The sequence below is a fragment of the Paraburkholderia sp. genome, assembly GCF_004298475.1.
Classification (GTDB): Bacteria; Pseudomonadota; Gammaproteobacteria; order Burkholderiales; family Burkholderiaceae; genus Paraburkholderia; species Paraburkholderia denitrificans.
The window spans coordinates 57,672-115,342 of record NZ_SCRP01000025.1 but is presented as its reverse complement, the minus strand read 5'-3'; the positions used below and the strand labels follow the sequence as shown (position 1 = coordinate 115,342).

Genomic DNA, 57,671 nt, shown 5'->3' with positions numbered 1-57,671 from the left:
CGCGTCCGCCCGAACTGATGATTCTCAACGAACCGGAATCAAGTCTTCACCTTGACCTGATGCCTGCGCTTGGCCGTCTCATTCGGCAGGCGTCGCAGCGATCGCAAATTTGGGTCGTCTCACATTCCACGCGTTTGGCCGCCGCGCTGGAGGAGGATGCCGAGTGCAACAGCGTGGTGCTCGACAAAGTCGCCTCGGTGACGACGATCATGGGGCAGCAATTGCTCGATAAACCGGCCTGGCATTGGGCCGATAAGCATAAGTAGTGCGAGCAACGCGATGAGATAGCTGCTGAAGTTGAACGACTGGTGCTTGCCCACCCCGCCCTCATTCATGTTGCTGTCACGTTAGGTCGGCATTATTCCTTTCAATTGTGAAAGAAACGACGCTGGTGAGTATCGGTGGCATGAATCAATTGTGTCCCACCTTATAGCGGCAAATCCGGTGTGGCGACGGTAAAGCTGCCAGATCTGGTAAATAGGAAATTTAGTAGTCTTTAAAGGTATTGCCGATATCGATAAAGGACGGCTTGAAGCGATTAACGACGGGGTTATCGAGGCTGCAACGTTAAAAGATTTCCTTGCCGTTGATTCCGCGGTATTGAGCGCGAAACTTTGCCAGCGATCGAAGAGGGTACGCACGAGTCCGCACAACTCTCGCACGAATCGGCCAGCGCCTGCCAAGCGACGTGCCAGGCAGCGCCATGTAAGCAAAGGCAGCAGCAGCCCCCGACCCGACATTGACTAGCGATCAGACATCTGCCTCCGTTCAATTGGCTGACAGGACTGAATTCATGACTTTACTGGCGGAATGCTACATCAAGGAAAAATTCCCTTTCAGGGAGTCAAAGCCATTGGGCTTGCGCATGCAGGAGCATTTCTTCTCACGCGTGGCGATCACCTATGACATGACGCCGCACGCACCAGATGATCCGAAAGTTCGCGATGCATACGAAGCGCTCAAGGAAGAGATTCTGATGCAATTCGAGTTCATGTCCAGGCACGGCATCAAGATCCGCCCGTTTCTCGGTCAAGGTCAGCCCTATGCAAATTCAGGCGACATGATCGCCCGGGTGGCGTCGACCAGCACGCTATACGTCTATCTGACCTCTTGTGGATACGGAAGCGACGTCGCTGCACCGACCGACCATCCGATGCTGGAACGCAGCGACATCGTGATTGATGGCTACCGGTTTGCGTATAACGACCTGTTTCGAGCGGTACATGACTACTACTGCCACTACTTGCCACGTCAGGACTTCTCGCTGCATGGTGAATGCATGGCGGCCCTGCATCACCTCCAGTTGTTGTCATCCACGGCAGGTCACGCCGTCTTTACCGAAACGGTCGGCCAGATATGCTGGTTCTACCGCGGTGCCCATCTTCTCGACCGAACGCTGCACTTGCCAACACGTGTCGACAGCGACTACAGGCCACCGTGCTCGCGGCGCTATCCTCCGCAAAAGGCGATGCTGCTACCAGCCTGCCTGATCGAACGCTTTCGTGAAAGCGTCGTAGAACCATGGGCGGGTCAACCGACATGAGCGATCAAACGCTCATGTCACTTCGCTTGAGGCTTGCCTCGAAAATGCCCGTGCTGCTCGACGGTGCCACCGCCACCGAACTGCAGCGCCGCGGCTTCAAGTTGCGGCCGCCCTTGTGGTCTGCCGAGATGTTGCTGACGCCCGAGGGCCGCGCGGCGCTACTGGAAATTCACGGCGAGTACGTCGAGGCAGGCGCCGACATCATCACTGCCAATACGTTCCGGACCACTCGGAAGGCAGTCGCAGAAAGCGACCGGCATATTACGACCGCGGAACTCACCGCCATTGCCATCGGCCTTGCCCGGCAAGCGGTCGACCAGGCTGATGGCGATCGTCAGGTTCTGATCGCTGGATCGCTCGCTCCCGTCGCCGACGCCTACCGCCCTGAAGACACGCCGTCAATCAGCATCCTGCGCAAAGAACACCGTGACTCGATCGCCGGTCTGCTGGACGCCGGTGCCGATCTCATCCTGGCGGAAACAATCAACACGTGGCGAGAGGCTCAGGTAATCGGAGCGATATGCCGCGAGATGCAGGCTCCCTTCATCGTCAGCTTTGTGTGCGATCCATATGGTCTGTTGCTCGGCGGTGAGAACTACTCGCCGCTGCAGGACTTCGTCGCCGAATTTGCTCCGCTCGCGATCAGCGTTAATTGCAGCAATCTTGCGGCGACACACCTGGCACTGACCCACCTGGCGTCGGTCGGCCATCTTGCTCTCGGCGCCTATCCGAATGTCGAAGATCGCGCCGAAGAGTCCGTCGGCATCCAGGGTGGTTACTTGCGTCCCAACGTTTCTACACGACAGTTCGTCGAATTCATCAGCGAGAGCGCGTCACGCTATGGACTGAGCCTCGTCGGCGGTTGCTGCGGCACATCGCCCCGGTATATCGCGGCGCTGCGAAAGCTCGTTGACACCGGCGCAATTTGAGTGCCACCTATAAGGAATGCATATGAAGACGACATCCGCGAGCCAGGAGCAGCGGGAAATATGGAATACGCTCGCTCAAGCATGGGAGCATTGGGGCGACGCATTCGAACGCGGCGCAAGCCATGTCAGCCGTACGCTGATTGACAGCGCGGCCCTCGAAGTTGGTGATCGCGTTCTCGACGTGGCGACGGGCCTCGGTGAGCCGGCCTTGAGCATCGCGGCACAGGTGGGGTCCACCGGCCATGTGACAGGTATCGACGTCTCCGAAGAAATGATCGCGGTAGCGCGGCGGCGCCAGGGTAAGGTCGCGAACGTATCGTTCGTCGCGGCCGATGCCGAACATTTCGTGCCGGATTCGCGCTTCGAGGTCGTGACGAGCCGGTTCGGGCTGATGTTCATGCCGAATCGGCAGGCGTGCCTGCTGCGCCTTCGGGAAGCCATGACACCCGGCGGGCGACTTGTGTTTTCTACCTGGAGTACGCCGGGCCAGGTACCTGTGATCAGTCTCGCCGTCGGCTTCTTCGCACGCGAGCTGGATCTGCCGCCACCGCCGCCAGGCAAGCCCAATCCGTTCAGCATGGCCGACGAGCGGGCCGTGCTCGCCGAGCTGGACGCCGCGGGCTTCAAGCAGACTCGTTGCGAACAGGTCGTCGCACCATTCATGTTCGAGACGTTGACTGAATTCGTCGAATTCTCGCGCGACCTGATTCCACCCGGTATCGGTGCGGCCATCGCCGAACGCGCTTCGCCGGAACGGCTCGCCGCCCTATGGACGAAGTTCGCCGAAACGGCTGGCCACTTCGTGCGTGCGGACGGCACGGTATCGCTGCCCTCACATGCCCTGTGCTTCTCCGCCAGACGATAAGCGGCCAAGCCATCCCTTTCTTCATTTTCGTTGCTCTAGACAAGGAACCTGCATGCACACGCATCCGTCTCATATCGCCGACATTAACCTGGCCAATGAAGGTCGTGAACTGACCGAGTGGGCACGGCGCAACATGCCCGTTCTCGAATCGATTCGCCGCCGCTTCGAGCGCGAGCGACCGCTGGCGGGCCGCGTCATCGGCGCATGCCTGCATATCACGGCCGAGACCTCCAACCTGATTGAGACGCTGCGCGCTGGCGGCGCCAAAGTGTACCTCTGCGCATCCAATCCGATCAGCACGCAAGATCCGGTTACTGCCTATCTTTCGTCGCAGGGCGTACACGTCTACGCGATTCACGGCGAGGATCTGAAGACCTATGAAAGTCACTGCTATATGGTGCTCGACGCGCAACCGCATGTGGTAATCGATGACGGCGGCGATCTCACCAAGCTGCTGCACTCGGACTATGCGTCCGCTGCCACGAACATCGTCGGTGGACTCGAGGAAACCACTACCGGCGTGATCCGGGTGAAGAACCTGGAGCGCATGGGCGGACTCAGGTATCCAATCATTGCGATCAACGACTCCAAGACCAAGCATATGTTCGACAACCGGTACGGCACCGGTCAATCAACCGTCGACGCGATCCTGCGCGCGACCAACATGTTGCTGGCCGGCAAGAAATTCGTCGTGGCCGGGTTCGGCATGTGCGGGCGTGGCGTAGCCATGCGCGCGGCAGGGATGGGTGCCGACGTGATCGTCACCGAGATTGATCCGGTCCGTGCGCTCGAAGCGGTCATGGAGGGCTTTCGCGTCATGCCGATGGAGCAGGCTGCTCCGCTCGGCGACGTGTTCGTCACGGTGACGGGCAACAAATCGGTCATCGACGACCGTCACTTCGCCGCCATGAAGGACAACATTGTGCTCGCCAACGCCGGTCACTTCGATTGCGAGATCGACCTCGTTCGCCTGCGCGATCTGTCCTCGGGCACCCAGAAAATTCGCCGGGATATCGAGCAGTTTACGCTCGCGAGCGGACAGCGCATTTCGGTACTGGCCGAGGGGCGCCTCGTCAATCTCTGTGCGGCCGAGGGACACCCGGCGGAAGTGATGGACATGTCGTTCGCAAACCAGGCGCTAGGCTGCGAATATCTCGTCAAGCATCCGGACCTGCCGATCAGCGTGCTGGACATGCCACCGGAAATCGACACAATGATCGCAGCGATGAAGCTCGCTTCGCGCAACATCGAGATCGATGTGCTCACGCCGGAGCAGCAAAGCTATCTCGACGCGTGGGAAGAAGGCACGAAGAAGAGCCTCGAAGTCGAGAGCGTCGCCTGATGCAATTCGATACGATCGCGGTACATGTCGGCCAGAGGCCGGATCCGGTCACGGGGGCGGTCGTCCCGCCCCTTCATCTGGCTTCGACGTTCGCGCAGGAAAATCAGGCGCCGCTGCGCTATTTCTACGGTCGAGGTGAGAATCCGACGCGTGAAGCGCTTGAACACTGCCTGGCGGCACTGGAAGGCGGCGCACACGCACTCGCCTTTGCCTCTGGGCAGGCGGCAGGCGCTGCGGCGCTGAGCCTGCTGCGTCCGGGCGACACTTTCCTGTGCTCGGACGATGTCTATGGAGGGACGCTTGATCTGTTCCAGATGCTCGATGCGACCAGCGGCCTGCGGCACCGCAAGGTCGACATGAGCGACCTGGATGCGGTGGATGCTGCCCTCGCCGGCGGGATCCGCTTGGTGTGGATCGAGACGCCCACCAACCCGACGCTAAAACTGGCTGATCTGCAGGCGATCGGCGCGATCGCAAAACGACGCGAGGCACTGGTGCTGGTGGACAACACGTTCGCCAGTCCGTATCTGCAGCGCCCGCTTGATTTTGGCGCTGATTTCGTTCTCTACAGCACGACCAAATACCTTGCCGGTCACGGCGATGTCATCGGCGGCGCGCTGATTTCGCGCGACGAGTCATTTCATCGCGTTCTTGCCCGGCATCGCACAGTAACGGGGGCGGTGCCCGGTCCGCTCGACTGCTATCTGGTCCACCGGGGCGTCAAGACACTGGGCCTGCGCGTCGAGCGCCAGGTCGCCAACGCGCGGGCGCTGGTCGAATTGCTTCAGCGCTCACCGAAGATATCGCGTGTCATCTATCCCGGCCTCGAGTCGCATCCGCAACACGCGTTGTGCAAGCGGCAGATGACCGGTCCCGGCGCGATCATCTCGTTCGAGTATCTCGGCGACATCACCGAGCTGATGCATGGCCTGAGGTATTTCCATTGCGCGGTGAGCCTCGGCGCCGTGTTCTCGCTGATCGAATGTCCTGCGCTCATGACACACCGCGTCGTGCCGGACGAGCTCAAGCACAGCCTCGGCATTACCCCGAACCTGATTCGCCTGTCGGTCGGTATCGAGGATATCGCTGATCTGTCCGCCGATCTGACTCGCTATCTGTAACCCCACCTTCATCTTTTCCAGCAAAGGCTCATCGTGTCCATCAACCAGGCCAAAAAAGACTTCCCCATCTTCACGCGTGAAGAAAGCCTGATCTATCTCGACAACGCGGCAACGACACAAAAACCTGCCGCTGTCATCGATGCCATGACGCATTACTACAGTCATATCAATGCGAATGTCGGGCGCAGCGTCCACAAGCTCAGCACCCGATCACACGAAGCCTACGAGGCCAGTCGCCAGACCCTTTCGCAGTTCATCAATGCCGCGTCGGCCAGCAGCATCATTTTTACCAAGGGTACAACCGAGGCGATTAACTTCGTCGCGCAGAATTTCGCCAAGCGACGCTTGCAACAGGGCGACGAGGTCGTGGTGACTGGTATGGAACACCACTCCAATCTACTGCCTTGGCAGACGGCCTGCCAGGAAGCCGGTGCCACCCTGCATGTGGTGCCGATCGACGCGACGGGACGGATCCGGCTGGAGGACTTTCAGACGCTGCTGTCGCCCAAAACCCGACTGGTTGCGATCGCCCATGTGTCCAATGTGTTGGGCGTCACCAATCCGGTGAGAGACATGGCCCGTCTGGCGCGCGAACGCGATATTCCCGTCCTGGTAGACGGCGCGCAGGCCATCGCGCATGTGAAAGTGGATGTGCAGGATCTCGACGTCGACTTCTACTGCTTCTCGGGTCACAAGATGTATGGGCCGCAAGGCATCGGCGTCCTGTATGTCAACCCGCGCCAGACGGAATGGCTCGCACCGTTCCAGACAGGCGGCGGCGTCGCGTATGGCGTCAATTACGAGCGTGTGACGCATTTCCTGCCAGCACCGCATCGCTTCGAAGCCGGCACGCCTAACGTGGCGGGCGCCGTCGGACTTGCTCGCGCGGCCGACTACCTCGCCGCTCTGGACCTCGATGAGGTTCATCGGCACGACCAGGCACTGTTCTCCCACGCGGCGAAGCAGCTCGGCGCGCTGCCCCACGTACAGCTGTTCGGTGCGCCCGGCGAACAGGGCAGCATCCTTTCGTTTGGCATTCGGGATCTGCATCCCTACGACGTGGGAAATCATTTAAACAGCTTCGATATTGCCGTGCGCACTGGCGTGCATTGTGCAATACCGCTTGTCGACAGCCTGGGTGTGCTGGGTACCGTGCGCATATCGTTCAGCGTCTACAACACACTGGCCGATATTGACACGGTGGCGGAGGCACTGGTCAGCGTCAAACCGGGACCATGGACGAAGGAACGCCCAACGTCCCGCTTCATGCATTGACCGGACCGGCCACCATGACAACCTCCTCGCGCTCCGCCCGGACCTGGACGCCCGTCCTGCTGGCCCTGTTCGAACTCGTCGTCTATCTGTCCAACGACATGTTCCTGCCCGCGCTGCCGGTCATGCGCAGCGATCTATCCGCAGATACGCGTCTGGGTCAGCAGACACTGACGCTGTGGTTTCTCGGTGGCGCTGTGTTCAATCTGCTGCTGGGTCCGATCTCCGATCGTTTTGGACGCAAGCCGGTGCTGCTGCTTTGGGGCGCGCTGTTCTGCGCAAGTTCGCTGGTCTGCGCCACAACCAGCGACATCGCGGTTTTCCTGACCGCACGTTTCTTTCAGGGGACAACCGTAGCCGCCGTCGCTGTGTGCGGCTACGCGATGATCCACGAAACGATGGACGAGGCAGAGGCTGTCAGAGCGCTCGGCTTGATGAGCCTCCTCACCGTGCTGGCGCCGGCCTTCGGCCCCACGCTCGGCGGCATTGTCGTCGAGTGGTGGGCATGGCGGCCCATTTTCGGGCTGATCGGTGTGGCGGCCATGATCGCCGTACTGCTGATAGCCTGGCTCGTGCCGGAAAGTCAGAAGGCACACAGCCGTACCGCGCTGCGAACGGGCGAGATCATGGCGCGCTACGGCCGCCTACTTCGCAATCCTGCCTTTACGGTCAATACCGTGTCCGCCGCGATCCTGTTCGGCGGCACGATGGCATGGATCGTATCCAGTCCGCATCTGCTGCTCGACTTGCGGGGCTACAGTCCCATTCAGTACGGGTTGACCCAACTGCTGGTGTTCGCAGGCTTCATGATCGGCGCGGTCGTGATAAGCGGGCAGACATCGGCGCTGCGAAAGGGCGGCTTCACGCGCGCCGGCATCACGCTCGCGCTCGCCGGTGGCCTGCTTGTCATGCTGCCCGGTTGGGTTTCCGAATCGGTGTGGCCATTGTTGGCCGGGGTATTCGTCTACAACGTGGGGAATGGCCTGACGTTCGCGACGTTCCAGCGCATGGCAATCGACGGAAGCGTCGAGCCGGCCGGTGCCAAGATGGCGATGTTCGCCACCGCCATGGTGTCGTGCGCCACGCTGAGCAGCCTGCTGGCCAGCTTCGTTGAGCAGAACATGTGGCACTTCGTGGCAATCATGTTCGTCGGCTCGGCGATCGTTGTTAGCGCGATCCGCCTGCGCTGGCGTTACTGGCGGGTCCTGGAATCGTCCGGCGAACAGACCTGACACGGTCAAACGATCGGGCCTGCGCGAGAAGGCTGCGACCGCGTTTTTACCGTGTAGAAATCGCGGCTCCCGACACAACGCTATTTCCACTCGGCGACACCGTGATGACGCGAGCAGGTGCCCGAGCGATGCTGGCTGAAGCTATACGTTCCGTCGCGACACTTCGCGGTGGCGCCGGCCGGCATGCCGCCATTTCGGGAGTGAGCAGGCGAGTGCACGACATTTCCGTCGCGGTTGACGTAGTGGCCGTGCTCCTGCAGTTGAGACTCGTCGGGAGAGGGCGGCTGGTAGGCGTGGGCGGCGCTCGCGAGCGCCAGCAATGCCACGAGACTGGAGCAACGGACTGCGGCAAGCATCTGTGCGGCATGACTGCCGCCACTCAGGCTGATCCCCATTATTCAATTCCCCGTTCTGGTTTTATTTCACTCGCACGTCTGGCTCACCTGTGGGCCGACGCAACGAGCGTCATGCTACGCGGACGGCACGACTGAAAAATGAAAGCGCCCGACGTTTCTCTTCCAGCCTCGCCGCCCCAAAAGCTGATTCTCTAATATTCTCTACCGGGTAATACCGATACAGGTATTGCCACTACCACCCAACTCACTGTTTTTTATCGACTTTTTAAATCGTGCGCCCACAGCGCGCAGGTTTCGCGTGGCATAATCGTTCGACACCGTATTGCCCCGCAGTCATTTATTCCCCGCATATCATGGCAAAGACGCTCTACGACAAGTTGTGGGACTCCCATGTGGTCCACACCGAAGACGACGGCACGACGCTCCTCTATATCGACCGTCATCTGCTGCACGAAGTCACCAGTCCGCAGGCCTTCGAGGGCCTGAAGATACACGAGCGCCCGGTCTGGCGCATCAGCGCGAATCTGGCCGTTTCCGACCATAACGTGCCCACCACCGACCGCAGCCACGGCATCGCCGATCCCGTCTCGAAGCTCCAGGTCGACACGCTCGACACGAACTGCGACGCCTACGGCATCACGCAGTTCAAGATGACCGACCGGCGCCAGGGCATCGTCCATATCGTCGGCCCGGAACAGGGTGCGACGCTGCCGGGCATGACGATCGTCTGCGGCGACTCGCACACATCCACCCACGGCGCGTTCGGCGCGCTCGCGCACGGCATCGGCACGTCGGAAGTCGAGCACGTGCTCGCCACGCAAACGCTGCTGCAGAAAAAGAGCAAGAACATGCTCGTGAAAGTGGAGGGCACATTGCCGCGCGGTTGCACCGCGAAGGACATCGTGCTCGCCATCATCGGCAAGATCGGCACTGCGGGCGGCACGGGCTACGCCATGGAATTCGGCGGCTCGACGATCCGCGCGCTCACCATGGAAGGCCGCATGACCGTCTGCAACATGGCGATCGAAGCGGGCGCGCGCGCCGGCATGGTCGCCGTGGATGACACCACGGTCGATTACCTGAAAAACCGTCCGTTCTCGCCGCAGGGCGCGGAGTGGAATCAGGCCGTCGAATACTGGAAGACGTTCCGCTCCGACGAAGGCGCGCAGTTCGACCGCGTGGTCGAGCTGAATGCCGCCGAAATCGTGCCGCAGGTCACGTGGGGCACGTCGCCGGAGATGGTCACGTCGGTGGACGGCCGCGTGCCCGATCCCGAGCGCGAGAAGGATCCGGTCAAGCGCGACGCGATGGAGCGCGCGCTGCACTACATGGCGCTCGAACCGAACACGCCGATCGAGTCGATCAAGCCGGACAAGATTTTCATCGGTTCGTGCACGAACGCGCGCATCGAAGACCTGCGCGCCGCCGCCTACGTCGTCAAGAAGCTCGGCCGCCGCGTGGCGCCGAACATCCGTCTCGCGCTGGTGGTGCCGGGCTCGGGTCTCGTGAAGGCGCAGGCCGAGCGCGAAGGGCTCGACAAGGTGTTCGTCGATGCCGGTTTCGAGTGGCGCGAGCCGGGCTGCTCGATGTGCCTCGCCATGAACGCCGACCGGCTGGAGCCGGGCGAGCGCTGTGCGTCGACGTCGAATCGCAATTTCGAAGGCCGTCAAGGCGCGGGCGGACGCACGCACCTCGTGAGCCCGGCCATGGCTGCGGCCGCGGCGATCGAAGGCCATTTCGTTGATATTCGCAAGCTGGGATAAAGCCATGACGGCAGGCATTTTCTGGCGTCGAGCCGCGCTCATTTCGCTGGCGGGTGCGCTTTTTGCCCTGACGGGCTGCAACACGGTGGCCGGCTTCGGCGAGGACATCACCAATTCGGCGCGCACGGTGCAGCACGCGCTCTAATTTCCGCGTGAGCGACGGCCTGGCAGCGCGGACCGCGTCCGCGCCCTGGCTCGCCCAGCATCCTTCTGGATCACGGATCATGGATAAATTCATCGTACACACCGGCGTCGTGGCGCCGCTCGATCGCGAGAACGTGGACACGGACGCGATCATTCCGAAGCAGTTCCTCAAGTCGATCCAGCGCACCGGCTTCGGCCCGAACGCCTTCGACGAATGGCGTTACCTCGACCACGGCGAGCCGGGTCAGGACAACTCGAAGCGTCCGCTCAATCCCGACTTCGTGCTGAACCAGCCGCGCTACCACGGCGCATCGGTGCTGCTCGCGCGCAAGAACTTCGGCTGCGGCAGCTCGCGCGAACACGCGCCGTGGGCGCTCCAGCAGTACGGTTTTCGCGCGATCATCGCGCCGAGCTTCGCGGACATCTTCTACAACAACTGCTTCAAGAACGGCCTGCTGCCGATCGTGCTGACCGAGCAGCAAGTGGACACGCTGTTCAACGAAACCACCGCATTCACGGGCTTCCAGCTGACGATCGACCTCGACAAGCAGGTCGTGCGCACGGTGGACGGCGCGAAGGAGTACCCGTTCGAAGTGTCCGCGTTCCGCCGCTACTGCCTCCTGAACGGCTTCGATGACATCGGCCTCACGCTGCGTCACGCCGACAAGATCCGCGAGTTCGAAGCCGAGCGCCTCGTGCGCCAGCCGTGGTTGAACAACCGCGTGCTTTGAGCGCGCATTCGAGCTATCGAGCAGGCGCTCGCGCAAGACAGACGCATAACGCAATACAACGAGGAATCGCAGAATGAAGATTGCAGTGCTGCCGGGCGACGGCATCGGTCCCGAGATCGTCAAGGAAGCCGTCAAGGTGCTGAACGCGCTCGGCGAAAAGTTCGAGATGGAGACGGCGCCGGTCGGCGGCGCGGGCTACGAGGCGAGCGGCCATCCGCTGCCGGAAGCGACGCTCGCGCTCGCGAAGGCCGCCGATGCGATCCTGTTCGGCGCCGTGGGCGACTGGAAGTACGACTCGCTCGAACGCGCGCTGCGCCCGGAGCAGGCCATTCTGGGCCTGCGCAAGCATCTGGAACTGTTCGCCAACTTCCGTCCCGCCATCTGCTATCCGCAATTGACGGGTGCGTCGTCGCTGAAGCCCGAAATCGTGTCGGGCCTCGACATCCTGATCGTGCGCGAGCTGAACGGCGACATCTACTTCGGCCAGCCGCGCGGCACGCGCGAAGCGCCGGATGGTCTCTTCAAGGGCGCGCGCGAAGGCTTCGACACGATGCGCTACGCGGAACCCGAAGTGCGCCGCATCGCGCACGTTGCGTTTCAGGCTGCGCAGAAGCGTCAGAAAAAGCTCACGTCGGTCGACAAGGCCAACGTGCTGGAAACGTCGCAGTTCTGGAAGGACGTCATGATCGATGTCGCGAAGGAATATCCGGACGTCGAACTGTCGCACATGTACGTCGATAACGCGGCGATGCAGCTCGTGAAGGCGCCGAAGGCCTTCGACGTGGTCGTGACGGGCAACATGTTCGGCGACATCCTCTCGGACGAAGCCGCGATGCTCACGGGCTCGATCGGCATGCTGCCGTCCGCCTCGCTCGACAAGAACAACAAGGGTCTTTACGAGCCGTCGCACGGTTCCGCGCCGGACATCGCGGGCAAGGGCATTGCGAATCCGCTCGCAACAATTCTTTCGGCCGCCATGATGCTGCGCTACTCGCTGGCGCGCGCCGAACAGGCCGATCGCATCGAAAACGCCGTCAAGAAAGTGCTCGAACAAGGCTACCGCACGGGCGACATCCTCACGCCGGGCTGCCAGCAGGTCGGCACCGCGGCGATGGGCGACGCCGTGGTCGCGGCGCTGTAACGGCACCGCTATAACGGCACCGCTTTAACAACGCAGATTACGGGCATGTCCGTGGACATGCCCGTAACGCTTGAGCGGCCAGATGCGGCGTCTTATAACCAGAATCTTGATGCGACGCCTTGCCGCAAATGCTCGAACAGGCGGCTTTTACCGCGCGAATATGCGGTTTTCGTGTAGACTCTCCCGATGGCGACGATCCCCCAGATCACGATTGTTTCGAAAATCCGCGGCACGCAGGCAGCCCGTGCGATTTCCCTCGCCATTACCACGAAAACGATTATCAAAACGATCATCACTCGTTGATCGCTCGTCGTGCCCGCTCATCTTCCCCGCGCGGCCACGCCGGGCGAGCGAAGCGGGGAAGTGTCCATATCAAGGGTAAGTCATGAATGTAGGTCTCGTAGGTTGGCGCGGCATGGTCGGCAGCGTGCTGATGCAGCGCATGCAGGAAGAACGTGATTTCGACCTGATCGAACCGGTGTTTTTCAGCACCAGCAACGCAGGCGGCGCGGCTCCGTCGTTCGCCAGGAACGAGACGAAGCTCAAGGACGCGAACAGCGTCGAAGAGCTGAAGAAGTGCGACATCATCATCACCTGCCAGGGCGGCGACTACACGAACGACGTGTATCCGAAGCTGCGCGCCGCGGGCTGGAAGGGCTACTGGATCGACGCGGCTTCGGCGCTGCGCATGAAGGACGATGCGGTCATCATCCTCGATCCGGTCAACCTCGACGTCATCAAGGACGCCCTCGTCAAGGGTCAGAAGGATTTCATCGGCGGCAACTGCACGGTCAGCCTGATGCTGATGGCGCTCGGCGGCCTGTTCCGCGAAAACCTCGTCGACTGGATGACGGCCATGACCTACCAGGCCGCTTCAGGCGCGGGCGCGCAGAACATGCGCGAACTCCTCACGCAGATGGGCGCGCTCAACGGCGCGGTGAAGGACGATCTGGCGAACCCGTCGTCGGCGATTCTCGACATCGACCGCAAGGTGCTGGCGACCATGAACAGCGACGCCATGCCGACCGCCCACTTCGGCGTGCCGCTCGCGGGCTCGCTGATTCCGTGGATCGACAAGGATCTCGGCAACGGCATGTCGAGGGAGGAGTGGAAGGGCGGCGCCGAAACCAACAAGATTCTCGGCAAGCCCGCCATGGGCGAGCCGGGCTCGATCCCCGTGGACGGCCTGTGCGTGCGGATCGGCGCGATGCGCTGCCACTCGCAGGCGCTCACGATCAAGCTGAAGAAGGACGTGCCGCTCGACGAGATCGACGGCATCCTCGCTTCGGCCAACGACTGGGTCAAGGTCGTGCCGAATCAGCGCGAAGCGTCGATGCGCGACCTTTCGCCCGCCGTGGTGACGGGTACGCTCTCGGTGCCGGTCGGCCGCCTGCGCAAGCTGGCGATGGGCGGCGAGTACCTGTCGGCCTTCACGGTCGGCGACCAGTTGCTGTGGGGCGCTGCAGAGCCGCTGCGCCGCATGCTGCGCATTCTGCTCGAGAAGTGAATGAATTAAACTACGCGGCTAATGACGCGTAGACAGGATGGAAAAGCGCCGCGCCAGTCGCGGCGCTTTCGTTTTGAGCGCGCGCCCGGGTTTTCTTTCTATCGTGCAGTTCGTATCTGATTCGTCGACAGCCGCGTGAGCGGCGCGCCAGGGCATCTGATGATCGTTCGATTTGATTCTGTTCCCGTCGCCATCGCGCGGCGGGCCGCACACGTCGCCATGGCGGCGGCATTCCTCGCACTGAGCGGCGTCGCCAGCGCACAAGGCGGCGCGACGGCGGCGCAGGCGGCTTCAACGGCACCGGCTGTGCGCGTGATCGGCAAGTACCCCGTCAAGCCTGGCCAGTCATTGCACGGCATTGCCGCCGATCTCGCACAGTCCCGCGATAAAGACGTGATCGCGCGCTTGAGCAGCGCACTTTTCGAGGCGAACCCGGGCGCGTTCGCGAAGCACGATCCGAGCCGCCTGAAGATCGGCTCCGTGCTCAACGTGCCCGCCGTGCCGGGAATCGTGGCGGCTGCATCGCAAGCTGCGCCGGCTGCGCCCGCTGCTGTGGTTTCGGCGCCTGCCGCACCCGCAGCGCCGGCGGCGCCTGTCGCGCCTGTCGCGCCTGTGGCTCCGGTAGCGCCTGCCGTGGCCGCGCCTGGTTCGGCTCCGGCGGCGAACGCCGCTGCAGCGACTGCGACGGGCGCATCTGCTGCGGCGAGCCTGCCCGCCAATGCGAATGCGGCGGCCTCCGGGCCGTCGGTATCCGCTAGCTTGGCGGCGGCGGCCAGCGGTGCGAGCGCGCCGGCAGTTGATGGGGCGGCACAGGCCGCAGCGCAGGCAGCGGCGCTTGCGGCCTCGGGTGCGTCGTCCGCGTCGGCTGCATCTGGCACCTCGGCGGCGAGCCAGCCTGCCGCGGCCACGTCGCCGAGCGACGCGCACGTGTGGACGGGGGCCGTCCAGGCGGCACCCGCGGCCAGCGCAGCGTCGGGCGCGGCGCATGCACCGGGGAGCATCACGCTGTCGAGTCTCCAGCAATTGCTCGCACTGAAGAACCGCGTGCTCATGGCACTGCAGCAGCACGGCATCGGCAAGCACGCCCAATCGGCGGGCGCGGCGAGCGGCGTAGCGGGCCATGTGGCGGCAGCGGCTGGCGGGAACGGCGCGGCGGGCGTCGCGGGGCATGGCGCGAGCGAAAGCCCGTTCGAGTTGTCGCCGGTGCTGCTGGGCATTGCGGGGGCGGTTGGCGTGGCGGTGTTCGCGCTGATGTTCGTTTTGTTCGCGCGCAGGCGCAAAGCACGGGTCGACGACGCGGCGGAAGCCGCGCCGATGCGCGAGGAACCACCCGTCCTCGACACGCCGCTGGTCGCAAACGAGACGCCTGCCGTCGAACCGGACAAGGATGCCGCGCTCGCACCGGCGCAGCGCAAGCAAACGCTCGATCGCACGACGAATATCGCTGCCCTGACGGCTGCGGCGTCGTCGGACGATGAAGCCGTGCAGCCGGGGGATGACTCCGCGGCATCGCACGAAGACCGCGTGGAACGTAGCGTGAGCGCGCACGGCATCGAGCGTGGCGTGCACCAAACCGTGGCCGACGCGAGCGAGGCCGCAGGCTTCGCAGCTGCGGCGGAACTGGGCGCGTCGACGCTGTCTCATGCGCTTCCTCCTGAACACGTAGCAGCGCCGCATGCGCCGGGCGAAACCGGCGAACTCGAACGCGCGGCAGAGCCGGAGAACGCACCGGGCGCGTACGAAGCCGAAACGGCAGAGCACACGGATACGCCGGTTCACACTGAACCGCCATCCGAAGCCGTCGAGCCGACAGCAGCGGCTTCCCAGGCTGAGGAACCGCAACCGGCGCCGCCTGCACTTTTCGCAGAACCCGCGTTCCCCCTCGCACCGCCGCAGGATCTGAGCCACGCTGAAGCGCCGGGCGAATTCCCGCCCGCTGCCGTCAGCGCACTCGGCGGTATCGACATGCCGTTGCCGCCGCGCGTGGCGCAGCCTGTCGCGTCGCCCGAGGCGACTGCGGCACAGGCTTTGCCGTTGGACGAGCCGCCGATGCTTCCCCCGATCGAGGAGCTTGCGGCCGGGATGACCGGGCCTGGCACGACGGCGGGCCTCGGCGCGCCGCGCTTTGGCGCATTGACGCTCGACTTCGATCTCAACCTGCCGCCCGATTCCGCCGAGCCGCTGCCCGTTTTCACGCCAGACCAACTGGCGCGGATCGCACGCAACAAGCTCGAACTCGCGCGCGAGTACATCGCGCTGGGCGATCTGGCGGGCGCGCGCGCGCTGATCAACGAAGTGATCGAGTCGAACGACCGCGACACCCGTGCCGACGCGCAGGCGCTGCTGTCGACGCTTGCGCCGCTGTCGTGACCGGAACGCCGCAGACCGTATGCCAATCCGTATGCCAATCCGTATGCGAATAGCGCTAGGCATCCAGTACGACGGCGCCGCGTTTTGCGGCTGGCAGTCGCAGCCGCACGGCAAGACCGTGCAGGACGTGCTCGAGCGCGCCCTGCGCGAGTTCGCGTGCGTGCCGCTGCAGACGGTCGTGGCGGGGCGCACCGATACGGGTGTCCACGGTCTCGGCCAGGTCGTCCATTTCGATACCGACCTCGACCGCGCGCCGTTTTCGTGGGTTCGCGGGACCAACGCGTTCCTGCCGCAGACGGTTGCCGTGCAGTGGGCGCAACCGATGCCGGAGGCGTTTCACGCACGTTTTTCCGCGTTCGAGCGCACGTATTACTACGCGCTCTACGTCAATGCGGTGCGCTCGCCGATGCTGGCGGGCCGCGCGGGCTGGATCCATACGCCGCTCGACGTCGATGCCATGCGCGAGGCCGCCGCGCACCTGATCGGCGAGCACGATTTTTCGGCGTTCCGCTCGTCGGAGTGCCAGTCGAAGACGCCGGTCAAGCACCTCTATCAGATCGACATCCGGCCGCAGGGCGACTTTATCCACTTCCGGTTTCGCGCCAATGCGTTCCTGCATCACATGGTCCGCAACCTGATGGGCTGCCTCGTGGCGGTGGGCCGTGGCCGCTATCCGGCGGCGTGGATGGCCGAAGTGCTGGCGGGGCTCGACCGCACGAAGGCCGCGCCGACCTTCATGCCCGACGGTCTCTACCTTGCTCAGGTAGGCTATCCTGATGCGTTTCAGGTGCCGGGACCGCATACGGCCAGCGTGCCGTGGAGCGCGATCTGGTCCGACGATGCGAACGGCGCGGCCTGATAAGCGCACGGCAACCCGCACAGCGACGCGCACGGCAACCCGCAAAGCGCCGGGGCCGGGCGCATCGAACAGCCATACACGAACCATCGCGAGGGCAATCCGCTTCATCCGCCATGACAGCAGCCGATCTTTCCGCAACAAGCTCGACGTCCGCCAGCGCTCAAGCTGCCGGTGCGAGCGCGCACCGCACGCGCATCAAGCTGTGCGGCCTTTCGACGCCCGAGTCGGTTGCACATGCCATCGCGCTTGGCGCCGACGCGATCGGCCTCGTGTTCTATCCGCCCAGCCCGCGCTCGGTGAGCGTCGCCGAGGCGGTGGAACTCACCCGTGACATTCCGCCATTCGTCTCGGTAGTGGGGCTGTTCGTGAACGCCACGCCAGAGTGGATCGGTGAGGTGGCGAGCAGCGTCTCGCTCACGCTCCTGCAGTTCCACGGCGACGAAACGCCCGCGCAGTGCGACACGCTCTCCGCCGTTGCCGGTTTGCCCTGGTTGCGTGCATTGCGGGTGGGGACGGATACTCGCGAAGCCGATTTGATAGAATCGGCGAACAATTATTCATCGGCCAGCGGCCTTCTGTTCGACACGCATGTCGACGGATACGGCGGTGGCGGGAAGGTCTTCGATTGGTCACTTATCCCCGCAGGGCTCGCGCATCGGGCCGTTTTGAGTGGTGGCTTGAACGCGCAAAACGTCGGTGATGCGATTCGCCAGGTGCGTCCGTTCGCTGTCGATGTCTCCAGCGGCATCGAGGTTCCGGGCGCAAAAGGCGTGAAGGATCACGCCCGTATGGCGGCGTTCGTGCGCGCAGTGCGCGAAGCGGACGCGGGATAAACCCTTTGACCCCATGGCCGGCCGGCTCTGCGCAACGCAGGGCGCCCGTGCCAGGTCGAGCGAGTGACTTATGTACAACTTACCGGATGAACGCGGCCATTTCGGCCCCTATGGCGGCGTGTTCGCTGCCGAAACCCTCATGCAGGCAATCGACGAACTGCGCGACGCCTACGAGAAATACAAGAACGATCCCGACTTCGTCGCCGAATATCGGCGCGAGTTGAAGCATTTCGTCGGCCGTCCGTCGCCGGTCTATCACGCGCAGCGCTGGAGCGAAATGGTGGGCGGCGCGCAGATCTACCTGAAGCGCGAAGACCTGAACCACACCGGCGCGCACAAGGTGAACAACGTGATCGGCCAGGCGCTGCTCGCGAAGCGCATGGGCAAGCCGCGCGTGATCGCCGAAACGGGCGCGGGCCAGCACGGCGTCGCCACCGCCACGATCGCGGCGCGCTTCGGCATGGAGTGCGTGGTCTACATGGGCGCCGAGGACGTGCGCCGCCAGGCCGCGAACATGTACCGCATGAAGCTGCTCGGCGCGACGGTCGTCCCCGTGGAATCGGGCTCGCGCACGCTCAAGGACGCGCTCAACGAAGCCATGCGCGACTGGGTCACCAACGTCGAAAACACCTTCTACATCATCGGCACCGTGGCGGGCCCGCATCCGTACCCGATGATGGTGCGCGACTTCCAGCGCGTGATCGGCGATGAATGCCGCGTCCAGATGCCCGAAATGACAGGTCGTCAGCCCGACGCCGTGATTGCTTGCGTGGGCGGCGGTTCGAACGCGATGGGCATCTTTTACCCGTATATCGACGATAGTTCGGTGCAGCTGATCGGCGTCGAACCCGCTGGCGACGGCATGGAGACGGGCCGTCACGCCGCCGCGCTCACGGCCGGCACCGTGGGCGTGCTGCACGGCAACCGCACGTATCTGCTGCAGGACGAGAACGGCCAGATCATCGAGACGCATTCGGTGTCGGCGGGCCTCGACTATCCGGGCGTCGGCCCCGAGCACGCGTGGCTCAAGGACAGCGGCCGCGCGCAGTACGTGACGATCGACGACGAAGAAGCCCTCAAGGCGTTCCACGACTGCTGCCGCATCGAAGGCATCATTCCGGCGCTCGAATCGAGCCACGCGCTCGCCTATGCGGCCAAGCTCGCGCCCACTTTGCCGAAGGACAAGATCCTGCTGGTGAACCTGTCGGGCCGGGGCGACAAGGACATGCACACGGTCGCCGAGCGATCGGGCATCACGTTCTGAGCGCCCACGCGATGCGCGACGAGTTCGACGAACCGCAAGCCCCGGCATCCATGAGCGACGCGACCCCGCAAGCGGCCGGACAGGCCGTTGCAGACCTGCCCTGCGCGCCGCCGCGCGCGGGTTCCACTGTGCCTGCTGCTGCGGGTTCTCTCGCCACGGTGCCGGATGGCATCCGGCTCTTGAACCGCGATTTTCTGACCGATGCAGCGAATCTGCCCGACGCCTCGATCGATCTGATCGTCGCCGACCCGCCCTACGGGCTCGGCAAGGACTACGGCAACGACTCCGACAAGCGCTCGGGCGAGGATTTTCTCGCCTGGACGTGCGAATGGCTCGAACTGGCGATCCCCAAGCTCAAGCCGAGCGGCTCGCTCTACGTGTTCTGCACCTGGCAGTACGCGCCGGAAATCTTCGTCTTCCTGAAGTCGAAGCTCACGATGATCAACGAGATCGTCTGGGACCGGCGCGTGCCGAGCATGGGCGGCACGACGCGCCGTTTCACGTCGGTACACGACAACATCGGTTTCTTCGCGGTGTCGAAGAATTATTACTTCGATCTCGATCCCGTCCGCATCCCGTACGATGCCGTCACGAAGAAGGCGCGTTCGCGGAAAATATTCGAAGGCAGCAGGTGGCTGGAGCTCGGCTACAACCCCAAGGACGTCTGGTCGGTTTCGCGTCTGCACCGGCAGCACGCGGAGCGCGTGGATCATCCGACCCAGAAGCCGCTGGAGATCGTCGAGCGCATGGTGCTTGCGAGCTGTCCGCCAGGCGGCCGGGTGCTGGATCCCTTCATGGGCAGCGGCACCACGGCAGTCGCCTGCGCACGCCAGAAGCGCGAATTCGTCGGCTATGAGATCAACGAAAGTTACTGCGCAATCGCGCGCGAACGCGTAAGCGCGGCGGCTGCCGCGACCGCGTTGGCGGCGCGGCCCGTCGCGGTGAGCGCCTGAGGCGCCGCCGCTGTTGCCACCGCAGTTGCCACCGCCGTTGCCGAAGTTACCCGCGGCGCGCAGTAAGTTTTTATTCAGAGGACCCTGAAATGTCCCGTATCAAGAACACGTTCGACGCGCTGGCTGCCCAGCGCAAAAAAGGCCTCATTCCGTTCATGACCGCCGGCGACCCCGATCCGGCACGCACCGTCGAATTCATGCACGCGCTCGCTGCGGGCGGCGCGGATGTGATCGAACTGGGCGTGCCGTTTTCGGACCCGATGGCCGACGGCCCCGTGATCCAGCAGTCGTCGGAGCGCGCGCTCGCGAAGGGCGTGACGTTGCGCAGCGTGCTGGCCGACGTGAAGCGCTTTCGCGAAACCGACGACAAAACGCCGGTCGTGCTGATGGGCTATGCGAATCCCATCGAGCGCATGGGCGCCGACACGTTCGCCGCCGCGGCGAAGGAAGCGGGCGTCGATGGCGTGCTGATCGTCGACTATCCGCCGGAAGAGTGCGTGGATTTCGCTCAAAAGATGAAAGCGGCGGGCATCGATCCGATCTTCCTGATCGCGCCCACCTCGACTGACGAGCGCATCGCCGACGTCGGCCGCGTTGCGAGCGGCTACATCTATTACGTGTCGCTCAAGGGCGTGACGGGTGCAGCGAACCTGGACGTTGCGAGCATCGCGAGTAAAATCCCGGCGATCAAGTCGCACGTGACGGTGCCGGTTGGCGTCGGCTTCGGCATCCGCGACGCGCAGACTGCCGCCGCTGTCGCCGCCGTGAGCGATGCCGTCGTGATCGGCAGCCGTATCGTGCAGCTGCTCGAACAAACGCCGCCGCAAGATGCCGCACAGGCGCTCGAGCAGTTCGTCGCGGGCATCCGCACGGCCCTGGACGCGCAAGCAGGGGGCGGGGCACACGACCTGCGGTAAAATCCACTTTTCGCCATGCGCGGTTGGGGTCGGATCCCGGTAACTATTGCCGGATTCGCTGTCCGCCCGCGCCGCGCATCACGAAGGTCATGGAAGGAAAATAAATGAGCTGGCTCGACAAACTGCTGCCGCCGAAGATCAAGCAAACCGATCCGAAAAGCCGCAAGAGCATTCCGGAAGGGTTGTGGATCAAGTGCCCGTCGTGCGAAGCGGTGCTGTACCGCAACGACGTCGAAGCGAATCTCCACGTCTGCCCGAAGTGCGATCACCACATGCGCATCGGCGCGCGCGAGCGCCTTGACGGGCTGCTGGACCCGGAAGGCCGCTACGAGATCGGCCAGGAGATCGTTCCGGTCGACTCGCTCAAGTTCAAGGACAGCCGCAAGTACCCGGACCGCATCAAAGAAGCGATGGACGACACCGGCGAAACCGACGCCATGGTCGTGATGGGCGGCGCGATCCACACGCTGCCGGTCGTGGTGGCGTGCTTCGAGTTCTCGTTCATGGGCGGCTCGATGGGTTCGGTGGTCGGCGAGCGCTTCGTGCGCGGCGCGCAAAACGCGCTGGAGCAGCAAGTGCCGTTCATCTGCTTCACGGCTTCGGGCGGCGCGCGCATGCAGGAAAGCCTGCTTTCGCTCATGCAGATGGCCAAGACCACGGCAATGCTGACCAAACTCTCCGACGCAAAACTCCCGTTCATTTCGGTGCTGACCGATCCGACCATGGGCGGCGTGTCGGCGAGCTTCGCGTTCCTTGGCGATGTCGTGATCGCCGAGCCGAAGGCGCTGATCGGCTTCGCCGGCCCGCGCGTGATCGAGCAGACCGTGCGCGAGAAGCTGCCGGAAGGCTTCCAGCGTTCGGAATTCCTCCTGCAAAAAGGCGCGATCGACATGATCGTCGACCGCCGCAAGCTGCGCGAAGAACTCGCGCGCCTGATGGCGGTCCTGTCGCGCCAACCCGCCGACGCCGTCGCCTGATTCCCCGTGCCTTCCTGCGCGTGCCCTTCTCATGCGGCGCGCGCGAGAAGGGCACGCGCTTGCAGCACAGACTGCCTCAGCACAAACCCCCGCAGCACACCCGCCGCAGTCCAGCCCACATACCCCCGCGCGCCGCATGCGTAAGCGAGCGGCGCGCTGTCGTTTCCGCGATAATGCCTGTTTTAAGCGGATCTTTAGCGTGACCGGCACGAGCGCCGGACGCGAACCCCGCAGGCTACGACTTCTCCGATGAGCACCTTTTCCTCCCTCGACGCGTGGCTCACGCACCTTGAAACCGCACATCCGGTCGGCATCGACATGGGCCTCGAGCGCATCCGCCAGGTCAAGGAAGCGCTGCAACTGGAGTTCGCCTGCCCGATCTTCACGGTCGGCGGCACGAACGGGAAGGGCTCGACCTGCGCGATTCTCGAAACCATCCTGCTGAAGGCCGGCTATCACGTCGGCTGCCATACGTCGCCGCATCTGCTCGCGTTCAACGAGCGCGCGCGCATCGACGGCAACGAGGCGAGCGATGCGGATCTCCTGGAGCATTTCGAGGCGGTGGAAGCGGCCCGTCTGTCGCTGGCGCAGCCGGTTTCGCTGACCTACTTCGAATTCACGACGCTCGCGATCATGCACCTGTTCGCCTCGCGCGGGCTCGACGCCGTGATCCTGGAAGTGGGCCTCGGCGGCCGTCTGGACGCCGTGAACGTGCTCGATACCGACTGCGCGATCGTCACCAGCATCGATATCGACCACACCCAGTACCTGGGCGATACGCGCGAGAAGATCGGCTTCGAAAAGGCCGGCATCTTCCGTGCGGGCAGGCCCGCCATCTGCGCCGATCCGATGCCGCCGCAAACGCTCGTCGACCACGCAAAGGCCATCTGCGCCGATCTGTGGCTCTTCGGCCGCGATTTCCGCTACGAAGGGCAGGCGGGCAGCGAGCGCCAGCAGTGGAGCTACGTGGGCCGCGCGCAACGCCGTTCCGCGCTCGCGTATCCCGCGCTGCGCGGCGCAAATCAGCTCATCAACACGTCGGCGGCGCTGGCGGCGCTCGAAGCGATGCGTGATCGCGTGCCCGTTTCGGCGCAGGACATCCGTCTCGGCCTCGCGAACGTCGAGCTGTCGGGCCGTTTCCAGGTGCTGCCGGGCAAGCCTGCGGTGGTGCTCGACGTCGGCCACAATCCGCATGCGGCGGCTGTGCTGGCGCAAAATCTCGGCGGCATGGGCTACTTTCCCTACACTTACGCCGTGTTCGGCGCCATGCGCGACAAGGACATCGCGGGCGTGCTGCGCCACCTCAAGGGCGAGATCGACCACTGGTGCGTCACCGATCTGCCCGGCACGCGCGCAGCCTCGGCGGAAGAGCTTGAAGGGACGCTGCGGGCGGCGGGCGTCGTCGATAGTCCCGACAGCAGCGTGACGCGCTACGAATCACCGGCCGCCGCGTTTCAAGATGCGCTAAAACGCGCAGGCGAAAATGATAGAATTCTCGTTTTCGGCAGTTTCTTGACAGTCGCGGGCGTGATTGCTTTGCGAAAGTCCCAGCAGCATTGAACGCACGGCATCTCGCACGCCGCCACGCAGATACCAGGCCAAAAGCAGCCATACATGGGAATTTTCTCGTTCGGCAAGAAAGACGACTCGGCGCCGCGACGGCGCAGCGCCGAAACCGGCTCAAGCAATGGCTCTAGCAGCAGCTCACGCCGGCGTAATGTGAGCCAGGGTGGCCAGGGCAGCCAGAGCGCGCGCGTCGAGCGGCGCAGTCGTCGGCCGGACGTCTCCGGCAACGCCGAGGCGATGCTCCTCGATCCCACCTTGCCCGAAAAGCAGCGCGCGCGGCGGCGGCTCGTCGGCGCAATCGCGCTCGTCGTGGCGGCCATCGTGATCCTGCCGATGGTGCTCGATTCGCATCCGAAACCCGTCACCGACGACATCGCGATCGATATTCCCGGCCGTCCGGTTTCCCGGTTCGCGCAACGCGACCAGGCCGAGGACACCCAGGCGGGCGTTGCGCCGGATAATCCCGTCGCGTCGGGCCTGAGCGCGGCGACGTCCGGCGCATCGGCGGCCGTCCCGGCCGCTCCGGCTGCGGCGCAAGTCGCGCAGAATGCGCCCGCCGCACCGGCCAGCACGCCTGCTACGGCGAAGGCTGCGGCGAAGGCTGCGGCGAAGGCTGCCGCGACCGCATCTGGCCCTGCGGCGCCTTCCGGCAAGGGGGCACAAACCGCACAGAATCAGCCGAGGCAAACGCAGCGCGCGAGCAAGCCCGCCGCCCAGGCCGCTGCAAATACCGCAACGACGGCGGCAAATTCGGCCGCGATCACGGCAACGAATACATCGGCGAACACCCCCGAAAACACTGCGGCAGCGGCGTCGCGCGGCAAGCCGCTCGACGCATCGAGCCAGTCCGCCAGGGCGAGCGCGGACAACAGCGGGAACGGTTCGGCCACGCCGGCCGTGCCGCCCGGAGCGCGCTTTGCGGTGCAGCTCGGCGCATTCCCGAGCGAGGCGACGGCGCGCAACTGGGTAGCGAAGTTGAAAGCCGCGGGTGTGCCCGCATATATGGAACAGCGCAAGCAAGCCGATGGCTCGATGCGCACGCTGTTGCGCGCGGGGCCGTTCCCGGACCGCGCGGCGGCCCTCGATGCGATTGCGAAAGTGCGCGGTGCGGGGCTGATGGCAGGCGCGAACGGGGCAGCGGAATAACAGGCCGATGTTCACCGCATTCGACTACGCTGTAATGGCGGTGATTGGCGTGTCGGCGCTGCGCGGCGCGTGGCGCGGATTCATCGGCGAAATTTTTGGCTTGATCGGCTGGGTCGTGGCGTTTCTCGTGGCGTGCCGCTACGTGGAACGCGTGGTGCCGTGGATGCCGGCGCACTGGCCGGGCGGCGCCGTCACGCAGTGGCTGATTGTTTTCGCGCTGATCGTGATCGCGGTCGTGTTCGCGGCCGGTGTGGTGAACGCGTTGCTGGGACGGTTGGTGCAGGTGACCGGACTGTCCGGCGTGGACCGGTCGCTCGGATTGATGTTCGGCCTCGTGCGAGGCGTCGTGCTGGTGCTGATTCTCGTCATCCTTGGCGGACTGACCGAGCTGCCCCAGCAGGACTTCTGGCGCGATGCGCTGCTGCGGCGCTATGCCGAGCAGGGCGTGCGCGAACTGAAGCCGCTGTTGCCCCAAACGCTCGCTCACTACGTTCACGTCTGACGTGACGCTGGCGGCGCGGTGCGGCAGCACTGCACCCACGCGGCGCAGGACCGGCTCCGACCGTCCCCCGCTACCGATTTCGCTTTTTTGAAGGACCTGCCATGTGCGGCATCGTAGGCGTAGTTTCCCGCTCTCCCGTCAACCAGCTCCTCTATGACGCGCTGCTGCTCCTGCAGCACCGCGGTCAGGACGCGGCCGGCATCGCCACCGCGAACGGCACCCGGTTCCATATGCACAAGGCCAACGGCATGGTGCGCGACGTGTTCCGCACGCGCAACATGCGTAGCCTCCCGGGCACCACCGGCATCGGCCAGGTGCGCTACCCGACCGCCGGTTCGGCGACGAGTGAAGAGGAGGCCCAGCCGTTCTACGTGAACGCGCCGTTCGGCATCATCCTCGCGCATAACGGCAACCTCACGAACTGGCAACAGCTCAAGGAAGAGATGTTCCGCGTCGATCGCCGGCACATCAACACCAATTCCGATACCGAAGTGCTGCTCAACGTGCTCGCGCACGAAATGCAGACGGCCAGTTCCGGCCTCGAACTCGATCCCACGGCGCTCTTCAAGGCCGTCTCGGGCGTCCACCGGCGCGTGCGCGGCTCGTACGCGATCGTTTCGCTGATTGCCGGTTACGGCCTGCTCGCGTTCCGCGACCCGTTCGGCATCCGCCCGCTGTGCGTCGGCAAGCGTGAAACGTCCGAGGGCACGGAATGGATGGTGGCCTCGGAATCGGTCGCGCTCGAAGGCATCGGCTTCGAATTCGTGCGCGACGTGGCGCCGGGCGAAGCCGTGTTCATCGACTTCGACGGCAACTTCCACGCGCAGCAGTGCGCGACGACACCGAGCCTTAATCCCTGCATCTTCGAACTGGTCTACCTCGCGCGTCCGGACTCCGTGCTCGACGGCGTGCCGGTCTACAACGCGCGTCTGCGCATGGGCGACTATCTCGCCGAGAAAATCCGGCGCGTACTGCCCGACGTGAAGATCGACGTCGTAATGCCGATTCCCGATTCGTCGCGTCCCGCGGCGATGCAGGTCGCGGCTAAACTCGGCGTGGAATATCGCGAAGGCTTCTTCAAGAACCGCTATGTGGGCCGCACCTTCATCATGCCGGGCCAGGCGGTGCGCAAGAAGTCGGTGCGCCAGAAGCTCAATGCCATGGGTATCGAGTTCAAGGGCAAGAACGTGCTGATCGTCGACGACTCGATCGTGCGCGGCACCACCTCGCACGAAATCGTGCAGATGGCGCGCGACGCGGGCGCGACCAGCGTGATCTTCGCTTCGGCGGCGCCGCCCGTGAAGTATCCGAACGTGTACGGCATCGACATGCCCACGCGCGGCGAACTCGTCGCGCACGGCCGCACGGATGAAGAAGTGGCGCGCATCATCGGCGCGGATCACCTCGTGTATCAGGACGTCGACGCGCTCAAGCAGGCAGTGCGCGACATCAATCCGGAGATCACGGGCTTCGAGGCTTCGTGCTTCGACGGCGACTACATCACCGGCGACGTCACGAGTGCGTACCTCGACAACATCGAAGCGGCACGTCTTGCGCCGCAGGCGCAATCGGACCGCGATGCGGCGAGCGATGCGATGGACGGCGGCACGACGCGCTCGCAACTGCATCTGCAACTCTCGGTGGATTGACGCGCGAGTTGACGTATGAGGGCAGGCGCGTGTGCCGTGCGCTTTCGCGTGTTAGCATAGGCGCCTGCGTCGATTTGATCTCAGCTTGCGGACGCGGGGCAACCCGAAACAGCTAAAGCGAAGGGCATCGAACCGGAAGTCTGAATTCGAAACGCCTCGCTGCTGCCCCGATACCCGAAAGCCCGCTTCTGCCGACGCAAAGCGGGCTTTTTTGCGCCCGATGATCTTCGAATGGGAAACAACACGAACATGGACGACACCTTTAACTTCGACACCCTCGCCGTGCGCTCGGGTACGCTGCGCAGCGAATTCAACGAACATTCGGAAGCGCTCTACCTCACGTCGAGCTTCTGCTTTTCGAGCGCCGGCGAAGCCGCCGAGCGCTTCAAGACCGCCGAAACCAGCTACACGTACTCGCGCTTCACGAACCCGACTGTGACGATGTTCCAGGACCGGCTCGCGGCGCTCGAAGGCGGCGAGGCGTGCATGGCGACGGCGTCGGGCATGTCGGCGATTCTCTCGGTCGTGATGGCGGCGCTGCAGGCGGGCGATCACATCGTCAGCTCGCAGAGCATCTTCGGCTCGACCATCGGCATGTTCTCGCAGATCTTCGGCAAGTTCGGCATCACGACCACGTTTGTCGATCCCGCCGATCTCGACGCGTGGCAAAACGCCGTGCGCCCCGAGACGAAGATGTTCTTCCTCGAAACGCCCTCGAATCCGCTGACCGAAGTGGCCGATATCGAAGCGATCAGCAAGATTTCGAAGGCTGCGAACGCGCTGTTCGTCGTCGACAACTGTTTTTGCAGCCCCGCATTGCAGCAGCCGCTCAAGCTCGGTGCCGATGTCGTGATGCACTCGGCCACCAAGTTCCTCGACGGCCAGGGCCGCGTGCTCGGCGGCGCGCTCGTGGGCTCGCGGCAATTCATCATGGAAAAGGTGTTCCCGTTCGTGCGCAGCGCGGGCCCGACGCTCTCCGCGTTCAACGCGTGGGTGCTGCTCAAGGGCCTGGAGACGCTGTCGCTGCGCGTCGAAAAGCAGTCGGCCAACGCGCTCGAAATCGCGAGCTGGCTCGAAGCGCATCCGGCTGTCAAACGCGTGTTCTATCCGGGCCTCCCGTCGCATCCGCAGCATGCGCTCGCGATGCGTCAGCAGAAATTGGGCGGTGCGATCGTCTCGTTCGAGCTGAAGGGCGACACGCCGGAACAGCAGCGCGCGAACGCCTGGCGCGTGATCGACAACACGAAAGTGTGCTCGATCACGGGCAATCTCGGCGATACGCGCACGACGATCACGCACCCGGCCACGACCACGCATGGCCGGATCGCGCCGGAAGCACGCGAGGCGGCGGGCATCACCGAAGGCCTGATCCGGCTTGCCGTCGGCCTCGAAAACGCACAGGACATCCGCAACGATCTCGCGCGCGGGCTCGACGCGGCGGCCTGAGCGGCTTCTTTATCGCTTCGTCCGGGTTAGTTTCGCGTTGTGCAGCAGTTTGGGCCGCGTTTTTTACCGTATAACGCGGCCCGCATTTCATCATCGCAGAGGTCGATTGCCATGCCTGTTATTCGCGCGTTGTTCGTCTACCCCGTCAAGTCGTGCGGCGCTATCGCGCTCGATCACGCGCAGCTCGAAGCCAGGGGGCTGAAGTGGGACCGTCACTGGATGGCCGTGGACGAGACGGGACGCTTCGTCTCGCAGCGCGAATACGCGGCAATGGCGCGCATCGTGCCCGCGTTCGTCGAGGACGGCGTGCGGCTTTCGAGGGACGGCATGGCGTCTTCGCTGCTGCTGCCTTTCGAAGCGCCGGCCGCAGCGCGCCGTGTGAGCGCGACGGTCTGGAGCGATACGGTCGAGGCGCTCGACGAAGGCGACGAAGCGGCACAGTGGTTGACGAAGGCCGTGGGCGTGCCGCTGCGCCTCGTGCGATTCGCGCACGACGTCACGCGTCTTGCGAGCCGCAAGTGGACGAACGACGAGGACGTGCCGGTGCGGTTCTCGGACGCCTTCCCGCTGCTCGTGACGAGCGAGGCGTCGCTCGCGGACCTCAACGCGCGGCTCGTGGCAAAGGGCGCGCAGCCCGTGCCGATGAGCCGCTTTCGTCCGAACATCGTCGTGGACGGCGAGGGTGCGTTCGACGAAGACTTCATCGAGACGATGGAGATCGACGGCGACGTGGTGCTGCGCTTCGCGAAGCCGTGCGCGCGTTGCCCGATCACGACGATCGACCAGCGTACGGGCGAGCACGACCCGCAATGGCCCGCCGAGCCGCTCGACACGCTGGCGGCGTATCGCGCGGACCCGCGCGTGGACGGCGGCCTGGCGTTCGGCCAGAACGCGATGATCCTGGCAGGAGCGGGCAAGCGTGTGGCTGTGGGTGCGCAGGCGCAGTGGGCGTTTCGTTTCGACGAGTAAGGCTAAGTGAGGGCAAATGAGCGGCGGGACCGCGCTTACGGGCGCGCGCTGCTGTCCTGGGGCGGCAACGTCCGCCATTGCCCCGGTGCGAGGCCGAAGCGGCGCGTGAACGCATGGGTGAACGCGCTTTGATCGCCGAAGCCCACTTCGAGCGCGACGTCGATGAGCGAGCGGCGCGGATCGGCGAGCAGCGTCAGGGCGGTATCGAGGCGCAGCCGCTGCAGATAGCGATGCGGCGTTTCGCCGAAAGCCTCGATAAAAAGCTGGTGGAAGCGCCGCATGCCGAAGCCGCAATGCGCGGCCAGGTCGGCGATGCGCAGCGGTTCTGCGAGATGCGCGCGCAGCCAGCGGTCGATGCGCGCGTAGTCGAGACCGGCTGCGGCTTCGAAGGCCGCGCCGCCCTCGATGCCGGTTTGCGCGATGACGGCGGCGCACAGCCGCGCCGACGCGTCCCAGTGAAATCGTCTTGCGTATGAAGCGGTGAAATCGGCAGAAGCGGCGAAATCAGTGGAATCGGCGCTGACGCGCGGCGGCACGGCCAGGACGGCCTGCTGCGCGATCTGCTGCACGAGCTGCGTGAGCGCCGGATCGATGCGCACCGCGCGTGCCGCTCTAAAGAGCCGTTCGGGCACGGCGAGCGACGTGGCGGGCAGATCGAGCACCAGTTGGCAGTTTTCGCCGATTCCCGCGTAGTCGTGCTGTGCGCCGGCCGGGATCAGCCAGGCGGAACAGCAGTCGATACGCTCGCCCACGCCGTCGACGGTCATCTCCATCGCACCGTCGAGCCCGAGCACGATCTGGTGAAAATCGTGCAGATCGGTCGCTTCGGCCGCGCCGTAGCGGCGCAATGCGACGCCGGGCGCGGTGACCGGCGCGTGGTGATGGGGATTCACGGCGGCAAGAAGGGCAAGAAGGGCAAGAAGGGCGAGGAGCGCGAGTGCGCGACGTATCGACCTGTCGATGTATTAAACGCCGAGCAGTTCCACTTCGAACACGAGCGTGGCGTTCGGGGGAATCACGCCGCCCGCGCCGCGCACGCCGTAGCCGAGTTGCGGCGGAATCGTCAGACGGCGCACGCCGCCGACCTTCATGCCCTGCACGCCTTCGTCCCAGCCCTTGATGACCATGCCGCCGCCCAGCACGAAGGCGAACGGATCATTGCGGTCCTTGCTCGAATCGAACTTCTGGCCGTCCGTCAGCCAGCCGGTGTAGTGCACGCTGACGGTCTGGCCCGCGCGCGCTTCGGCGCCGGCGCCTTCGGTGACGTCCTCGTACTTGAGGCCGGATGCGGTGGTCACGATAGACATGTAAGACTCCTGATTCGGAAGGTAAAACCGGTATTGTAGGCGGTTTGCCCGGCTGACAGGCACGCGTGGCGGCTCCTGCGGCACGGCTGCCTATAATGAAAGGCCGAGAAAAAAAGCCGATCCGGGACCGGCGCGGCACGCCGCATGCGAGCCACTAATGCCCGCCACGGGCGCAAACGAGGACACTGATGGCGCCGACTCCCCATTCCCGCTCCGAACGCATCGCACGGCTGTGCGCGGAAACCGCGCTGTTCATGCGCGATCATGTGCTGTCGCGCGTGTCGCACGATCTGCGCAGTCCACTCAATGCAATCCACAGCTGGGCTTACGTGCTCGAACGCAAGATCGAGACCGTGGATGCGGCTGCGCAGCGCGCGCTGGGCGGCATTCGCACCGGCGTCGAGCAGCAGGTGCAACTGCTCGAAACGCTGGTCGACAAGACGCGCGCCGAAACGCGCAAGCTGCACGTCGAGCGTGCGCCGTTCGCGCTCGACGCATTGATCGGCGAAGCGGTGGACGACGTGCGCGTGGCGCTCGCCGATGCGCGCGCGGTGACGCTGACCGTGCACGGCACGCCGACGGGCGCGACGCTCGATGGCGACCGCGAACGGATCGCACAAGCGCTCTGGCTGATGCTCATGTTCGCGGTGGAGGCGAGCGCGCAGGGCGCTGCCGTGACGCTCGACGTGAATGCGACTGCCGCTGCGGCGGGGTTCGAGGTGACGTGGACCGCTGCGCCGCAGGCGTTGACCGACGAAGCCGTGCCGCATCTGCTCGAACCGTTTGCGCGCGCGCAGGCACGCGAGCCGCTGGAGGCGGGGCGCGCGGCGTGGGTGCTGTCGCTGTGCCAGCGCGTGGCCGAGGCGCACGGCGGACGCTTCCAGCAGCAGCCGCTCGTTGAAGGCACAGTTACAGCGCTCGCATTGAGCGTGCCCGCTGCAGCCGTGTAACGCCGCCATTTAACGCCGCCGTCCAACTCCTCATGCACGCGCAGGCGCGAGGTTGGACAGGACTGCCACCGGCATGGCCTGAAGCACGTCGCGCAGATAGAGCGTGTTTTCTCCTTGCGCGGCTTTTTCCGCGTCGCTTGTTTGCGTGTCACTTAGCCAGTCGTGCCAAAGCGGCGCGGCACAGTCCTTCGGTATGGCGATAGCGGTATCGCGCCAATCCTGCGCCGCGACGAGCGGCAACTCCCCGTCGAGCAGCCGTGCCGCCAGTCGTGTGCCGATGACGACCGCGCAGGCATCGTTGCGCTTGCGCGCGAATGCGACGACGTGTTGCGCCAGCGCCCCGCGCACTTCAAGCGGCACGTAGCGGCCCTCGCGCAACAGTTCCGGTGCGAGCGCGCGCAGCGCCAGCAGCCGCTGGACAATTGCGAGTTTCACCCGCGCGTCGCGCCAGTGCGGAAGTTTCGCCGCGGGCGGCGCGCCATCGAGCGCCGCCGCACGCGCCGCGAAATCGACAGGCCGCCGGTTGTCCGGATCGACGAGACTGAAATCCCACAGTTCGGTGCCCTGATACAGATCGGGCACGCCAGGCGAAGTGAGCCGCAGCGTGGTCTGCAGCAGGGTGTTGAGCGCGCCTGCGGGCGCGATGCGCGCCACGAATCCGGCGAGCGCGTTCAGGAAACCGTCGCGCCGCTGCGTCGCCAGGATATCGAATAAAAACGCCTGGCAATCCGATTCGTACGTCTCATCGGGTGAGAGCCAGTTCGTGCGCAGCTTCGCTTCGCGCAGCGCCTTGCGCTGCCACTGCGCCACGCGTTCGGCGAGCGCGTGCACGCCCGCTTCGTCGCCGGGATCGAGATCGGGTGGCCAGCAGCCCACGAGCGTCTGATAGAGCATCGCCTCCGCCGCAGCGCCCGGCGCCCAGTCCGCATTGCCCGTGGTGTCGTTGCGGCGGTGCGCCTGGTTCAACGTCGACCACGCGCGCAGCGTTGTGCTCCACGCGTCGGGGCATTCGCTCAAGACGGCGAGGCGCGCGCGCACGTCTTCGCCGCGTTTGTGATCGTGCGTCGCCGTGGCGAGCATGCTGTACGGCGCATGCTGCTCGCGCCGTTTATTCGCGGCGTGAAAGTCCTCGACGCTGCGCGAGAAATCATCGGGATCCGAGCCCACTTCGTTGCGCGACAGCAGCCGACCATAGCGGTAGAACGCGGTGTCTTCGGTGGCCTTGGCCGCGAGCGGCGCGGTGAGCTGCGAGAAGAGCGCGAGCGCCGTGCGCTGCACGATGAGCGCGTGGCTCAGCGGCACATTCTGCATGTTGGGCACATGCTGCGCATTTTGCGCAGCGTTCTGTGCGCTGTTCAGCGCGATTTTGGCCATATGTGGCGGCTTGCCGTTCGCTGCGGGCGTAGCGGCATCGGGTGAGCGGCCGCCGAGCCAGGCAGCGGTCTGTTCCAGCGCGGCGCGGTTCGCGCGCGGTAACGCCTGCCGCGCGGCGGCGAGCGCCGTGTCGAAGTAGCCGTTGTCGAGCGGCCCGCGCATCCCGTTGACCGGATAGATGCGATACACGGGGAAGTGCATGGCGAGCTGTGCAACGGCGCGATGCAGGCTCGCGTAGGTGAAGTCGCGCGTGACCGTCTGCTCGCGCGCGATGCGATGCAGCGCGCGCGTCGCGTGGTCGAGTTCGGCGGCGAGATAGGCGGCCAGCACTTCGCGCCGCGCATCGAACTGGACGAGCGCAAACGGCGCGGACGTTCCCGCGAGTGCGGCCCACGTTTGCGCGAGCGGTGCCGCGCCCGCCGGATCGTGCAGCAGCGCGCCCACGTCATCCATGAAGTCGTAGCCCGTCGTGCCGTGCACGCGCCAGTCGTCGCGCAGTGTTTCGCCGTGCGCGAGCACTTTCTCGACCACGATATACGGCACCGCCGCGCGCAACGGCACGAGCCGTTGACGCAGCCGCTCGCAGTATTCGCGCGGGTCGGCGAGGCCGTCGATGTGATCGACGCGCACACCGTCGATCACGCCGTCCGCGTAGAGCCGGAACACGAGCTTGTGCACCGCTTCGAACACGTCGTGCCGCTCGACGCGCACGCCCGCGAGCGCGCTCACGTCGACGAAGCGCCGCCAGTTCACTTCATCGGTGGCGGTGCGCCACCACGCGAGCCGGTAGTGCTGGCGCTCCAGCAGCCGGTGCAGCCGGTCGCGTCCGGCCGGGTCGGTGCCCGCATGCGCCGCGCACACGGCGTCGATGGCCGCCGTGCCGTTGCGCTCGACCAGGGCGCGCAGCGCATCGCGGGCGGCCACGGCGCGCGGCTGGTCGTCGGGCTGCGTCGTCAGGCCCTGGAACGACGCCGCGAGCGCATCGAGTTCGGCGTGGCCCGCCAATTGCAGCAGCGCCGCATAGTCGGCCGGGCAGACCGGACACACATGCGGCCCATATGTGACGACGAAGCGGGCGTCGCTCGCATCGAACTTCAGTTCGATGCGGCCCGCCGCGAGTTCTTCGCCATATTGCCCGCCGAGAAACGGCATCAGCACCTTGCCGCGCAGCGCGGGGTCGGGCGAGTGCCAGTCCACGTCGAAGTGCCGCGCGTACGCGCTGTGACGGCCCCATTCGAGGATGTCGCGCCACCAGACGTTGTGCGCGCCGCCCACGCCCATGTGGTTCGGCACGATATCGACGATGATGCCCATCCCACGATCGCGCAGCTTTGCGGCGAGCCTGCGCAGACCCGCTTCGCCGCCGAGTTCCGCGCTGACCGTGCCGTAATCGGCGACGTCGTAGCCGTGCGCCGATCCGGGCTGCGCCGTCGTGACCGGCGACGTATAGAGATGGCTCACGCCGAGCGCCGTGAAATAGTCGATCTGCGCGAGCGCGTCGGCGAACGTGAAGCCGCGATGCAGTTGCAGGCGGATCGTCGCGCGGGGAATGGTCATGGCGTCGGCCCAGTGGGCGGCGCCGCTTGCACGCCGGGTTCGGATGAATCGCCCGCCGCGTCTGCTGCGGCTGCGGCGGACGCGGCGGACGCGGCGGCCGTCGCGGCCGTCGCGGCTTCGCGCGCACGCACGACGGTTTCGACGCGCGCCGCGAACGCCGGATCGGCGTAGAGCGCATCGACGCTGAGCGGCAGGCGCTGACGCCAGTTCGGGTGTTCGTCGATCGAGCCCGGCAGATTCGGCTGATTCGCGAGCGCGAGCAGATCTTCGAGCGGACACATCATGAGCGGGCTCGCGCTCGACGCGACGTAGCCGAGCGCGCCTTCCACGGGCGCGCAGTCCGGCAGCGCGGAGTCCGGCGATGCTTTTGCGGCGTCGCGCGGCGCGTAGCCGCTTTGCTGCAGCGCTTGCCACAGCGCGGCGCGGTCGACGGCGCGCTCGGCGTGTTCGAGTTCGACCGGGTCGCGCCCGTCCTCGCGCGGCAAGGTCTGGCCGATGCGGTTGCGCCAGTCGATGTCGAGGCCGCGCCACCAGCCCGCGACGGTCGGCAGATCGTGCGTGGTCGTCGTCGCCATGCCGCGCGTGTCCCAGCTTCGCGGTGCGAGAAAGGCACGGCCTTTGCGCTCGAACCAGAGCACGCGAATGCCGTAGAGCGCGTGTGACGCGAGCCGTTCGCGCAGGCCGGGCGGCACGGTGCCGAGGTCTTCGCCGATCACGATTGCGCGATGCCGCCACGATTCGAGCGCGATGAGCCGCACGAGGTCCTCGAACGGATAGCGCAGATACGCGCCGTGCTTCGCGCTTTCGCCTTCGGGCACGAGCCACAGACGCCGCAGGCCGAGGATATGGTCGATGCGCACGCCGCCCGCGTGTGCGAATGCGGCGCGCAGCATGGCGATGAACGCGCGAAAACCGCTGTTGCGCAGCGCGCGCGGCGAGAACGTGGTGAGGCCCCAGCTTTGACCGGCCTGATTGAAGAGATCGGGCGGCGCGCCGACCGAAACGCGCGGCAGCATGTCCTGCGGCTGCGACCATGCATGGCTGCCCGCGCCGTCGCAACCCACGGCGAGATCGGCGATCAGGCCGATCGCCATGCCCGCTTCGCGCGCATCCTGCTGCGCGCGCGTGAGGCCATCGGCGGCGAGCCATTGCAGGAAGCGGTGGAAATCCACTTCGTGGCGGTGTTCGGCGGCAAAGGCCGCGACTTCGGCGCTGCGCGGATCGCGCAGGCCTGCAGGCCAATTGCGCCAGTCGCGCCAGTGAGGCGCGCCGTCCGGCGCGTTCAGCATGACGGCGTGCAGCGCCTCGAAGCGCGCGTGATCTTCGAGCGACTCGCCGCCGTCCGCGCAGAACGCAACGAACGCGGCCGCGCGCGGCGAGCCGCTTGCGCGTTCCTCTTTGTCGAAGCGCTCGAACAGTGCGCGCAGCACTTGCAGCTTGAGTGGCACGGCGTGCTTCCAGTCGATGAGCGGCAGTGCTTCGAGTTCGTTCCAGGCGGCGTCTGCGTGGATGGCGGCGCTCGCTTCGCGGGCGGCCTGCGCGCCGAACATCGCAGCCGGATCGATATGCGCGATATTGAGCCAGAGCCGCGATGAAGGCGCATACGGGCTGAAATGATCCGGCAGCGCACTGAACATCGCATGCGTGGGGCTGATGGCGAGTGCCTGCGCGCCGTGCTTCGCGCTATGGACGGCCAGGGTCGCGAGCGCGGTGTAATCGCCGATGCCGCCGTCGCCCGTGCGGCGCAGTCCGTACAGTTGCGCCGCGACGCCCCATAGCGCGGGCGCGCTCGTGCGCTCGCGGTGCATCGCGAGCCATGCGTCGGCGACGGTGTGGCAATGCGGCGGCGCGACGGCGAGCGTCAGTTGGCGATCGTTGATCGTGAGCGTGTGATAGCCCGGTTCGCTCAGCGGCGCGAGCAGCGCGCTTGCGCCTTTCGGCGCCGTGAAGCGCCCCTCGATGTGCTCGCCGCTTTCGAGGTCGATGCGGTAGTGGCTGCCCGCGCGCACCGCCGAAACGGGCAGCGCAATGACGCGGTCGAACTCCGCGGTGATGAGCGGCGGCAGGCGTCGTGCGGACTGCTCGGCGGCGAGCGCCGCCGCGCTCTGACGCAGTTGCGCGGCGCTGCCGCACGGCAGGCCCGCGCATTCGAGCAGCGCCGCGAGCGTACTGTTGGGCACGCGCTGCATCTCGTCGTGCGCGTCGGCCCATTCCACCTCGAAGCCCGCTAGCGTCGCGAGGCTTTCGAGCGTTTCCGTGCGGCGTGCCGTGCTCATGCACGCGGCTCCTCTTGATGAATGACGCGCGCGTCGTGATGGATCGCGTAGTCGGGCACGTCGCCGGTCAGCCAGGCGAGGCACGATTGCGCGGGCAGCACGCCGTTGTCGATGCGGTCGCGCGCGCGCGGCGGCGTTTCGAAGACCACCATGCCGTCGGGCGCGTGATTGAGCGGCACGTCAGCGTGGCCGAGATTGAGCGCGAGCGCGAGGATCGCGCCGTCGTCGAGACGCCAGCGCGCGACGAGCGCGGCGAGATCGTCGCCCGCGTCGTCGGCGAGCACGGTCGCGCCGAGCGCGCTCGCATAGCGCAGGCGCGGCATCAGCAGATGCGCGCGCACGGCCAGCGCCGACTTGTAGAAGTGCATCCATTCGCCCCGTTCGCCGTCGAGGCGCGTGTCGAGCGGCGGCGACGAGTTCGCGAACGTCTTTGCATCGTTGGGATCGGGGATGCGCTCGCGCTGCGCGGGATCGGTGAACGCGCTGAATGCCGCGAATTCGCGACGGCGTCCTTCGCGCACCGCATCGGCGAGATCGCCCGTGTAGGCCGTGAAATACTGGAACGGCTGCGTCGAGCCGTACTCCTCGTCCATGAAAAGCAGCGGAATCTGCGGCGTGAGCAGATAGAGCGCCGTGGCCGCGCGCAATGCGTCGTCGTCGCAGAGCGTGCGCAGCCGCTCGCCGAAGGCCCGGTTGCCGATCTGGTCGTGGTTCTGCAGGAACATCACGAAGGCGGTGGGCGGCAGATGCGCGCTCGGTTCGCCGCGCGGCTGACCGCCGTGCAGCGGCGACGCTTCGCCCTGATACGCGAAGCCTTCGGCGAGCACGCGCGCGAGCTGGCGGACCGGATGCGAGGCGAACGCGCGATAGTAGCCCTCGTTTTCCCCGGTCAGGAGGACGTGCAGCGCGTGATGGGCGTCGTCGTTCCATTGCGCGTCGAAGTGCGCCTCCAGCAGATTCGACGCGTTGTGCTCGTTCTCCAGCACGAGATGGACATGACGGCCCGTCTCGACGCGCGCATGAACGTGATCGGACAATTCGCGCAGCCAGGGCGCGTTGCCGATGGCATGCGCGGCGTCGATGCGCAGGCCGTCGAAGCGATATTCGGTGAGCCAGTACAGCGCGTTGTCGCAGAAGAAGTCGCGCACTTCGAAGCGGTCGAAATCGAGTGCTTCGCCCCACGGCGTCTTCACGCCGGTCCGGAAGAACGGCTTCGCGTATTCGCCGAGCCAGTTCCCTTCCGGGCCGAAGTGGTTGTAGACGACGTCGATGAAAACCTGCAGGCCGAGGCCGTGCGCCGAATCGACGAGCGCCTTCAGCTCGTCGGGCGTGCCGTAGGCCGCGTGCGGCGCGTAGGGCAGCACGCAGTCGTAACCCCAGCCGCGCTCGCCCGGATAGTCGTTCAGCGGCATCAGTTCGACGGCCGTGACGCCGAGTTCGGCGAGCGCAGGCAGGCGCGCCGTCACGCCGCGATAGCCGCCCAGCGCGCCCACGTGCAGTTCGTAGATCACCGTTTCTTCCCACGGCCGCCCCATCCAGTGCGCGTGCTGCCACGCGTAGGCGCGCGGATCGAACACGACGCTCGGGCCATGCACGCCTTCCGGCTGGAAGCGCGAGGCCGGATCGGGCACCGCCTGCCGGCCGTCGATGCGGTAGCGATAGCGCGTGCCGGGTCCGCACGGCGCCTGCGCCTCGAACCAGCCGTTGCCGGCCGCCGTCATGTCGAGCGGCGCGAGGGGCGCAAGGGGCGATACAGACGATAGAGACGATAGGGACGATAGGGACGTGCTGCCGTCGGGCGCAGCCTCGAACACGACTTGCACGGCGCTGCACGATGGCGCCCAGACGCGAAAGCGCGTGTACGGCTGGGCGCGTGCAGCGCCGATCAACTGCGCGCCGAACGGCAGGCAATGCATGTAGCGGCGTGCATGCGGATCGTGCGTGGGCGAAGGCATGGCAAATTCCTGTGGCTAGGGCCTGTTCGTGTGAGCAGGCCCTGGTGCCGGGACGGCGCTCGGGCCGGGCGGGGTCCTCGGTTCCAGCGGAGTCCTCGGATCGGGCGGCAGCGGGGCGTCGTCGCGCGCCGGTTCGGCTGCTTGCGCAGGTTTGCGCAGGGGCTGTGCACACAGTACCGCTATCGCGCGCGCGGCCACCTCGAACGTGTCGCCCGGCAGCACGAACGGCGCGGCGGCGGGATGCGCGCTGTCGAGCAGCACCTCCCACTGCATGCGCGGCGTCGGCGCCGAAAACGCGACCGCGCCGGGCGAGGCATTCAGCATGATCAACAATACTTCCATTTCGCCGTCGAGGTCCGGGCCCGCGCGGCGCAGCGCGAACGCGCGCGCTTCGGGGTCCTGCCACGCTTCGGTCGAAAGCCGCTCGCCGTGCTCGTCGAACCAGTCGATATCGTGGACGCCGGGCAGCGCGTCGGGCAGCACTTCGCGCTCGCCGAACAGAAAGTGCGTTTCACGCAGCAACGGATGGTCCCGGCGCAGCGCAATCGCGCGCGCGGCGAACGCCGCCATCGCTTCGCCCTGCGGCGATTCGGCGAGCGTCCAGTCCATCCACGAAATATCGTTGTCCTGGCAGTACGCGTTGTTGTTGCCGCGCTGCGTGCGGCAGGCTTCGTCGCCCGCCACCATCATCGGCGTGCCGAGCGCGACGAAGAGCGTCGCAAGCATCGAGCGTGCCACGCGTGCGCGCGTATCGATGATCGCGGGGTCGATCGCCGGGCCTTCGATGCCCCAGTTCTCGCTCCAGTTCTCGTTGTGGCCGTCGCGATTGTCTTCGCCGTTGGCTTCGTTATGTTTGCGGTTGTACGAAACCACGTCGGCGAGCGTGTAGCCGTCGTGCGAAGTGATGAAATTGATCGACGCCCATGGCCGCCGTCTGCGTTTGTCGAACAGATCGGCCGACCCGGTGAGCCGCGCAGCCAGTTCGGGGCGCTGCCCGCGGTCGCCGCGCCAGAAGCGGCGCACGCTGTCGCGAAAGCGGTCGTTCCATTCGGAGAAACCGGGCGGATGCTGGCCCAGTTGATACCCGCCCGGCCCCACGTCCCACGGCTCGGAAATCATCTTGCACGATGCGAGCGCGGGGTCCTGGCGCAGCACGTCGAAAAAGCCGCTGTTCGGATCGAAGCCTGTGGCCTCGCGTCCGAGCGAGACGCCCAGGTCGAAACGAAAGCCGTCGATGCGGTACGACGTGGCCCAGTAGCGCAGCGAATCGGTCACCATCTGCAGCACGCGCGGATGCGAGAGATTCAGCGTGTTGCCGACGCCGGTGTCGTTGATGAAGTGGCGCTCGTCGCCTGGCACGACGCGGTAGTAGCTGGCGTTGTCGAGCCCGCGCCACGAAATCGTGGGCCCCGTTTCGCCGCCTTCGCAGGTGTGGTTGTAGACGACGTCGAGAATCACCTCGATGCCCGCCGCGTGAAGCTGGCGCACGGCGATGCGCATCATGTCGGGGTCGTAGCCGCCGAGGTACGCGGGCTCCGGCGCGAAGAACGCCGCCGTGTTGTAGCCCCAGTAGTTGCGCAGTCCACGTTCGACCAGAAAGCGCTCGTGCATGAACGCATGCACGGGCAGCAGTTCGACGGCGGTGACGCCGAGCTTGTGCAGATGCTCGATGAAGTGCGGCGTGGCGAGTCCGGCGAAGGTGCCGCGCGTGTGCGCGCGCAGGTCGTGGCGCTCGATCGAGATGCCGCGCAGATGCATTTCGTAGATCACGGTCTTGTCCCACGGCACGTTGGGGCGCACGTCGCGGGTCCAGTCGAAGCTGTCCGCGACCACCATCGCCTTGGGCATGGCCGGAGCCGAATCGCGCCGTTCGATCGAGAGGTCCGCGCGGTTGGAGTGGACGCGATAGCCGAACAGCGTGTCGGACCAGCGGAACTGGCCGACGAGCCGCCGCGCGTACGGGTCGAGCAGCAGCTTGTGCGGATTGAAGCGATGGCCCTGATGCGGCTGATACGGCCCATGCGCGCGAAAGCCGTACACGGTGCCCGGATGCGCGCCCGGCAGATAGCCGTGCCAGATTTCATCGGTGCATTCGGGCAGCGTGTAGCGCATGCGTTCCTTGCGGCCGGTGCGGTCGAAGAGACACAGCTCGATACGCCAGGCGTTGGCGGAAAACACGGCGAAATTGGTGCCGAGCCCGTCCCACGACGCGCCGAGCGGCCAGGGCATGCCCGGCAGCAGGCGCTCGGGCGCGCCGTTAGCCATGTCGATGCTCCTCGTCTTGTTCTTCGTGTTGCATCGTCGTCCCGAAGTTGCCCGTGTGTTGCTCGCGCGTCGTTTGCGTGCTGTTTCCGTGCTGTTTCCGTGTAACTCGCGCTCGCCGTCGCTACCGGACGAGGCGGAAGTACAGCGTGCCGAGCGGCGGCAGCACGAGCGCCGCCGACTGCGGCTTGCCGTGACTCGCCACGGGCTGCGTCCAGACGACGCCGCCATTGCCCATGTTCGAGCCGCCGTACCAGGCGGCGTCGGTGTTCAGCACTTCCTCCCACTGGCCGGGCTGCGGCATGCCGATGCGGTAGCCGTGGCGCGGCACAGGGGTGAAGTTGCAGACGGCGACGATCTCCCGGCCCGCGCCGTCCACGCGGCGCCATGCGAGCACGCTGTTGTCGCGGTCGTCCCCGACGAGCCATTCGAAGCCGCCCGGTTCGGCGTCGAGCGCATAGAGCGCGGGTTCGGCGCCATAGAGCCGGTTGAGGTCGCGCACGAGCTTTTGCACGCCGCGGTGCAGCGGGTCGTCGAGCAGTGCCCACTGCGGCGTGCCGTCGTGATCGAATTCGGCCCACTGCGCGAACTCGCCGCCCATGAAGAGCAGCTTCTTGCCCGGATGCGCCCACATGAAGCCGAAGTACGCGCGCAGGTTCGCGAAGCGCTGCCAGCGGTCGCCGGGCATCTTGCCGATCAGCGAGCCCTTGCCGTGCACCACTTCGTCGTGCGAAAGCGGCAGCACGAAATGCTCGGACCACGCGTAGACGAGCGCGAAGGTCATCTCGTGATGGTGGTAGCGCCGGTGAATCGGGTCTTCGTGCATGTAGTGCAGCGTGTCGTGCATCCAGCCCATGTTCCATTTGAACTGGAAGCCGAGGCCGCCGTCCTCGGGGCGCGCGGTCACGCCGGGCCAGGCGGTCGATTCTTCCGCGATCGTGATGACGCCGGGGCGTTGCGGCACGTACTGCGTTTCGTGGTTCAGGCGCTTGAGGAAGGCAATCGCTTCGAGGTTCTCGCGGCCGCCGTAGACATTCGGCACCCATTCGCCCGCCCCGCGCGAATAGTCGCGGTAGAGCATGGACGCGACGGCGTCCACGCGCAGGGCGTCGATGTGATAGCGCAGCAGCCATGCGAGCGCCGACGCGATCAGAAAGGCGCTGACCTCGCGGCGGCCGAGGTTGTAGATCATCGTGTTCCAGTCGGGGTGATAGCCCTCGCGCGGATCCGAGTGTTCGTAGAGCGCGGTGCCGTCGAAATCGATCAGGCCATGCGCGTCGTTCGGAAAATGCGCGGGCACCCAGTCGAGGATCACGCCCAGCCCCGCTTCGTGCGCGCGGTCGATGAAGGCCGCGAAGTCGAGCGGCGAACCGAGGCGCGCGGTCGGCGCGAACTGCGCGAGCGGCTGATAGCCCCACGAGCCGCCGAACGGATGCTCGGCCACCGGCATCAGCTCGATGTGCGTGAAGCCCATGCCCTGTGCGTAGGGGATCAGGCGGTCGGCGAGCGCGGACCAGTTGGGGGCGGGCGCGTCTTCGCCCTGGGTCGGCAGCCACGAGGGCGCGTGAACCTCGTACACGGCAATGGCGCTGCGCGCGCTCTGCTTTTCGCTGCGCGTGCGCAACCACTCGCGGTCGTGCCACGCAAAGTGATCGAGCGCTTCGACGGGCGCGACGATGGACGCCGTCGCGGGCGGGCTTTCCGTCTGCAGGGCGCACGGGTCGGACTTCAGCGGCAGCACGTCGCCGCGCGCGCCGAGAATCTCGTACTTGTAGCGCGCACCGGCGGCCACGCGCGGAATGAACAGCTCCCACACACCGGCTTCGTGACGCAGCCGCATCGGATGGCGGCGGCCATCCCACGCGTTGAAGTCGCCCACGACGGAGACGCGCCGTGCGTTCGGCGCCCACACGGCGAAGCGCGTGCCGGGCACGCCGTCGCAGACGAGCGGCTGCGCGCCGAGGCATTCGAGCACGGCGTACGGGTCGCCGTTCGCGAGTCTGCGCAATGCGTCTTCGGAAAGCTGCGGGCCGAACGAATAGGGGTCCTCGACTTCCTGGGTCACGCCTTGCCAGTCGATGTCGAGCCGGTAGGGCACCACCTCGGCCAGCGGCCCCGCAAAGAGTCCTGCGGGATGAATGCGCGTGAGTTCGCCGATCACGTGCGCGCGGTCGCGTGCGACGACCTGCACGCTCGCCGCGTTGGGCAGCCACGCGCGCACATAGGGCGCGCCGTCGATCATGTGCGGCCCGAGCAGCGCGAACGGATCGGTATGGCGCGCGGCGACGAGCGCGTCGATGTCCTGTTGCGCGAGGCCCGCGTTCGGTGCGCGTTCAGCCATGAGCGCCTCCCGCCGGGGGGGCGCCCGTGGGTTCCGTCGTACTCGCCGTCCCTGTTGCGCCGAGCACGCGCGCGGCGATGAGCGCGAGTCCGCGCACCGGCAGTGCGAGCCACGTGGGCCGGTTGGCCGCTTCGTAGCGGATCTCGTAGGCGGCTTTCTCGATCAGGAACAGGTCGAGCAGTTCCTGTTCGTGCGCGGCGCTCACGAGTGCGTGCGGCATGTCGGCCACGGCGGCGCGATAGTGGCTGAGAAACGCATCGGCGGCGCAGCCGCGAAAACGCTCGAACAGCGCGCGCTTGCGCTCGGCGGTTTGCTGCGGGGCGTTTTCGGTCGACGATTGTGCGGCGGCCCCCGCATACGAGAGCGAACGCAACAGACCCGCCACGTCGCGCAGCGGGCAAGTCTTCGCGCGGCGCTGCGCGAGCGGACGTGCGGGCTCGCCTTCGAAGTCGATCAGATACGCGTCACCTTGCGCGAGCAGCACCTGGCCCAGATGGAAATCGCCGTGAATGCGGATGCGCCATGCCGTCGCGTCGAGCGGCACGCGGTGTCCGATGGCCGCGATCAGCGCGTCGCGGTGGGCGACGAGGTCGCGCGCGAGTTCGCACGCGTCGTCGTCGAGCGTGTGCTGCTCGCTCGCTGTCTGCCGCGCGAGGATGTCGAGCGCGGCGGTCAGCATGGTCTTCGTTTCGGCGATCCACTTGCGCACGTCGTCGTGCGTGGCCTGAACCGGCGCGAATGCCGGATCTTCGGTCGGCGTGGCGAGCGCCGCATGCAGTTCGCCGAGCCGCTTGCCGATCACGCCGATCACCGTGCAATAGCCCTGTATCGCTTCTTCTTCGTGGGCCTGATCGGCGGCGTCGTCATCGGAGGCGAGCGCGAGTTCGTCGACGGTGCGCCGCAGATAGTCGAGCGCCCAGTCCCACGCATTGCCCTGGTTGTCGATAAAGCCCTGCAGGATCGCGAGCGTGTGCGGAACGCCCTCGGGATCGACGCGCGCGACCTCGCCGAAGAGCGGCGCCGTATTCGCGTAGCCGAGCTTCGTCAGATAGCGGCTCATTTCCACTTCGGGATGGACGCCCGGCATGAGTCTGCGCACGAGCTTGAGCACGAGCGCCTCGGCGATCACGAGCGAGCTGTTGCTCTGCTCGGCGGCGAGCCAGCGGATCTCGGGCGTCTCGCCGAGGTCGATGGCGTCGAAGCGCTCCGTGGGCCGGAAGTGGATCACGCTCTGCTGGACGGTCGGCACGGCCGCGTGTTCGCGCAGCTTGCGCAGCACGCCGTAGGCGAACCACGGCAGCGAGAAGGCGTCGGTGAGGTAGCCGATATTGCGCCCGCGCCGCACGCGCGAAAGCGCAAGCTGGATATGCAGCGGCGTCGTGGTCTCCGCGCCCCAGCTGATTGCGATGGGGAGGACGTAACGCTCGCTCGAACCATCCGAGAGTTCGGCTTCGATCTCCGTAAACGCGAAGCCGCCGCCCTGGATCGTTGTGAGCGCAGCGAGCCGCACGCGCTTGAGCGCACGGTCCTTCGACGCGAACCAGCGCCGTCGCGACAGCCACGACGGCAGCACTTCCGATTCGAGCAGCCGTACGTTCTCGGGCGTGGGGCCGACCTGCCCTTCGCGGATCACGACAGTCGCGAACTCGGGCAATTGCTCGGAAGCGGGCTGGCTCCAGGCCGGCCGCTGATTGCCCGGGCACAGCAGAAACCACAGGAAGCCGTAGGGCGGAAACGTGAGCAGATACGGCAACTGGCCGATGGGCGGAAACACCGAGTCGGCGGTCATCTCGATCGGCGACGTTCCGGCGAATTCGGAAAGATCGAGCTCGACGGCCTGCGGCGCGCGCGAAAGATTCGCGACGCACAGGATCGGCGCTTCGTCCGGCATCTCGCGCAGGTACGCGAGGATCTTGCGGTTCGCGGGCCGCAGAAAGCGGATCGTGCCGCGTCCGAAGGTCTGCTTCGCGCGGCGCGTGGCGAGCATGCGGCGCGTCCAGTTGAGCAGCGAATGCGGATCGCGGTTCTGCGCTTCGACGTTGATCGCGTCGTAGCCGTAGAGCGAGCCCATGAGCGGCGGCAGCACCAGTTGCTCGGGATCGGCGCGCGAGAAACCGCCGTTGCGGTCCGACGACCATTGCATCGGCGTGCGCACGCCGTCGCGGTCGCCGAGGTGAATGTTGTCGCCCATGCCGAGTTCGTCGCCGTAGTAGATGACCGGTGTGCCCGGCATCGACAGCAGCAGCGAATTGATGAGTTCGATGCGGCGGCGGTCGCGCTCCATGAGCGGCGCAAGGCGGCGGCGAATGCCGAGATTCAGGCGCGCGCGCCGGTCGCTCGCATAGGTGTTCCAGAGATAGTCGCGCTCGGAATCGGTGACCATCTCCAGCGTGAGTTCGTCGTGATTGCGCAGGAAGATGGCCCACTGGCAACTGGGCGGCAGATCCGGCGTCTGTTTCATGATGTCGATGATCGGAAAGCGGTCTTCGCTCGCGATCGACATATACAGGCGCGGCATCAGCGGGAAGTGGAACGCCATGTGGCATTCGTCTTCATGGCCGAAATATTCCTGCACGTCCTCGGGCCACTGGTTCGCTTCGGCGAGCAGCATGCGGTTCGGGTAGTGCGCGTCGATGGCGGCGCGAATCTGCTTGAGGATCGCATGCGTCTCGGGCAGGTTTTCGTTGTTGGTGCCTTCGCGTTCGACCAGATACGGCACGGCGTCGAGGCGCAGCCCGTCGATGCCCATGTCGAGCCAGAAGCGCATGATCTGCAGCACTTCGCGCAGCACGGCGGGATTGTCGAAGTTCAGGTCCGGCTGGTGCGCGTAGAAGCGATGCCAGAAATACGCGCCCGCGACGGGATCGTGCGTCCAGTTCGACGATTCCGTGTCGATGAAGATGATGCGTGTGTCCGCATATTTCGTGTCCGTATCGGACCACACGTAGTAGTTGCGGTGATTCGAGCCGGGCCGTGCGCGGCGCGCGCGCTGGAACCACGGATGCTGGTCCGATGTGTGATTGATGACGAGTTCGGTAATCACGCGCAGGCCGCGCGCGTGCGCTTCCTGAATGAAGCGGCGCACGTCGGCGAGCTGGCCGTAATCGGGGTGCACGTTGCGGTAGTCGGCGATGTCGTAGCCGTCGTCGCGACGCGGTGACGGATAGAAAGGCAGCAGCCAGATCGCCGTGACGCCGAGCCCCGCGATGTAGTCGAGCTTGGCGAGCAGGCCCGGAAAGTCGCCCACGCCGTCGTTGTTGCCGTCGTAGAACGACTTCACGTGCACCTGGTAGATGACCGCATCCTTGTACCAGTGCGGATCGTCGGGGAGCGGCGAAGGCTTGCCGCGCCGCTGCGCCGCGGCGCTCGCCTCGCGCGCCTGCAGCGCCGTGCTGTCGTGTGCGCCTTCGTGTGCCGCTTTCTGCGTGGCTTCGTGCGTGGCTTCGTGCGCGGCATCGCGTGCGGACGGCTCGTGAGTGGGGCGTTCGTGTTTCACGTCGCGCCTCCGGGGGGGAAATCCGCGTCGAGTTCGGGGTGGCCCTTCACGTGCTCCAGTTGCGCGCCTTCGGCTTCGGCCGGCGGCTCGTCGCGCGGCAGGCCGTGCAAGGGCTCGATGCGCCAGATCGCGAAGGGCCGCACGTGCGCTTCGAGATGCGCGTGCTGCCAGCGGCCATGCCATTCGAAGCGCTGGCCCGTGAGTTCATCGGTGACGGCGAGCGCAGCGCCGTCGTCGATCCGCCAGTGCTGGAACGTGTGCCACGAAAGTTCGAAATCGGCGCGCTGTTCGCCATACGGGTCGAGGCTGATCGCGACGACGACGACGTTGTCGCGCACCGGCGTGGCCTTTTCGAAGCAGAGAACCTGATCGTTGCGCGCGTCGAGAAACGTGACGCCGAGATGGGTTTGCAGCGCCGGATTCGCGCGCCGGATGCGGTTCAGCGCGGTGATTTCGGCGACGATGCTGCCGTGGCGGTTCCAGTCCCACGCACGAAGCTGATATTTTTCGGAGTCGAGATATTCTTCGCTGTTGGGCAGTGCGTGCCCCTCGCAGAGTTCGAAACCGCAATAGACGCCCCACAGACCGGAAAGCGTCGAGGCGAGCGCCGCGCGAATCATGAAACTCGCCCGCGTGCCGGTTTGCAGATGGCGCGGATTGATATCCGGCGTATTGACGAAGAAGTTTGGCCGATAGAAGTCGCGCACGGCGGTTTGCGTGAGTTCGGTCAGGTAATCGGTGAAATCGCGCTTCGACTCGCGCCAGGTGAAATACGTGTACGACTGCGAGAAGCCGAGCTTCGCGAGCCGGTACATGAGGTGAGGCCGCGTGAAGGCTTCGGAAAGAAAGATCACGTCGGGATGGCGCGCGCGCACGTCGGCGATCATCCATTCCCAGAACGGCAGCGGCTTCGTATGCGGGTTGTCGACGCGGAAAATGCGCACGCCCGCATCCACCCAGAACAGAATGGCGTCGCGCAGCGCGAGCCACAGGCCGGGCTTCGCATCGTGCGCGTAGAAGTCCGGGTTGACGATATCCTGGTACTTCTTCGGCGGATTCTCGGCAAAGCGCAGCGTGCCGTCGGGACGCCACGCGAACCAGCCCGGATGGGCCTTCAGCCACGGGTGATCGGGCGAGCACTGAATGGCGAAATCGAGCGCGATTTCGAGCCCGTGCTCGTGCGCGGCGGCCAGCATGCGCAGGAAATCTTCGAGCGTGCCGAGCTGCGGGTGAATCGCCGTATGGCCGCCTTCCGCCGCGCCGATCGCATACGGGCTGCCCACGTCGTCCGGCTGCGCCGCGAGGGCGTTATTGCGCCCCTTGCGGTTGGTCACGCCGATCGGATGGATCGGCGGGAAATACAGCACGTCGAAACCCATGTCGCGAATGCGCGGCAGCTTCGCAATCACGTCGTCGAAACCGCCGTGGCGCGATTCGTCGTCGCTCATCGAACGCGGGAAGATCTCGTACCAGCTCGCAAAGCGCGCGGCGCGGCGTTCGGCGTCCACGCGGCGCACGTGTGCATCGCGCGAGAGGAACGGGCGATGATGCGCGGCGCGCACGGCGGCTGCCGTCGCCGGGGCCGCGAGCACGGCGCAGCGCGTGTCCGTATCCGCGCCGACAAAGCGCCGCGCAATCGTATCGAGCGCGGCCACCACGGCGGCGTGGTCGCCGCCCGGTTCGTTGCCCGTTGCGTTGCGTGCGGCCTGCGTGTCGTGAGCCTCGGGCGCGTCGGATGTTTCGGCGGTCGCGAGCAACAGCGCGAGAAGACGGCTCGCTTCCTCCATCTCCAGATCGACGCTCTGGTTTGCCGCGCGTTTCTTGTGCACGTGTTCGACGAGCGAAGCAAAGTCGTCGCGCCACGCGATCACGACGAATTCGTGGCGTCCGATGCGTTCGAGCGGAAAGTGTCCGCTCCACAGGTCGGTGCCCGCGGGCGGCACGGGTGTCATCGGCGACTCGTGCCATGCGGTTTCGTCGGCGGCGCGCCACAGCACGGCGGCGTCGATATGGTCGTGGCCATCGGCGAAGATCGCCGCGCGCACTTCGACGCGCTCGCCCACGGTGCGCTTCGCCACGAAGCGGCCTTCATCGACGGAAGGCGTCACGCTCTCGATGGCGATGCGCGGCGCACTGAGCGCATCGATCACGCTCTTGTGGCCGCTCGTGCGCGTCTTCGCAACGTCTTCAGACGGCGCAAGCTCGACGATGGGGGCCGCGAGCGCGCGCAACATCCAGCACGCGCCCGCAGGCAGCGTGAAGGTGTCGGGCACTGCGCTTGCGTCGCGCGTCGCGGCGGCGCGTGCGCCACGCAACGTTTCGGCATCGAGCGGCGCAAAGCGCGTGAAGCCGCCTGGCACGCCGTCGAGCAGACGCGCCATGTCCACGCGCACGGGCGCGGCGAGCGCGGGATTGATGAGTGTGAGCACGGCGTCTTCGGCGTCGCGCAGATCCGCGCGGTCGCCGCGCAGCAGGGCTGCGACCGGCGCGCCAGGGCCGTTCAGCGCGCGCAATTCGCCGTTGGTCTGCAAGGTCCACGTTTCGCGCTGCAAGGCGTTCGCGTGCGCGATGTCGGCGGACAGATCGAACGGCGCGCGCGCCCTGGCGGTCTCCCAGTCCGCTGCGCTGCCGCCCGCATGCTCGACGATTTCGCTCACGCCGTATTCGAAGCCCATCGGCACGAGCCAGCCCGTGCCGAGCGCCGCCGCCGCGCGCAACATGCGCCGGTAGGCCCGCTCGATTGCGCGCGCATCGGCAGCGCCTTCCTGGTCGTGCACGTAACGCGTGCCATACGGGGCTTCGGGAAACGCCACAGGCGAGCCGACGTGCCGCAGCACGTCGTGTTCCTCCACCATCCAGCTCGCCGCATAGTCCCACCAGCGCAGCGACGTGAAGGCGGCGTCGAACCCCACGCCTTCCAGCTGGGCGATGGCGGGACGCGCGAGTCCCGGCGTGGCGGCAAGCCAGCGCGCGTCGGGCTGGCGTTGGCGCACGGTGTCGAAGATGCGGCGCAACACGTCTCGCGGCGTGCAATGCGGCGAGTCGATGCGAAATCCGCCAATGCCGGCCTGCACGAGTTCGATCATGCGCTGCGCCCACCACGCAGCGAGCGGCGCGCCCGCGCGGGCGAAATCGGCGTAGGCGACATTGGCGTCGCTATGGCCGTGGCGCGGATCGAGCCGCGCGTCTTCGGGCTCGAACGGATGAAACCACTCGTGATGCGCGGCGTAAAGCACGCCATCGGCGGCGGTGCGGTCGAGCGTGAGATCGGCGAGCAGCGTGATGTCGCGCTCGCGTGCGGCTTGCGCGAGCGTGCGCAGCGCAACGTCGGCCGATTGCGACGTTCCGAAGCCAGGGTGCAGGCGCGCATGATCGGCGACGATGCGGCCGTCGCCGGAGAGGCCGGGCGCGAACAGCGCGCCGATCAGCACATGATCGAAGCCGAGCGAGGCGGCGTGCGCGAAGAGCGCAGGCCATGCGTCGAGTGGCCCGACATGGACGGAATGGACGAAATAGATCCGCGGCGCATAGGCGTGGGGAGGTTCCATCAGTCGTCTTCCAGATACGTCGGACAACGTGGATGCCGCCTGCTGCGATCACGTTGCCCGGAGGGTGCCGGAGCGTGCCGCGCTGCGCTCGCCGCGGCGCGTCTAGTTCAATGTAGTGCAGAAGACGGCCGGAGCCAAACCACGAAGCACGCCGGACGCCTTGCTCGCGAGGCGAGCAAGGGCCATGCCTGAAGACGGCGTAAAAGCCGTGAAGACGGATGTGTGCGAACGCTCAGCCGCCGACCATGCTTGCGACGATGTTCACGCACAGGCCGAGTACGGCGACGTTGAAATAGAACGAGAGGATCGATTGCGCGAGGACGCCGCGCCGTGCGCTGCGCCCGCGCACGCTGATGTCGGCGGTCTGCGATGCCGCGGCGATCGTAAAGGCGAAATACAGGAAGTCCCAGTAGTTGGGCTGAAAGTTATCGTCGGGAAACATGAGGACAGGCGCATTCTGGTCGGAGCCGTAGTAGATGCGCGCGTAATGCAGCGTGAAGATGGTCGGAATCAGGAACCACGCGCCGATCAGCGTGAGGCCGGTGATGGCCGAATGCAGCAGCTTCGATGCAATGCCGAGCTCCCTGGTCGTGCCCAGTTCCAGCACGATGGCGAAAATACTCGCGACAGTGGCCACGCAGATCACGAACAGCACCGCAACCGCGTTCTCGTCTTCGCGCTGCGCGTGATGGCGCACGTCATCGTCGGTCGCGAAAGCCATGTGAAACCAGATGAGCACGAGATAGACCCACACCGCCGCGTCCCAGCCGAGCAGCGCGCGCGCCGAAAGCGAGAGCGCAACGGGAGACAGGAGGCCGGCCACGACGCCGGCGGCGAGCCCCAGCATCATGTGCGGGCGGTTGCGAAGCACCTGCGGATAGATATTCATGCGGTATCGATGTCCTGTGCGGGGCGAGTGTAGGCGATTGGGCGCAATTTTATCGCTTGCATCCCGCGAATCGATGCGATGCGGGATGCGTGCCGGGCGATTTGTCTGATGAAGCGGGCAGGGACTATATTGCTTGCGCGGTAAATCATTGCCGCCAGTCTCGCCTGTGAGGCGCAAAGGTCGTGCACGTCGCGCGACACGATTGCAAATCTCGTCTACATTGCACTGCATTCAGCCGCAATATTTGCCGCAGTATTCATCGCCGTATTCATCGCGGTATTCATTTCGTCCGCTGCATCCGTATCGCCACGAAACTCATCGGGAGTACCCATGACAGATGTGACGCAGGACGGGACACCCCAACCTTCGGGCGCACGGCCTGGCCGCCGGCAGTTCGTGATCGGCGCCTGCGCCGCTGCCGCAGCGCTTGCTTTCACGATGGCCGGTCGCGGCGGCCTGCCCTTCGGCATCGACCGCGTATTCGCGGCGCAGCCCGGCGACGGCGGCTACGACGCCTTTATCGTGCTCTCGCAGCACCTGACCGGTCGCACAAGCTACGACCAGCTGCTCGCGCAGCGCGTCTACGCCGCGCTTGCGAGCGCGAGCAGCCAGTTCGGGCAGAACGTAGTTGCGCTCAATACGTGGATCGGAAGCCATGGCGGTGTGCCGTCCGATACCGTGACAGCAGCGCTTCAGGGTGAACGGCCCGAACTCGCGGCGACGGTCGGCGACATCATGCGCGCGTGGTATCTCGGCCTCGTCGGCGAATTGCCGCATGTTCAGGTGGTGGCTTACGAAAAGGCGCTGATGTTCGATCCGGTCGGCGATGTGCTGACGATTCCATCGTATTGCCGCGACGTGCCGTTCTATTGGACGCGCAAGCCCGACGGCGGCTAGATAAGGGTGCAGCGGTGTTGCATCAAACGCAGTCCGCACAACGAGAGCCTGAAAAAAGAGGACGACAATGGCAACACAGCATTCCGCCGACGTGGTCGTGGTCGGTTCGGGCGTGGCGGGCAGTCTGGTCGCGCATCAGATGGCCGAGGCCGGTGCTTCGGTGCTGCTGCTCGAAGCGGGCCCGCGGCTCGCGCGCTGGCAGATCGTCGAGAATTTCCGGAATTCGCCTGCGAAAGCCGACTTCGCGACGCCGTATCCTTCGGTGCCCTACGCGCCGCATCCCGAGTATTCGCCGCCGAACGACTATCTGATCCAGAAGGGCGACCACCCATACAACTCGCAATATCTGCGGCTCGTAGGCGGCACGACGTGGCACTGGGCTGCCGCAGCGTGGCGTCTGCTGCCCTCCGACTTTCGTCTGAAAACGCTGTACGGCGTGGGCCGCGACTGGCCGTATCCCTATGAGCAGCTGGAGCCGTGGTATCAGCTTGCCGAGGTCGAACTGGGTGTCTCGGGACCCGGCGCGCCGTACGATCTCGGCTCGCCGCGCTCGCGGCCCTACCCGATGACCATGCTGCCGCTCTCGTACATGGACCAGCGCTTCTCCGACGTGCTCAACGCCAACGGTTTTCACGTCGTGCCCGAACCGGTTGCGCGCAACAGCCGGCCCTACGATGCGCGCCCCACTTGCTGCGGCAACAACAACTGCATGCCGATCTGTCCGATCGCCGCGATGTACAGCGGCGTGATCCATGCCGACAAGGCCGAGCGCGCAGGCGCGAAGCTCATCACGCAGGCGGTGGTCTATCGCATCGAGGCCGACAACAAAGGGCTCATCACCGCGGTTCACTACAAGGACCCACAAGGCAACAGCACGCGCGTGTCGGGCAAGCTCTTCGTACTCGCCGCAAACGGCATCGAAACGCCCAAGCTCATGCTGATGTCGACGAGCGAGCGGTTTGCGCACGGCATCGGCAACCGTTCCGATCAGGTGGGGCGCAATCTGATGGATCATCCGGGCACGGGCGTCACGTTTCTCGCCAACGAACCGCTATGGCCCGGACGCGGCCCGATGGAAATGACCTCGGTCGTGAACTTCCGCGACGGTGCGTTCCGCGCCGACTACGCATCGAAAAAGCTGCATCTGTCGAACGGCGTGAACACGATGGCGGTGACGGCGGCGCTCATCAAGGGCGGCCTGACCGGCGCCGAACTCGACCGCCAGATTCGCGAGCGCACGTCGCGCAGACTCGCGATCAACAGCTTCCACGAGCATCTGCCCGAGCCGCAGAACCGCGTGCTGCCTTCGAGCGATCACAAGGACGCGCTCGGCATTCCGCGGCCCGAGATCTACTACTCGATCAACGACTACGTGAAAAAGAGCGCGGCGCACACGCACGATCTGTATGCGCAGATCGCCGAACTGTTCGGCGGCACCGAAATCGCATTCGACGACACCTTCGCGCCGAACAACCACATCATGGGCACGACGATCATGGGGACGAGCGCCGCCGATTCGGTTGTCGACGCCGACTGCCGCACCCACGACCACCCGAACCTGTTTATCGCGAGCAGCGCGGTGATGCCGGGCGCGGCATCGGTGAACTGCACGCTGACGCTTGCCGCGCTGTCGCTGAAACTCGCCGACAAGCTGCGGCGCGAACTGTGATGCTCACCGGCCGGAGAATGACGATGATCGAACGAGCGTTCCAGTCCGTGCATACCGGCGCGCCCACGATCCGTATGCGCCGCCCGCACCGCACACGCTCCGCGCTCGCAGCCACGGTTTTCTGCGCGTTCGCGCTTTATATCGCGTGGCACGCGTCGCATGACGGGCCGTCGCGCTTCATCGACGAAGCGCCGCTGACTGCCGCGCTCGGCAAGGCGCCGGGCGGCCAGCCAGGCACAGCGGCGGCTATTGCCGCTGCGGGCGCTGCGGACGCCCTCGACCTCGTGAAGCGCGGCGAATACCTCACGCGCCTCGGCGATTGCATCGCGTGCCACACGTCCGACAAGCGTCGCCCGCTCGCTGGCGGCCTTGCGATCCAGACGCCCTTCGGCAAGATCTACTCGCCGAACATCACGCCCGATCCGGATACGGGCATCGGCCGCTGGTCCAACACCGACTTCCTGCGCGCGATGCACGAAGGCATCGGTAAAGGCGGCGAGCGGCTTTATCCGGCGTTCCCGTACGTCGAGTTCACGCGCGTGACCGAGCGGGACGTGCTTGCGATCCGCGCGTACCTGAACACCGTCGCGCCGGTCCGCTACACGCCGCCGCGCAACGAACTGCGCTTCCCGTTCAATCAGCGCTGGCTGATGATTTTCTGGAACCTCTTCAACTTCGACGAAGGGCGCTTCGTGCCCGACTCGACGAAGAGCGCCGAATACAACCGCGGCGCTTATCTCGTCAAGGGGCTCGCGCATTGCGAGGAGTGCCACACGCCGCGCAACTTCATGCAGGGTTTGAAGCAGCGCAACCGCTTTTCGGGGGCGGTGCAGGCGGGCTGGCAGGCGTACAACATCACGCCCGACCGCACGGGCGGCATCGGCGCCTGGCCGGCTGGCGCGCTTGCCGCGTATCTCCTGACCGGGGCCGCCAGCGGCCACGCGAACGCCGCAGGCCCGATGGCCGAAGTCGTGCAGAACTCGACGCAATATCTCACCGAAGAAGACGCGCATTCGATCGTGACGTACCTGAGCGCGCAGCAGGCTATTTCCGGCGGCGTGACGCGTTCGCGCGACACCTGGGGCCAGCCCGCCATCAACGACGTGACGGCGCTGCGCGGCACGCCGGTCACGACCGTGAACGGCGCGCAGCTCTTCATTGCGAACTGCGCGAGCTGTCACCACTGGACGGGCGCGGGCGTCGGTGCGAGCGCGCCGGGCGCGTATCCGTCGCTGATCCACAACAGCGCGACGGGCGCGGCAAACGCGGGCAACCTGGCGATGGTCATCCTGCACGGCGTCACGCGCGCGACGAAGAACGCGGATGTGCTGATGCCCGCCTTCGGCAGCGAACTCACCAACGAGCAGATCGCCGCGATCTCGAACTACGTGACGCAACAGTTCGGCAATCCGCGCGCGGCCATCACGGCGGCCCAGGTCGGCGTGCTGCGCGCAACGCCGCAGTAAGGGCGCGCAGTAAAGGCGCGCAGCCATGTGTGGCGCATGCGAGGACGGCCAGCGCGGGACGTCGCGCGTACGGGCGCCATGGGCGGGACTATGATGAGCACATGACACACGCTTCCGTTCCTGTCGTGCAGCACCACGCAAGCAATCGTGAAGGCCGCGATTTTGTGATCGGCGACCTGCACGGCTGCGTCGATGCGCTGCGCTATCTGTTGCGCGAGGCGCAGTTCGACGCCGCGCGCGACCGGCTCTTTTCGGTGGGCGACCTCGTCGATCGCGGCGACCAGTGCGAGGAGGCGCTCGGCCTCGTCGGCAAGCCGTGGTTCTTTCCAGTGCTCGGCAATCACGAAGATGCGATGTGCGCCGTCGCAGAAGGCCGTCTGCCGCGCTACCGCTGGTACAGCATCGGCGGCACCTGGGCCGAAGGGCTGCCCGAAGGCGAACTCGTGCGCCATGCGCAGCGGCTGCGCCAGTTGCCGCTCGTGCGCGTGGTCGGCGTGGGCGATGCGCGGTTCAACGTGCTGCACGCGGAGTTCTTCGGCAACGACGACGACCTCGACGCGGGCCGCATCGACGATGCCGTGCGCGAGCGGATGCTGTGGGGCCGCGAACTCGTGCTCGGCATGGTCAAGCCGCCGAAGCGCGCACTCTCGCTCACGTACTGCGGGCATACGCCCGTGCGCGACGTGCAGCAGATCGGCGCGCAGATGTTCATCGACACCGGCGCGTTTATCGCGCAAGGCCGGCTCACGATGGTCGAGGCATTGACGCCGCGGCGCTGGTCGGTTTCGACGCTTGAGGCGCGCGAGCGCGGCGCGGCGGGCTACGCGTTGCCCTGAGCGCGTGTTTCAGGCGTCAGACGATACGGTTCAGCTCGAACACCATGTCGATGGTGTGCCCGTTCCAGTTGTATTCCAGATACGCCGCGTGATGGCACGCGTGCACGAGCGACGTGCGCAGCGCGGCGAGACATTCGCCGCCCGCATCGCGCACCGAAGGGTACGCGATGCCGGGTGCTCCGGCCTCGCGCACGGCGCGGCCGAGCGCCTGGCCTGCCGCATAGTCGGTCGGCGAGAGGACGGCGGGATCGAGTGCGGGCTCGCCGCGCAGATCGACGACGTCGCCCTCGGCCGCGACGGTGTAGAGGCGCATCTGCTGGCGCAGCGGCGGCTCGTCGGTCGCGGCGAGAAAGCGCGCCGAGTGATAGCGCGTCTCCGCGATGGCCGTTGTGCGCGAGCGCGCGCAATAGAACACGCCATACGTGCCGTCCGAAAAGCGGCTGCCCTGCGGATTCAGATGCGTGAACGCCGCCATGATCGGGCCAAAGCCGGGCCCGAAGCGGCGCTCTTCGCGCGGCACGAGATCGAGTTCGCCGGTTTCGGTGCGCAGACGGTCGTTGGTGAGCGCTTCGAGCGCGTAGAGGGCGTCGAAATCCTCGGGCGACGCCACGCGGTCGAACAGGTTCACGGCGGGAAAGCGTGTGGGAATCACCCGGTACGCGGGCGTCCACGCGAGCGGCGCGCTGCGCCAGCGGTCCTGCCAGGCCGATTGCGTCACGCCCAGCCGCCCCGCATCGCATCGAGGTACTGACGCACGGCCACGAGATCGCTGATATTGCCGGCCAGCATGCGGTCGAGCGCGCGCCGGCCGCCGAACGGCGGCGCGCTGTTGGGCCGCTTGACCCACGCGTCGGCGGCGGAAGGTTGCGGCAGCAGGATCTGCAGCGCCTTGTAGATGCCGAGCAGCAGCGACAGACGCTCGAGCGTATCGCGGTTCAGGCGTGCGCTTTCCGGTGCCTGCTTCCACTTGAAGAACGTCGAGCGGCCTGGCGAGCCGAGCAGCACGATCTGCTCGTCGGCGCTCAGATCCCAGTCGTGTGCGATCTTGAAGAAGGCGCGCAGACCGGCGGCGGACATTTCCGTGAATGTGGGTTCGGCGTGTGGTCGTCGGGCGGGCGCGGCCGACGAGGCGGCATACGCGTGCGTCATGATTGAGTCCTAATATGAACTATTTGTAAATGTTAGTCCATATATGGATTATTGCAAGTTATGGTTGGGTATAATCGCCACCCGGTATTGAGCAGTCATTCAGCAGTAAACGCGACGAGTGTTCGGGAGGTGCGGCATGCGGGCGGTAGCAGTGTTGGTTGCGGCAATGTGGGTATCGACGGCAGCGGTTGCTGCCGGTCAGGTCAAAGAGGTATGGAATCCGCCGGAGGCGCGCCACGTTTCGTTGCACGCCGGGAAGCAAGGCGGGCAGGCGCATACCGCGCGCACGGCACATGCGCGGC

44 protein-coding genes and 1 pseudogene (2 of these 45 cut by a window edge) are annotated in these 57,671 nt (G+C 65.8%); 31 read left to right on the top strand and 14 right to left on the bottom strand.

What is annotated here, in order from left to right; genetic code table 11:
* From EPN59_RS13865 to EPN59_RS13830, 8 genes are all read left to right on the top strand, one after another.
* On the top strand, positions 1–266 hold the final stretch of the coding sequence (locus tag EPN59_RS13865) for an AAA family ATPase (RefSeq protein WP_293037518.1). Its footprint begins 871 nt before the window's first position; the window shows 266 of its 1,137 coding nt (coding positions 872–1,137); its start codon lies beyond the left edge, outside the window; its stop codon occupies positions 264–266.
* A gap of 527 nt (positions 267–793) precedes the next feature.
* Positions 794–1,543, top strand: a complete 750-nt coding sequence (locus EPN59_RS13860; RefSeq protein ID WP_293037521.1) for a hypothetical protein — start codon at positions 794–796, stop codon at positions 1,541–1,543.
* Positions 1,540–2,472: a homocysteine S-methyltransferase family protein gene (locus EPN59_RS13855; RefSeq protein ID WP_293037524.1), complete on the top strand. Its 933-nt coding sequence runs from the start codon at positions 1,540–1,542 to the stop codon at positions 2,470–2,472. Before EPN59_RS13860 ends, EPN59_RS13855 begins: the two co-directional genes overlap by 4 nt.
* A gap of 22 nt (positions 2,473–2,494) precedes the next feature.
* Positions 2,495–3,337 carry a methyltransferase domain-containing protein gene (locus EPN59_RS13850; protein ID WP_293037527.1) on the top strand — a complete coding sequence of 281 codons (843 nt, stop codon included), beginning with the start codon at positions 2,495–2,497 and terminating at the stop codon, positions 3,335–3,337.
* Between the two features lie 52 nt (positions 3,338–3,389).
* Complete coding sequence (locus EPN59_RS13845) at positions 3,390–4,679, top strand: adenosylhomocysteinase (RefSeq protein WP_293037530.1); 1,290 nt, start codon at positions 3,390–3,392, stop codon at positions 4,677–4,679.
* Entirely contained in the window at positions 4,679–5,800 is a 1,122-nt protein-coding gene (locus EPN59_RS13840) for an aminotransferase class I/II-fold pyridoxal phosphate-dependent enzyme (protein ID WP_293037533.1), read from the top strand. The genes EPN59_RS13845 and EPN59_RS13840 overlap by 1 nt, the downstream gene beginning before the upstream one ends.
* 33 nt (positions 5,801–5,833) lie before the next feature.
* Positions 5,834–7,075: a cysteine desulfurase gene (locus EPN59_RS13835; RefSeq protein WP_293037536.1), complete on the top strand. Its 1,242-nt coding sequence runs from the start codon at positions 5,834–5,836 to the stop codon at positions 7,073–7,075.
* Entirely contained in the window at positions 7,036–8,304 is a 1,269-nt protein-coding gene (locus EPN59_RS13830; protein ID WP_293046195.1) for a multidrug effflux MFS transporter, read from the top strand. The genes EPN59_RS13835 and EPN59_RS13830 overlap by 40 nt, the downstream gene beginning before the upstream one ends.
* Before the next feature lie 80 nt (positions 8,305–8,384).
* On the opposite strand, the gene EPN59_RS13825 is transcribed toward EPN59_RS13830, so the two are convergent.
* Positions 8,385–8,660 (bottom strand): DUF3761 domain-containing protein, encoded by a 276-nt coding sequence (locus tag EPN59_RS13825; protein ID WP_293037570.1) that lies wholly within the window; start codon positions 8,658–8,660, stop codon positions 8,385–8,387.
* A 353-nt stretch (positions 8,661–9,013) separates the two neighbouring features.
* Here EPN59_RS13825 and leuC point away from each other — a divergent pair, with 353 nt between their 5' ends.
* From leuC to EPN59_RS13735, 18 genes and pseudogenes are all read left to right on the top strand, one after another.
* Positions 9,014–10,423 carry a 3-isopropylmalate dehydratase large subunit gene (gene leuC, locus EPN59_RS13820; RefSeq protein ID WP_293037542.1) on the top strand — a complete coding sequence of 470 codons (1,410 nt, stop codon included), beginning with the start codon at positions 9,014–9,016 and terminating at the stop codon, positions 10,421–10,423.
* A 4-nt stretch (positions 10,424–10,427) separates the two neighbouring features.
* On the top strand, positions 10,428–10,568 hold the full coding sequence (locus EPN59_RS13815; RefSeq protein WP_293037545.1) for a hypothetical protein: 141 nt from the start codon (positions 10,428–10,430) through the stop codon (positions 10,566–10,568).
* Positions 10,569–10,647: 79 nt separating this feature from the next.
* Entirely contained in the window at positions 10,648–11,298 is a 651-nt protein-coding gene (gene leuD / locus EPN59_RS13810; protein WP_293037548.1) for a 3-isopropylmalate dehydratase small subunit, read from the top strand.
* Positions 11,299–11,371: 73 nt separating this feature from the next.
* Positions 11,372–12,439 (top strand): 3-isopropylmalate dehydrogenase, encoded by a 1,068-nt coding sequence (gene leuB / locus EPN59_RS13805; RefSeq protein WP_293037551.1) that lies wholly within the window; start codon positions 11,372–11,374, stop codon positions 12,437–12,439.
* A 385-nt stretch (positions 12,440–12,824) separates the two neighbouring features.
* A complete protein-coding gene (asd, locus tag EPN59_RS13800; RefSeq protein WP_293037554.1) occupies positions 12,825–13,946 on the top strand; it encodes an aspartate-semialdehyde dehydrogenase in 1,122 nt (373 codons plus the stop codon).
* Between the two features lie 159 nt (positions 13,947–14,105).
* A complete protein-coding gene (locus tag EPN59_RS13795) occupies positions 14,106–16,316 on the top strand; it encodes a FimV/HubP family polar landmark protein (protein ID WP_293037557.1) in 2,211 nt (736 codons plus the stop codon).
* A gap of 43 nt (positions 16,317–16,359) precedes the next feature.
* Entirely contained in the window at positions 16,360–17,175 is an 816-nt protein-coding gene (gene truA, locus EPN59_RS13790) for a tRNA pseudouridine(38-40) synthase TruA (protein ID WP_293037559.1), read from the top strand.
* 113 nt (positions 17,176–17,288) lie between these two features.
* A complete protein-coding gene (locus EPN59_RS13785) occupies positions 17,289–18,008 on the top strand; it encodes a phosphoribosylanthranilate isomerase (protein ID WP_293037562.1) in 720 nt (239 codons plus the stop codon).
* A gap of 70 nt (positions 18,009–18,078) precedes the next feature.
* Positions 18,079–19,272, top strand: coding sequence for a tryptophan synthase subunit beta (trpB, locus tag EPN59_RS13780; protein ID WP_293037565.1), 1,194 nt, complete (start codon positions 18,079–18,081; stop codon positions 19,270–19,272).
* Between the two features lie 11 nt (positions 19,273–19,283).
* The gene (locus EPN59_RS13775; RefSeq protein ID WP_293037568.1) at positions 19,284–20,225 is read left to right on the top strand and encodes a site-specific DNA-methyltransferase; all 942 of its coding nucleotides are present in this window, start codon (positions 19,284–19,286) and stop codon (positions 20,223–20,225) included.
* A gap of 89 nt (positions 20,226–20,314) precedes the next feature.
* Positions 20,315–21,142, top strand: coding sequence for a tryptophan synthase subunit alpha (gene trpA / locus EPN59_RS13770; protein WP_293041606.1), 828 nt, complete (start codon positions 20,315–20,317; stop codon positions 21,140–21,142).
* Between the two features lie 104 nt (positions 21,143–21,246).
* Positions 21,247–22,119, top strand: coding sequence for an acetyl-CoA carboxylase, carboxyltransferase subunit beta (gene accD, locus EPN59_RS13765; protein WP_293046192.1), 873 nt, complete (start codon positions 21,247–21,249; stop codon positions 22,117–22,119).
* Positions 22,120–22,353: 234 nt separating this feature from the next.
* A pseudogene (gene folC / locus EPN59_RS13760) lies at positions 22,354–23,679 on the top strand (bifunctional tetrahydrofolate synthase/dihydrofolate synthase); the annotation flags it as partial.
* 54 nt (positions 23,680–23,733) lie between these two features.
* A complete protein-coding gene (locus tag EPN59_RS13755; RefSeq protein ID WP_293041242.1) occupies positions 23,734–24,831 on the top strand; it encodes an SPOR domain-containing protein in 1,098 nt (365 codons plus the stop codon).
* A gap of 7 nt (positions 24,832–24,838) precedes the next feature.
* Entirely contained in the window at positions 24,839–25,333 is a 495-nt protein-coding gene (locus tag EPN59_RS13750) for a CvpA family protein (RefSeq protein ID WP_293041243.1), read from the top strand.
* A 101-nt stretch (positions 25,334–25,434) separates the two neighbouring features.
* On the top strand, positions 25,435–26,982 hold the full coding sequence (gene purF / locus EPN59_RS13745; protein WP_293046189.1) for an amidophosphoribosyltransferase: 1,548 nt from the start codon (positions 25,435–25,437) through the stop codon (positions 26,980–26,982).
* Between the two features lie 249 nt (positions 26,983–27,231).
* Entirely contained in the window at positions 27,232–28,428 is a 1,197-nt protein-coding gene (locus EPN59_RS13740; protein ID WP_293046201.1) for an O-succinylhomoserine sulfhydrylase, read from the top strand.
* Between the two features lie 111 nt (positions 28,429–28,539).
* Positions 28,540–29,397 (top strand): MOSC N-terminal beta barrel domain-containing protein, encoded by an 858-nt coding sequence (locus EPN59_RS13735; RefSeq protein WP_293037492.1) that lies wholly within the window; start codon positions 28,540–28,542, stop codon positions 29,395–29,397.
* A 35-nt stretch (positions 29,398–29,432) separates the two neighbouring features.
* On the opposite strand, the gene EPN59_RS13730 is transcribed toward EPN59_RS13735, so the two are convergent.
* Both EPN59_RS13730 and EPN59_RS13725 read right to left on the bottom strand, forming a co-directional pair.
* Positions 29,433–30,290, bottom strand: coding sequence for an AraC family transcriptional regulator (locus EPN59_RS13730; RefSeq protein ID WP_293037494.1), 858 nt, complete (start codon positions 30,288–30,290; stop codon positions 29,433–29,435).
* Between the two features lie 72 nt (positions 30,291–30,362).
* Positions 30,363–30,704: an FKBP-type peptidyl-prolyl cis-trans isomerase gene (locus EPN59_RS13725; protein ID WP_293037496.1), complete on the bottom strand. Its 342-nt coding sequence runs from the start codon at positions 30,702–30,704 to the stop codon at positions 30,363–30,365.
* 188 nt (positions 30,705–30,892) lie between these two features.
* On the opposite strand from EPN59_RS13725, the gene EPN59_RS13720 reads away from it, so the two are divergent.
* Entirely contained in the window at positions 30,893–31,654 is a 762-nt protein-coding gene (locus EPN59_RS13720; RefSeq protein ID WP_293037499.1) for a HAMP domain-containing sensor histidine kinase, read from the top strand.
* Positions 31,655–31,684: 30 nt separating this feature from the next.
* On the opposite strand, the gene treY is transcribed toward EPN59_RS13720, so the two are convergent.
* From treY to EPN59_RS13680, 8 genes are all read right to left on the bottom strand, one after another.
* Positions 31,685–34,585 (bottom strand): malto-oligosyltrehalose synthase, encoded by a 2,901-nt coding sequence (gene treY / locus EPN59_RS13715; protein WP_293037502.1) that lies wholly within the window; start codon positions 34,583–34,585, stop codon positions 31,685–31,687.
* Positions 34,582–36,861 carry a 4-alpha-glucanotransferase gene (malQ, locus tag EPN59_RS13710; protein WP_293037505.1) on the bottom strand — a complete coding sequence of 760 codons (2,280 nt, stop codon included), beginning with the start codon at positions 36,859–36,861 and terminating at the stop codon, positions 34,582–34,584. The genes treY and malQ overlap by 4 nt, the downstream gene beginning before the upstream one ends.
* Positions 36,858–38,816 (bottom strand): malto-oligosyltrehalose trehalohydrolase, encoded by a 1,959-nt coding sequence (gene treZ / locus EPN59_RS13705; protein ID WP_293046186.1) that lies wholly within the window; start codon positions 38,814–38,816, stop codon positions 36,858–36,860. The genes malQ and treZ overlap by 4 nt, the downstream gene beginning before the upstream one ends.
* A 15-nt stretch (positions 38,817–38,831) precedes the next feature.
* Positions 38,832–41,081, bottom strand: coding sequence for a glycogen debranching protein GlgX (glgX, locus tag EPN59_RS13700; protein WP_293043122.1), 2,250 nt, complete (start codon positions 41,079–41,081; stop codon positions 38,832–38,834).
* Between the two features lie 121 nt (positions 41,082–41,202).
* A complete protein-coding gene (gene glgB / locus EPN59_RS13695) occupies positions 41,203–43,419 on the bottom strand; it encodes a 1,4-alpha-glucan branching protein GlgB (RefSeq protein ID WP_293043121.1) in 2,217 nt (738 codons plus the stop codon).
* On the bottom strand, positions 43,412–46,804 hold the full coding sequence (gene treS, locus EPN59_RS13690) for a maltose alpha-D-glucosyltransferase (protein ID WP_293043126.1): 3,393 nt from the start codon (positions 46,802–46,804) through the stop codon (positions 43,412–43,414). Before treS ends, glgB begins: the two co-directional genes overlap by 8 nt.
* A 107-nt stretch (positions 46,805–46,911) precedes the next feature.
* The gene (locus EPN59_RS13685) at positions 46,912–50,463 is read right to left on the bottom strand and encodes a maltotransferase domain-containing protein (protein ID WP_293043119.1); all 3,552 of its coding nucleotides are present in this window, start codon (positions 50,461–50,463) and stop codon (positions 46,912–46,914) included.
* 232 nt (positions 50,464–50,695) lie between these two features.
* Positions 50,696–51,352 carry a DUF1345 domain-containing protein gene (locus EPN59_RS13680; protein ID WP_293043117.1) on the bottom strand — a complete coding sequence of 219 codons (657 nt, stop codon included), beginning with the start codon at positions 51,350–51,352 and terminating at the stop codon, positions 50,696–50,698.
* 330 nt (positions 51,353–51,682) lie between these two features.
* Between EPN59_RS13680 and EPN59_RS13675 the strand changes: the two genes are divergently transcribed.
* The 4 genes from EPN59_RS13675 (at position 51,683) to EPN59_RS13660 (ending at position 56,220) form a co-directional block, all read left to right on the top strand.
* The gene (locus EPN59_RS13675) at positions 51,683–52,249 is read left to right on the top strand and encodes a sugar dehydrogenase complex small subunit (RefSeq protein ID WP_293043115.1); all 567 of its coding nucleotides are present in this window, start codon (positions 51,683–51,685) and stop codon (positions 52,247–52,249) included.
* 67 nt (positions 52,250–52,316) lie between these two features.
* The gene (locus EPN59_RS13670) at positions 52,317–53,918 is read left to right on the top strand and encodes a GMC family oxidoreductase (protein WP_293043113.1); all 1,602 of its coding nucleotides are present in this window, start codon (positions 52,317–52,319) and stop codon (positions 53,916–53,918) included.
* A 23-nt stretch (positions 53,919–53,941) separates the two neighbouring features.
* A complete protein-coding gene (locus EPN59_RS13665; RefSeq protein WP_293046182.1) occupies positions 53,942–55,384 on the top strand; it encodes a cytochrome c in 1,443 nt (480 codons plus the stop codon).
* Positions 55,385–55,485: 101 nt separating this feature from the next.
* Positions 55,486–56,220 carry a metallophosphoesterase gene (locus EPN59_RS13660; protein ID WP_293046179.1) on the top strand — a complete coding sequence of 245 codons (735 nt, stop codon included), beginning with the start codon at positions 55,486–55,488 and terminating at the stop codon, positions 56,218–56,220.
* A 16-nt stretch (positions 56,221–56,236) separates the two neighbouring features.
* On the opposite strand, the gene EPN59_RS13655 is transcribed toward EPN59_RS13660, so the two are convergent.
* From EPN59_RS13655 to EPN59_RS13645, 3 genes are all read right to left on the bottom strand, one after another.
* Complete coding sequence (locus EPN59_RS13655) at positions 56,237–56,938, bottom strand: RES family NAD+ phosphorylase (protein WP_293037974.1); 702 nt, start codon at positions 56,936–56,938, stop codon at positions 56,237–56,239.
* Positions 56,935–57,297 carry an MbcA/ParS/Xre antitoxin family protein gene (locus EPN59_RS13650; protein WP_363928563.1) on the bottom strand — a complete coding sequence of 121 codons (363 nt, stop codon included), beginning with the start codon at positions 57,295–57,297 and terminating at the stop codon, positions 56,935–56,937. Before EPN59_RS13650 ends, EPN59_RS13655 begins: the two co-directional genes overlap by 4 nt.
* Positions 57,298–57,427: 130 nt before the next feature.
* Positions 57,428–57,671: the 3' portion of a hypothetical protein gene (locus tag EPN59_RS13645; RefSeq protein ID WP_293037968.1), read on the bottom strand. Its footprint extends 239 nt past the window's final position; the window shows 244 of its 483 coding nt (coding positions 240–483); its start codon lies off the right edge, out of view; it ends in the stop codon at positions 57,428–57,430.

Coding starts and splice junctions, on each gene's coding strand:
- EPN59_RS13860 (WP_293037521.1), top strand. CDS start 794: ATGACTTTACTGGCGGAATGCTACATCAAGGAAAAATTCCCTTTCAGG.
- EPN59_RS13855 (WP_293037524.1), top strand. CDS start 1,540: ATGAGCGATCAAACGCTCATGTCACTTCGCTTGAGGCTTGCCTCGAAA.
- EPN59_RS13850 (WP_293037527.1), top strand. CDS start 2,495: ATGAAGACGACATCCGCGAGCCAGGAGCAGCGGGAAATATGGAATACG.
- EPN59_RS13845 (WP_293037530.1), top strand. CDS start 3,390: ATGCACACGCATCCGTCTCATATCGCCGACATTAACCTGGCCAATGAA.
- EPN59_RS13840 (WP_293037533.1), top strand. CDS start 4,679: ATGCAATTCGATACGATCGCGGTACATGTCGGCCAGAGGCCGGATCCG.
- EPN59_RS13830 (WP_293046195.1), top strand. CDS start 7,036: ATGGACGAAGGAACGCCCAACGTCCCGCTTCATGCATTGACCGGACCG.
- EPN59_RS13825 (WP_293037570.1), bottom strand. CDS start 8,660: ATGCTTGCCGCAGTCCGTTGCTCCAGTCTCGTGGCATTGCTGGCGCTC.
- leuC (WP_293037542.1), top strand. CDS start 9,014: ATGGCAAAGACGCTCTACGACAAGTTGTGGGACTCCCATGTGGTCCAC.
- EPN59_RS13815 (WP_293037545.1), top strand. CDS start 10,428: ATGACGGCAGGCATTTTCTGGCGTCGAGCCGCGCTCATTTCGCTGGCG.
- leuD (WP_293037548.1), top strand. CDS start 10,648: ATGGATAAATTCATCGTACACACCGGCGTCGTGGCGCCGCTCGATCGC.
- leuB (WP_293037551.1), top strand. CDS start 11,372: ATGAAGATTGCAGTGCTGCCGGGCGACGGCATCGGTCCCGAGATCGTC.
- asd (WP_293037554.1), top strand. CDS start 12,825: ATGAATGTAGGTCTCGTAGGTTGGCGCGGCATGGTCGGCAGCGTGCTG.
- EPN59_RS13795 (WP_293037557.1), top strand. CDS start 14,106: ATGATCGTTCGATTTGATTCTGTTCCCGTCGCCATCGCGCGGCGGGCC.
- truA (WP_293037559.1), top strand. CDS start 16,360: ATGCGAATAGCGCTAGGCATCCAGTACGACGGCGCCGCGTTTTGCGGC.
- EPN59_RS13785 (WP_293037562.1), top strand. CDS start 17,289: ATGACAGCAGCCGATCTTTCCGCAACAAGCTCGACGTCCGCCAGCGCT.
- trpB (WP_293037565.1), top strand. CDS start 18,079: ATGTACAACTTACCGGATGAACGCGGCCATTTCGGCCCCTATGGCGGC.
- EPN59_RS13775 (WP_293037568.1), top strand. CDS start 19,284: ATGCGCGACGAGTTCGACGAACCGCAAGCCCCGGCATCCATGAGCGAC.
- trpA (WP_293041606.1), top strand. CDS start 20,315: ATGTCCCGTATCAAGAACACGTTCGACGCGCTGGCTGCCCAGCGCAAA.
- accD (WP_293046192.1), top strand. CDS start 21,247: ATGAGCTGGCTCGACAAACTGCTGCCGCCGAAGATCAAGCAAACCGAT.
- EPN59_RS13755 (WP_293041242.1), top strand. CDS start 23,734: ATGGGAATTTTCTCGTTCGGCAAGAAAGACGACTCGGCGCCGCGACGG.
- EPN59_RS13750 (WP_293041243.1), top strand. CDS start 24,839: ATGTTCACCGCATTCGACTACGCTGTAATGGCGGTGATTGGCGTGTCG.
- purF (WP_293046189.1), top strand. CDS start 25,435: ATGTGCGGCATCGTAGGCGTAGTTTCCCGCTCTCCCGTCAACCAGCTC.
- EPN59_RS13740 (WP_293046201.1), top strand. CDS start 27,232: ATGGACGACACCTTTAACTTCGACACCCTCGCCGTGCGCTCGGGTACG.
- EPN59_RS13735 (WP_293037492.1), top strand. CDS start 28,540: ATGCCTGTTATTCGCGCGTTGTTCGTCTACCCCGTCAAGTCGTGCGGC.
- EPN59_RS13725 (WP_293037496.1), bottom strand. CDS start 30,704: ATGTCTATCGTGACCACCGCATCCGGCCTCAAGTACGAGGACGTCACC.
- EPN59_RS13720 (WP_293037499.1), top strand. CDS start 30,893: ATGGCGCCGACTCCCCATTCCCGCTCCGAACGCATCGCACGGCTGTGC.
- treY (WP_293037502.1), bottom strand. CDS start 34,585: ATGACCATTCCCCGCGCGACGATCCGCCTGCAACTGCATCGCGGCTTC.
- malQ (WP_293037505.1), bottom strand. CDS start 36,861: ATGAGCACGGCACGCCGCACGGAAACGCTCGAAAGCCTCGCGACGCTA.
- treZ (WP_293046186.1), bottom strand. CDS start 38,816: ATGCCTTCGCCCACGCACGATCCGCATGCACGCCGCTACATGCATTGC.
- glgX (WP_293043122.1), bottom strand. CDS start 41,081: ATGGCTAACGGCGCGCCCGAGCGCCTGCTGCCGGGCATGCCCTGGCCG.
- glgB (WP_293043121.1), bottom strand. CDS start 43,419: ATGGCTGAACGCGCACCGAACGCGGGCCTCGCGCAACAGGACATCGAC.
- EPN59_RS13685 (WP_293043119.1), bottom strand. CDS start 50,463: ATGGAACCTCCCCACGCCTATGCGCCGCGGATCTATTTCGTCCATTCC.
- EPN59_RS13680 (WP_293043117.1), bottom strand. CDS start 51,352: ATGAATATCTATCCGCAGGTGCTTCGCAACCGCCCGCACATGATGCTG.
- EPN59_RS13675 (WP_293043115.1), top strand. CDS start 51,683: ATGACAGATGTGACGCAGGACGGGACACCCCAACCTTCGGGCGCACGG.
- EPN59_RS13670 (WP_293043113.1), top strand. CDS start 52,317: ATGGCAACACAGCATTCCGCCGACGTGGTCGTGGTCGGTTCGGGCGTG.
- EPN59_RS13665 (WP_293046182.1), top strand. CDS start 53,942: ATGATCGAACGAGCGTTCCAGTCCGTGCATACCGGCGCGCCCACGATC.
- EPN59_RS13660 (WP_293046179.1), top strand. CDS start 55,486: ATGACACACGCTTCCGTTCCTGTCGTGCAGCACCACGCAAGCAATCGT.
- EPN59_RS13650 (WP_363928563.1), bottom strand. CDS start 57,297: ATGTCCGCCGCCGGTCTGCGCGCCTTCTTCAAGATCGCACACGACTGG.